Below are 57,671 nucleotides of genomic sequence, written 5' to 3'. Positions count from 1 at the left end.
TGGCGCTCGCCGTACCGAGCTTGGGCGGAGGTCTCACGGTCCTGTGGTGGGTGATGGGCCTGATGATGGTCATCCGCCTCCTCACCCTCGCCGCCCGCACCCGCTCGGGCCGCTGGCTCGTCCCAGGCGCAGTCCGCGCCTGAGGCGGAGACGACGGGGGGAGTCTTACGCCCACTCCGCACGTCCGGAGGGCGCCCAGCTCTCTCCCGCCTCGAGCACGCCCAGCTCCTCACGCCCGGAGGGCCGCACCCCCATTGGGGGTGCGGCCCTCCGGCTCGCTCTACCGCTCTGCCGAGCGCAGCGGATTACGCCGCGACGACCTCGACGCCGACCTTGGCGGCGACGTCGGCGTGCAGGCGCACGGACACCTGGTGCGAGCCCAGGGTCTTGATCGGCGTGCCGACCTCGATGCGGCGCTTGTCCACCTCGGGACCGCCCGCGGCCTTGATCGCCGAGGCGATGTCGGCCGGCGTGACGGAGCCGAAGAGGCGGCCGGCGTCACCCGAGCGGGTGGCCAGGCGGACCTTCACGGCCTCGAGCCGGGCCTTGACCTCGTTGGCCTGCTCGATGGTGGCGATCTCGCGGATCTTGCGACCGCGGCGGATCTGCTCGACGTCCTTCTCGCCACCCCTGGTCCAGCGGATCGCGAAACCGCGCGGGATCAGGTAGTTGCGAGCGTAGCCGTCCTTGACGTCCACGACGTCGCCCGCGGTGCCGAGGCCGGAGACCTCGTTGGTGAGGATGATCTTCATGATTCGGTCATCCTCCCTTAGCGAACCGTCGAGGTGTAAGGCAGCAGCGCCATCTCACGGCTGTTCTTCACGGCCGTGGCGACGTCACGCTGGTGCTGGGTGCAGTTGCCGGTGACCCGGCGGGCACGGATCTTGCCGCGGTCGGAAATGAACTTCCGCAGCAGGTTCGTGTCCTTGTAGTCGACGTAGGAGATCTTCTCCTTGCAGAACACGCAAACCTTCTTCTTGGGCTTGCGAGCAGGCGGCTTCGCCATTGTCTCTCTCCAGTGTGATCAAGAAGTTTGTGCTGGTCGCCCTCACTGGACCGCGGGCGCGGTCTAGAAGGGCGGCTCGTCCGAGTAGCCGCCGCCGGAGCCGCCGGAGCCGCCGCCCCAGCCACCGCCGCCGCCCTGCTGGCCGCCGGCCGGTGCACTGGTCGCCCAGGGGTCGTCGGCGGGAGCCCCGCCGCCCTGCTGACCGCCGCCGGGGCCACCGCCCCAGCCGCCGCCACCCTGGCCGCCACCGCCACCGCCGCCGAATCCGCCCTGCCCGCCCCGGCCGGTGGTCTTCGTGACCTTGGCCGTGGCGTTGCGCAGGCTGGCGCCGACCTCGTCGACATCGAGCTCGTAGACCGTGCGCTTGACGCCCTCGCGGTCCTCGTACGACCGCTGCTTGAGGCGGCCCTGCACGATCACACGGGTGCCCCGGGTAAGGGACTCGGCGACGTTCTCCGCCGCCTGGCGCCACACCGAGCACGTGAGGAAGAGGCTCTCGCCGTCCTTCCACTCGTTGGTCTGGCGGTCGAAGGTGCGGGGAGTGGACGCGACGCGGAACTTCGCGACCGCCGCACCGGACGGGGTGAAGCGCAGCTCGGGGTCGTCGACGAGATTGCCGACGACCGTGATGACGGTCTCGCCTGCCATGGGTGAACCTCTCGGCGGGTGTGCTGCTGGCTGCTTGCTACTCGAACCCGACTCGTGCTGAGCGCTCGGGCTCAGCGGGTGTCGGGGCGGAGGACCTTGGTCCGGAGGACCGACTCGTTCAGGTTCATCTGACGGTCGAGCTCCTTGACGACCGCAGGCTCGGCCTGCAGGTCGATGACCGAGTAGATGCCCTCGGGCTTCTTGTTGATCTCGTACGAGAGACGACGACGGCCCCAGGTGTCGACCTTCTCCACCTTGCCGTTGCCCTCGCGGACGACGGACAGGAAGTTCTCGATCAGCGGGGAGACAGCGCGCTCCTCGAGATCGGGGTCGAGGATGACCATCACCTCGTAGTGACGCATGTGGAACCCACCTCCTCTGGACTCAGCGGCCACGGTCTTTCCGTGGCAGGAGGGTCGTGATGCGTAGCAACGGTATCGGCTGCCACTGACAGCGCGGTCCTTCCCGCGTGGGGGACCGTCGCCGACCTGGGCAGACACCGGTGCAGACCGTACAGAGTACCTGCACCGAGCCTTCCGGTTGAAATCCGGCCTCCGATGGCCGCAATCTGTACACATCGGGTGTGTGCGGCGCTACAGTGCGCCGCCCTTCGCCAGGAGGTGCCCTATGGCGCAGCCAGTTCGTCAACACCACGGCCCACTCTCCGCCCTGACGTCCGTTCTGAACAGTGATGGCAAGCCCCACCCCGTCGAGAACAGCATCGTCGTGGCGACGCTGGTGCTCGGGGCGGTCGCGTTCATCACCGCCCAGTTCGACAACCTCCACCTGATCAGTTCCTGGACCGGTCTGGTCGGGGTCGTCTCCGGCGCATGGGGCCAGATGATCTCGGCAACCACGGGTGAGCGCTTCCTCCTGATCATCGGCCTCGGCGCGGCCGCGGTCGGCTTCTACTTGGGCATGGCCCACGGCGGTCTCTTCGGCAGCGTGCTCGGATAGCGGGTCGACCGGGTCGGCCGGGTCGGCCGGGTCGACCAGGCCCGGCGGGCAAGGCAGGCCGGCCGGGCCAAGCGGGCTCCAGGCAGGACCCGGGTCGGGTCGCCCCGGGGGACGGGACAGCGCCCGTGCTGGGCGACGTCCACCGGAGCAGCCGTCCCCCGGAGGCCGCAGTCCTTGGCGCAGTAGGCTTCCCGGCGAGAGCCGGAGCCCCGACCCTGGGGACACACCTGCCGAGGAGCGCCCCGCATGAGCCTGACCCTGAGGACCATCAGCCGAGAGCAGCATCTGGCGTACATCCAGAGCCTGCCCGCGGCGAGCCACATGCAGGTTCCGGCATGGGCGGACGTCAAGGCGGAGTGGCGCTCGGAAAGCCTCGGCTGGTTCGACAACTCCGACAAGCTCGTCGGTGCCGGCCTCGTCCTCTACCGTCAGCTGCCCAAGATCAAGCGGTATCTGGCGTATCTCCCCGAAGGCCCGGTCATCAACTGGTTCTCGCCGAACCTCGAGGACTGGCTCCAGCCGATGCTGACGCACCTCAAGCAGCAGGGTGCCTTCTCCGTGAAGATGGGCCCGCCGGTGGTCATCCGGCGGTGGGACGCCGCAGCGGTCAAGTCGGGTATCCAGAGCCCGGATGTGAAGCGACTGCGCGATGTGGAGGCCACTTTCATCGAGCCGCGCGCCTTCGAGGTCGCCGACCGGCTGCGTCGGATGGGCTGGCAGCAGGGCGAGGACGGCGGCGCCGGCTTCGGCGACGTGCAACCCCGGTACGTTTTCCAGGTGCCTCTGGAGAATCGCTCCCTCGAGGACGTCCACAAGAGCTTCAACCAGCTGTGGCGCCGCAACATCAAGAAGGCGGAGAAGGCGGGCGTCGAGGTCGTCCAGGGCGGCTACGACGACCTCCCCGAATGGCAGCGGCTGTACGAGATCACCGCCGAGCGCGACCATTTCCGGCCACGCCCCCTCGGCTACTTCCAGCGCATGTGGAAGGCCCTCAACGCCGAGGACCCCAACCGGATGCGGCTCTACTTCGCCACGCACGAGGGCGAGGCCGTCGCCGCCGCCACCATGCTGATCGTGGGCGGCCACGTCTGGTACTCCTACGGCGCCTCCGCCAACCACAAGCGCGAGGTCCGGCCCTCGAACGCGATGCAGTGGCGCATGCTGCGCGACGCCTACGCGCTCGGCGCCACCGTCTACGACCTGCGCGGCATCAGCGACTCCCTCGACGAGACGGATCATCTCTTCGGTCTGATTCAGTTCAAGGTCGGCACCGGCGGACAGGCGGCCGAATACCTTGGTGAGTGGGATTTCCCGCTCAACAAGCTGCTGCACAAGGCGCTCGACATCTACATGTCCCGCCGCTGACCCCACTGCCGGCACCCGCGGCTCCTCCGCCGCCGGCGTCCCCGGCCCCCACGTTCTCTGCTTCATACCTCCTATACACCGCAGACACGAGAGAGGTTCCGAACCGGCCATGGCGCTCACCCTCTACGTCGACACCGCACGCTGGCGGGCGCATCAGCAGAAGGTGATCCAGCAGTTCCCCGGGCTCGTCCCGGTCTGCAAGGGCAACGGCTACGGCTTCGGCCACGAGCGCCTGGCCGAGGAGGTCAGCCGGTTCGGCTCCGACATCATCGCGGTCGGGACCACGTACGAAGCCGCCCGGATGAAGGACTACTTCAGCGGCGACGTGCTCGTCCTCACACCCTTCCGGCGCGGCGAGGAGCCCGTCCCGCTGCCGGACCGCGTCATCCGCTCGGTGTGCTCCGTCGAAGGCGTCCACGGCCTGGTCGGGGCGCGCGTCGTCATCGAGGTCATGAGCAGCATGAAGCGGCACGGCGTGAGCGAGCAGGACCTGCCGATGCTGCACGCGGCCATCGAGGACGTACGGCTCGAAGGCTTCGCCATCCACCTGCCGCTGGACCGCACCGACGGCTCCGACGCGGTCGAAGAGGTCATCACCTGGATGGACCGCCTCCGCGCCGCCCGCCTGCCGCTGCACACCATGTTCGTCAGCCACCTCAGGGCCGATGAACTCGCCCGCCTCCAGCAGCAGTTCCCGCAGACCCGCTTCCGGGCCCGGATCGGCACCCGCCTCTGGCTCGGCGACCACGAAGCCACCGAGTACCGCGGCGCCGTCCTGGACGTCACGCGCGTCGTGAAGGGGGACCGGTTCGGCTACCGCCAGCAGAAGGCGGCCGCCGACGGCTACCTGGTTGTCGTGGCCGGCGGCACGTCCCACGGCGTCGGCCTGGAAGCCCCGAAGGCCCTGCACGGCGTGATGCCCCGCGCCAAGGGCGTGGCCCGCGCCGGCCTCGCGACGGTCAACCGCAACCTCTCGCCCTTCGTCTGGGCGGGCAAGCAGCGCTGGTTCGCTGAGCCCCCGCACATGCAGGTCTCCCTCCTGTTCGTGCCGGTCGACGCCGCGGAACCGAAGGTGGGCGAGGAGCTGGTGGCCCACCTGAGGCATACCACGACGCAGGTCGACCGGGTGGTCGACCGCTGACCTCAGCTGACGTCAGGGACCTGAGAGTCTTGAGAGACCTGAGGGAACCCCCTACGCCGAGCCGCCCCGCTGCGCGACGCCCCACTCCACGTACGTGCCCTCGTAGTGCGCCGCGTGCCGGGCCTGCCGGTGGTGGCCGAGGACGAAGACGTCGGGCGACCCGTCCAGCACGCCGCCCGACGGGTCGTCCGAGCCGTCGCGCCGCACGGGGTCCCGCTCCGGCAGCAGGGCGTCCCGCACCACCACGGCGCAGAGGTACAGCGTCCCCAGCAGGTGCGCCAGGATCGCGAGCTGGTAGCCCTCGGGTGGCAGGCCATGGTGTTTGTCACCGCTCGAGGTGTACGCGAGGTACATCCAGATGCCGGTGAAGTACGCGACCTCGCAGGCCTGCCAGATCAGGAAGTCGCGCCACCGCGGCCGCGCCAGCGCCGCGAGCGGGATCAGCCACAGCACGTACTGCGGCGAGTAGACCTTGTTGACGAGGATGAAGACCGCGACGACCAGGAAGGCCAGCTGGGCGAAGCGCGGGCGGCGCGGGGCGTAGAGCGCGAGAGCTCCGATACCGGCGCACAGCAGCAGGGTGAGCGCCGTGGCCCACGCGTTCGCGCTGTCGAGCGGGTTCCCGGTGCGCTGCGAGATGATGAGCCAGAACGAGCCGAAGTCGACCGGTCGCTCCTGGCTGAAGGTGTAGAACTTCTTCCACCCCTCCGGCGCCAGCGCCATCACCGGCACGTTCACGACCAGCCACGCGGCGACCGCCCCGCCCGCGGCCGCGCCCCACTCACGCCAGCGCCCGGCCCGCAGGCACAGCACGAGCAGCGGTCCCAGCAGCAGCACCGGATAGAGCTTGGCGGCCGTCGCCAGGCCGATCAGGACGCCCGCGACGAGCGGCCGGCTGCGCGACCACATCAGCATCGCGGCGGCGGTGAGGGCGACCGCGAGCAGGTCCCAGTTGATGGTGGCGGTGAGCGCGAAGGCGGGCGCGAGGGCGACGAGCAGCGCGTCCCACGGGCGCCTGCGGTGCGTACGGGCCACGAAGACGGCGATCGCGGCGGTGCACATCATGAGCATGCCCGCGTTGACCAGCCAGTAGATCTGCTCACGGTCCTGGATGGCGCCGCCGTGCGGGGTCAGCCAGGAGGCGGCTTCCATGAAGAGGCCGGTGAGGACGGGGTACTCCAGGTACTCCATGTCCCCGGGGAGCCGGTCGAAGTAAGGGACCCGGCCGTCGGCGAAGCCGCGCGCGCTGTAGAGATGCGGGATGTCGGAGTAGCACGCGTGCGTGTACTGGCTGCCGGCGCCGAAGAACCAGCCGCCGTTGTAGCAGGGCAGCTTCTGCACCATGCCCAGCGCGAACATCACGATCGCCACGAGCGCGATGATCCGCACCGGCGTCCACCAGCCGGCGCCGAGCAGCGCGCGACGGCCGGCCGGCCCGCCGATCAGCTCACTCCCGGCCGCGGCCACATCGTCTTCGGCAGTGGGCCGTACGGGCTCCGGGCGCCGGTCCTCGTGCACGCTCGTCATGGGCCACATACTGCCGCACGTGCCCGGACGACTTCAGCCCCCGCCCGGTCGGACCGGGCGGGGGCTGTGTCGTACGACGGGCGTCACAGGAGGTGGACGGTCACTCCTCGCGGCTGGTCGGGCCGCCGAAGAGCCCGCCGTTCCCATTGCCTCCGTTGCCGTTCCCGCCGCCCGGCTCTGACGGGGAGCTCGACGCCGTACTACCGCCATCGGAGCCGGTAGTCGTGCCGCCGTCGCTGGTACCCCCGTCGGTCTGGCACTGCGGGTCGAAGACACCACAGGTGTCCGAGGGGCTCGGCGAGGTGGACGGCTTGCCGCCCCCGGGCGTCCTGGACGGCGTCACGGAGGGGGTCGCCGAAGGGCTCTGGGACGGGGCGGTCGGCGTCGGGGACGGGGCACCGTCCTGGTCGACCTTGTCACCGATGGGCTCCGCCGCGGGGAAGGGCTTGTCCGGCTGGCCCTTGAGCGCTGCCCTCATGTAGTCGGTCCAGATCTCGGTGGGAATGGCACCACCGTGAATGGAGTCGAAGCCACCGGTGCCGTTCATGGAGAGCAGCTTCTTGCTCTCAGGATCGGTACGGAACATGGCGATCGAGGTCGACAGCTGCTTGGTGTAACCCACGAACCACGCCGACTTGTTCTCGTCGGTGGTACCGGTCTTGCCGGCAGCGAAGCGGTTCAGCGCCCTCGCCTTCTGCGCGGTGCCGTTCTTGATGACGTTCTGCAGGACCTTGGTCACATTGTTCGCGACATTGTTGTCCAGGGCCTGCTTGGACTTGGGCGGCTCGAAGCCCTTCAGCTCCTGCCCCTCCTTCTCCACCTTGGTGACCGAGTACGGCTCGACGTGAACGCCGGAGGTGGCGAAGGTGCCGTACGAGTCGGCCATGCGGATGGCGCTCGGCGTCGAGGTGCCCAGGGAGTAGGACACGTTCAGCCGGTCCATGGTCTCCTCGAGGATGCCGGTGCCCATGGCGATCTCTTTCACATTGCCCAGACCGACATCGACGCCCAGCTGCGCGAAGGGCGAGTTGATGGACTGCTCCATCGCCTTTTCGAGAGTGATGTAGCCCCAGCGCTTGTCACCCTCGTTCTTCTGGCGGAAGGGCTCTCCGCCAGGCCCGGGGATGGGCTGCCCGTTGCGGTCCTTGATGACCACCTTGTCATTGCCGTTGTACTTGCTCTGCGGCGAGATTCCCTCACCGTCGCTCTTGTACGTGCCGTACTTCATCGCCGCGGCCAGGACGTACGGCTTCCAGGTCGAGCCGACCGGGACGCCGGAGGTGTCCGCGTTGTTGTTGAAGTGATTCTGGTCGTATCCCTCGCCACCGTAGAGCGCGACGATCTTGCCGCTCCTCGGATCGACGGACGCTCCACCGAACTGGACGAACTTGTCCTTTTCACGCTTCTTCGAGTCGAGGTACACCTTGCGGGACGCGTTGACGGACGTCTCGAGCGCCTTGGTCTTCGTCTTGTCGAAGGTCGTGTGGATCTGGTAGCCGCCCTTGGACAGGTCGTCCGCATTGAGATCGGTCTGCTTGATGACGTACTTCTGCGCCGTCTCGACGAGATAACCGGTCTGTCCCGACAGGCCCTTGGCCAGGTTCGGGTCGATCGTCTTCGGGAACTTCGTGTACTTGGCCCGCTCGGCAGCGCTCATCTTGCCGATCTTCACTTCGCGGTCCAGCGTCCACGACCAACGGTCCGTGGCCCGCTGGAGATTCAGTTCCTTGGTGGCATTGTCACCGATGCCACCTGCCGGGTCGTAGAGATTCGGACCGTTCAGGACCGCCGACAGAAAGGCGCTCTCACTGGGGTTCAGCCTGTCGCAGTTCTTGCCGAAGTACGCCTGGGCCGCAGCCTGGATGCCGTAGGCGCCCCGACCGTAATAGGCGGTGTTGAGGTAACCCGCGAGAATGTCGTCCTTCTCCTCGGTCGCACCCACCTTGATCGAGATGAACAGCTCCTTGACCTTGCGCGTCAGGGTCTGCTCCTGGCTCAGCATGGCGTTCTTGACGTACTGCTGAGTGATGGTCGATCCGCTCTGGGTGTCGCCGCCGCGGGCCATGTTGAAGACGGCACGGGCGATACCCTTGGGGTCGACGCCCGAGTCATCCTCGAATGTCTCGTTTTCTGCCGCTATCACAGCGCTCTGCATCGACACGGGGATCTCGGTGATCGGCACGATCTGCCGGTTCACGTCACCGCCGGTCGCCGTGATCCGCGTGCCGTCGCTCCAGTAGTAGACGTTGCTCTCCGCCTTGGCCGCCTCGTTGACGTTGGGCTTCGACACCAGCGCCAGTGCGACGCCGGCCAACGCCACCATCACTCCGAAGAAGCAGATACCCGCCCCCAGGACCTGCTTGAACGACGGCACCCAGCGTCGCAGCCCGAACTTCCCCGCGCGCGGGTAGTCGATGAAGCGCCTCTGCTGCGGATCGCGGGCGGCCGCGCGGCGCCCTGCTGCCCGGCCGCCGCCTTCGTGACTGGGGACCGCACGGCGGCGGCCGCCGCCACCGGCCGCTCGCTGAGAGGCACGACGGGCCTCTGCGCGGCCGCCGTAGGACTCCTCGCCCATCGGTCCCGCGGAGGACCGGTTGGCGGTGCGCTGGGGCGCGGCTCGGCGGCCGTACGGCGGCTGTTGCGCTCCGCGCCGGGCCGCAGCGCGTCCACCACCCTGGGACTGTGGTGGCTTGCGACGGTGCTCGCTCATGGAACAGCTACTCCTCGGGCAGGCGGTATCGCCTGAAAGCGACAGATGACTTCCGGTCCCCCCGGCATACGGACCCACACGTTCCGGTGGGTGGCCGCACTGCACCAGGGACGAGGACGCTCCGCGGTGTTCCGTGGTTCCCGGTGGCCTTCATGGCGGACAGACTACGCATGGTCAAAACCCACTGGGCACGCATCTTCACCCCAAATCAGGCAAGTTGATTCCTACGAATCAGTGATGTGATGCCGCTCACGATTTCCCCCCTTGTCGCAGCCGCAGGGCCGTTCTATCGTCTTGATGTATCGAGTCGATACATCAGCGCGGCATAGGAGGCCGCCGAGCGAGGGGAGGCGGGGCATGAGCAGACGCTCCGGCATCCTCGAGTTCGCCGTCCTCGGCCTGCTCCGCGAGTCCCCCATGCACGGCTATGAGCTGCGCAAGCGGCTCAACACCTCGCTGGGCGTCTTCCGCGCGTTCAGCTACGGCAGCCTCTATCCCTGCCTGAAGACGCTGGTCAGCCAGGGGTGGTTGATCGAGGAACCGGGCAGCGCGCCGGAGGACGCGCTCGCCGCCTCGCTGGCCGGCCGAAGGGCGAAGATCGTCTACCGGCTGACGGCGGAAGGGAAAGAGCACTTCGAGGAGCTGCTCGCCCATTCCGGTCCCGACGCGTGGGAGGACGAGCACTTCGGCGTCCGCTTCGCCTTCTTCGGCCAGACGTCGCGAGACGTACGGGTGCGGGTGCTGGAAGGGCGCCGCAGCAGGCTGGAAGAGCGCCTTGAGAAGATGCGCGCGTCCCTGGCCCGTACCCGCGAGCGGCTGGACGACTACACCCTCGAGCTCCAGCGACACGGCATGGAGTCGGTGGAGCGCGAGGTTCGCTGGCTCAACGAGCTGATCGAGAGCGAGCGGGCAGGGCGGGATCAGCGGCGATCCGCCTCCGATTCTCAGGACCAGTCAGGGAGCACGGGCGGCCTGCCCCGGGACCGGGGTCGCTCCCGGCCGGATCCGTCCGACGACACCGCCAAGTGAGGTCCTGCATCCGGCAGGGCTTCGTCGAGTACACACAGGGAGCAACCGGAATGGGTTCGGTTCGCGTAGCCATCGTCGGCGTGGGCAACTGCGCCGCCTCGCTGGTGCAGGGCGTCGAGTACTACAAGGACGCCGACCCGGACAGCCGCGTGCCCGGTCTGATGCACGTGCAGTTCGGCGACTACCACGTGCGTGACGTCGAGTTCGTGGCCGCCTTCGATGTCGACGCGAAGAAGGTCGGCCTCGACCTCGCGGACGCCATCGGCGCCAGCGAGAACAACACCATCAAGATCTGCGACGTGCCGTCCACCGGCGTCGCGGTGCAGCGCGGCCACACGCTCGACGGCCTGGGCAAGTACTACCTCGAAACCATCGAGGAGTCCGATGAGGCCCCGGTCGACGTCGTCCAGGTCCTCAAGGACAAGCAGGTCGACGTTCTGGTCTGCTACCTGCCGGTCGGCTCCGAGGAAGCCGCCAAGTTCTACGCGCAGTGTGCGATCGACGCCAAGGTGGCGTTCGTCAACGCCCTCCCGGTCTTCATCGCCGGCACCAAGGAGTGGGCGGACAAGTTCACCGAGGCGGGCGTGCCGATCGTCGGCGACGACATCAAGTCGCAGGTCGGCGCCACGATCACGCACCGCGTGCTGGCCAAGCTGTTCGAGGACCGGGGCGTCATCCTGGACCGCACGATGCAGCTGAACGTCGGCGGCAACATGGACTTCAAGAACATGCTCGAGCGCGAGCGCCTGGAGTCCAAGAAGATCTCCAAGACGCAGGCCGTCACCTCGCAGATCCCCGACCGCGAGCTGGGCGAGAAGAACGTCCACATCGGTCCGTCCGACTACGTGGCCTGGCTGGACGACCGGAAGTGGGCGTACGTCCGTCTCGAGGGCCGTGCGTTCGGCGATGTTCCGCTGAACCTGGAGTACAAGCTCGAGGTCTGGGACTCCCCCAACTCGGCCGGCGTCATCATCGACGCACTGCGCGCCGCGAAGATCGCCAAGGACCGCGGAATCGGCGGCCCGATCCTCTCGGCATCCTCGTACTTCATGAAGTCGCCGCCGGTGCAGTACTTCGACGACGAGGCGCGCGAGAACGTCGAGAAGTTCATCCGGGGCGAGGTCGAGCGCTAGGAGCAATCCGGCGCGCCGCTTTGGCTCGTGATCGCGGACCCTCGGGCAATACGCCCGGGGGTCCGTGTGCTGTGTGAGGCTGTGCGACATGGCTGTTGTGCGTGATCTGCGCGTGCTACTGGGGCTGCGTGACTTCCGGCGGCTGCTGGCCGTCCGCCTCCTTTCTCAGCTGGCCGACGGCGTGTACCAGGTCGCGCTCGCCACGTACGTCGTCTTCTCGCCGGAGAGGCAGACCACGCCCGCCGCCATCGCCTCGGCCATGGCCGTGCTGCTGCTCCCGTACTCCCTCATCGGACCCTTCGCAGGCGTCCTCCTCGACCGCTGGCGGCGCCGCCAGGTGCTGCTGTACGGCAACCTGCTCCGGGCCGTCCTCGCCTCCGGGACCGCGCTACTGATCGTGGCCGAGGTGCCGGACTGGCTCTTCTACGGCTCCGCCCTGTCGGTGACCGCCGTCAACCGCTTCGTCCTGGCGGGGCTCTCGGCCGCCCTGCCGCGTGTCGTCGACCGGGACCGGTTGGTCATGGCCAACTCCCTCTCCCCGACGGCCGGGACACTGGCCGCCACGGCCGGTGGCGGGCTGGCCTTCGCCCTACGCCTCGCCGGCTCGGACTCCGACGCCGTGACCGTACTGCTCGGCGCCGGGATCTATCTCTGCGCGGGACTCGCCGCGCTGCGGATGGGACGCGAGCTGCTGGGACCGGATCCGGAACTGGTCCAGCCCCGTCTGCGGGCCGCCCTGGCCAGCACCGCCGAAGGGCTGGCCCAGGGCCTGATCCACCTGAGAGAGCGGCACCTGGCCGCACGCGCCCTGGCCGCGATGAGTCTGATGCGCTTCTGCTACGGCGCGCTGACCGTGATGGTCCTGATGCTCTGCCGGTACGCCTGGTCCGAGACCGAATCCGAGGGTCTCGCCCTGCTCGGACTCGCCGTCGCCGTCTCGGGTGCGGGATTCTTCGCGGCGGCCGTGGTCACGCCGTGGGCGATCGACCGGCTCGGCAAGGTCAGCTGGCTGGTTCCGGATGTCCAGCTGCGATGGATCGTCACCTGTTCGGCCGCGTCCGCGGTCCTCGAGCCCGGCCTGGGCCTGCCCTTCGAGCCCGCACCGATACTGGTCGCCGCCTTCCTCCTGGGCCTGGCGACCCAGGGCGCGAAGATCGCCACCGACACCATCGTCCAGGAATTCGTCGACGACGCCTACCGCGGTCGGATCTTCTCGCTCTACGACATGCTCTTCAATGTCGCCTTCGTGGCCGCCGCCGGCGTGGCAGCGCTCATGCTGCCACCGGACGGCCGCTCGGCGACGCTGATCGTGCTCATCGCTCTGCTCTACGCAGCCGTCGTCGCGGCGGGCAAACCCATTCGGCCTAACGAAGGGGCTGTGTTTCACGTGAAACACAGCCCCTGAGCGGATGCAGCGCCCTCCGGGCGGCCTCCGCATCACGCACTGCGGCTCGATGTTTCACGTGAAACGGGAGTGCGCTCCTCGCGGAACCGGCACCGCGGGGCTCTGAGGCGGACCCTTGTTTCACGTGAAACATGGACCCCCGAGGCGGCGCCCGGCCTCAGATCTGCGCGGCCCACCATTCCTTGAGCGCCGCTACAGCGTCATCCCGCTGCATCGGTCCGTGCTCCAGCCGCAGCTCCAGCAGATGCTTGTACGCCTTGCCGACCACCGGTCCGGGCTTCACGCCGAGGATCTCCATGATCTCGTTGCCGTCGAGGTCCGGCCGGATCGCCTCCAGCTCCTCCTGCTCCTTCAGCCGCGCGATCCGCTCCTCGAGACCGTCGTAGGCCCGCGACAGCGCCGCCGCCTTCCGCTTGTTCCGCGTGGTGCAGTCCGAGCGGGTCAGCTTGTGCAGCCGGTCCAGCAGCGGTCCCGCATCCCGTACGTACCGGCGCACTGCGGCGTCGGTCCACTCGCCCGTCCCGTAGCCATGGAAGCGCAGATGCAGCTCCACAAGCCGCGAGACGTCCTTCACGACGTCGTTGGGGTACTTCAGCTTGGCCATCCGGGACTTGGTCATCTTCGCGCCGACCACCTCGTGATGGTGGAAGGAGACCCGGCCGTCGCTCTCGAAGCGCCGCGTCTTCGGCTTGCCGATGTCATGGAGCAGCGCGGCCAGCCGCAGCACCAGGTCCGGCTCGCCCTCCTCGAGGCCGATGGCCTGATCCAGCACTGTCAGCGAGTGCTCATAGACGTCCTTATGGCGGTGGTGCTCGTCACGCTCCAGCCGCAGAGCCGGGAGCTCCGGCAGGAAGTAGTCCGCCAGCCCGGTGCCGACCAGCAGCTTCAGGCCCTTGCGGGGGTGAGGGGAAACGATGAGCTTGTTGAACTCATCACGCACCCGCTCCGCGGAGACGATCTGGATACGGTCCGCCATCGCCGTCATCGCCCTGACGACCTCGGGCGCGACCTCGAAATCCAGCTGCGCGGCGAACCGCGCGGCACGCATCATCCGCAGCGGGTCGTCCGAGAACGAGTCCTCCGGGGCTCCCGGGGTCCGCAGCACGCGGGACGCGAGGTCCTCCAGGCCGCCGTGCGGGTCGATGAACTCCTTCTCCGGCAGCGCGACCGCCATCGCGTTGACCGTGAAGTCCCGGCGGACAAGGTCCTCCTCGATCGAGTCGCCGTAGGACACCTCGGGCTTCCGCGACGACCGGTCGTACGCCTCGGACCGGTAGGTCGTCACCTCGACCTGGTACTCCCGGACCTCGCCACCGCTCCGGGTCCGCCGCATGCAGCCGACGGTGCCGAAGGCGATGCCGACCTCCCACACACTGTCAGCCCACGGCCGCACGATCTTCAGTACGTCCTCGGGCCGGGCATCCGTCGTGAAGTCGAGGTCGTTGCCGAGCCTGCCGAGCAGCGCGTCCCGTACGGAACCGCCGACCAGGGCAAGTGTGTGACCTGCCTCCCGGAAGCGGCGGGCGAGGTCGTCGGCGACGGGGGACACTCGCAGCAGTTCGCTCACGGCCCGGCGCTGCGCCTGACTGAGCGCGCTGACCGGCTGGGTGGTCTGCGAGGCCTGCGGGGTACGGCTGTCATGGTTGGCGTTCGGCACAACAGAACAGGGTACGTGGCCCAGCAGCCGGGAGCGTCCTCGATTCCCGTACGCCGTGGCTCCGATCCGATCATGTGGAGCACTCCCCAGCACTTCGCCCCAGCGGGTCTCGTTACCATGCGTGGACGCACAACCGACGACCACCACTGACGACGACGAGGGACGGGCAAGCGCGTGGCCGAGGCGGCACAGTTCCAGCGAACGCGATCCGCTCCTGCCCGCTGGTGGCTGCGGCGCACCGCCGCCGTCCTGGTGGGAGTGCCGCTGCTCGCCGGGCTGCTGCAGATCCCTGCCGCGCCTCCGGCGGACGCCGAGCCGAACGGCACCGGCTCGCGCACCGTGGACGTATCGATCAACTCGCTCACGCCGACCGCCCCGACCGATGACGACACGGTCACGCTCACGGGAACCGTCACGAACAACGGCCGCTCCACGATCACCGACGCCCATCTCGGACTGCGGCTCGGCCCCACCCTCAACAGCCGCAGCGCGATCGACAGCGCCGCCAAGCGCACTGGGTTCGCCCACGGCGCCGACGGGCAGGAGGTCGGCGGCAAGCACACCGTCGACGTCGACAAGCTGCTGGCCGGCTCGACACGGAACTTCAGCCTGAGCATCCCCGTGGAGGACCTGGACCTCGGCAGCGACGGGATCTATCAGCTCGGTGTCGCGCTCTCGGGGCAGACCCAGAGCAGGCAGTACGAGCAGGTGCTCGGCATCGAGCGGACCTTCCTGCCCTGGCAGCCCTCGGCGGCCGACCGGAAGACGCAGGTCAGCTTCCTCTGGCCGCTGATCTCCTCCGCCCACCTCACCGCGCGGACGGACTCGGATCAAGAGCAGACGCGGATCTTCCGCGACGACTCCCTCGCCTCCGAACTCGCGCCCGGTGGGCGCCTGCAACAGATGGTCGCGCTCGGCAAGGACCTGCCGGTGACCTGGGTGGTCGACCCGGACCTGCTGGCGACGGTCGAGGCCATGACGAAGAACTACAAGGTCATGAAGTCCGACGGCACGACCACCGCGGGCAGGAACCAGACCGTCGCCAAGCAGTGGCTCATGGACCTCCAGGACGCGGTGGACGGCCGTGAGATCGTGTCGCTGCCCTTCGCCGATCCCGACCTCGCCTCCCTCGCCCATCGCGGGAAGGACGTGTCCGGCGCGCTCGGCCACCTCAAGTCCGCCACCGACCTTGCCTCCAGGACCGTGGAAACGATCCTGGGCACCAAGCCCCGTACCGACTTCGCCTGGCCTGTGAACGGCGCCATCGACTCCTCGGTGGTCGACGTCGCCACCTCCGCAGGTGCGCACAACGTGATCACCCGAAGCGACAGTCTCCGCGAGACCGGAGGCCTCCCCTACAGCCCCACAGCGGCCCGTCCGATCGGCCGTGGCAATACGGCGGTGGTGGCGGATGCCCGCCTCTCCACGGCCTTCCAGGGCGATCTGTCGAGTGCGGAGGGCTCGACGCTCGCCGTGCAGGAGTTCCTCGCCCAGACGCTCATGGTCACCATGCAGGCGCCCGAGAAGCGGCGGAGCATCGTGATCGCCCCGCAGCGCATTCCCACCGCGAGCCAGGCGCGGACAATGGCCGAGGCGATGGCCGGGCTCGACGGCGAGCGCTGGACCGAGGCGCTGGACCTGGGCGACGCGGCCAAGGCGAAGCCTGATCAGGCCGCCACCACCCGGGTGCCGGACACCGGCTCCTACCCCGGCTCACTGCGCAAGCAGGAGCTGCCGACGGAAGGCTTCATTGAGGTCCAGCGGACGCAGAACTCGCTCGACCGCTTCCAGGTGATCCTCTCCCAGCCGGACCGTGTGGTGACGCCTGTCGGCAATGCGATCATGCGTGGGATGTCCACCTCCTGGCGCGGCGACGCCCGGGGCGCCGCCGACTACCGGAGCTCCGTAAAGGGCTACCTCACCGACCTCAGCCAGAGCATTCAGCTCGTCCAGAAGTCGACGCAGACCCTGTCCGGGCGCAGCGCGACGATCCCGGTGACCGTGCAGAACAACCTGGTCCAGGGGATCGAGGGCATGAAACTGGTGCTCACCTCCGGCCAGCCGAACCGGCTCGAGGTCGACGAGCAGCAGGCGATCAAGGTCGAGGGCGGGCACAGCCAGTCGGTGAAGTTCGACACCACGGCCAATGCGAACGGCACGGTGTGGGTGACCGCCCAGCTCTACACGGACGACGGCACTCCCTACGGCGACTCGATGACATTCCGGGTGAAGGTCACCGAAATCACATCCACCGTGATGCTCGTCATCGCCGGCGGCGTCCTGCTCCTCGTTCTCGCCGGCATCCGGATGTACACGCAGCGCAAGCGGGCCACCGCCCGCGAGGCCGTGGACGGCGCGGATTCCCCGGATACTGCACCGGAAGACCCCGCGACAGAGGATCCGGCGCCGGAAGGTCCGGAGCCGCAGGAGCCGGAAGCCGGTTCCGGGCAGCAGGGTGACGTGACACCGGACACCGGACCGGAAAGCGGCGACGCATCCGGTAAGGGTGAGAAAGTGGACCGTTAAGCGAAGTCGGGGCCGGCCGGCCGCGGACGATGAGGTGGGGTAGCGATGAACGCGCCGTACGACGGTGACCGTGGCCAGAGCCCGGGTGGTGACCCGGCGGGCCACACACCGCCGTCCCCTCCTGCGGATCCGTACGTCCAGGACGCCTACGCCTACGACCCGTACAGCGCCCAGGACCCCGCGGCGCAGGACCCGGTCACCGAGGCGCTCTACGACCGCTCTGCGCACCCTCCGCCGCCCCCTAGGGCGTATCCGGGCCCCCGGCCCCTCTACGGGCAGCCCCCGGCGCCGCCGCACGCCCCGGATCCGCGACTGTGGGCGCCGACCCCGCCCCCTGAGCCGGAGGGCCCATCGCGCCACCTGCCCTATGGCGACGACGCCGCGACGACGCAGTACGTGGGCGTGGACGGCCTCGTCGGACCGGCAGGGGACCAGAGACCCGCACAGCAGGACGCCTTCGCGCATCTCTTCCGCGACCAGCAGCAGCCGTACGAGGCGCCACGGACCCCTCAGACTCCGCCCGCGCCGACGCCACCGGCCGAGCCGCTCACCGAGGCGGTGCCTCAGGCGCCGAAGCCGCCGGAGCCCCGGAAGCCGACTCCCACACCGGCCCCCAAGCGCTCGGGCGGCCGGGCCGGCAGCATCCTGAAGTCCAGCGCGCTCATGGCCGCCGGCACGATCGTCTCGCGCATCACCGGATTCCTGCGCACCCTCGTCATGGCGGCGGCGATCGGCGTGGGGACGCTCAACGACACGTACCAGGTCGCCAACACCCTGCCGACGATGATCTACATCCTGGTCGGCGGCGGAGCTCTCAACGCGGTCTTCATCCCGCAGCTGGTGCGGGCCATGAAGGACGACGACGACGGTGGCGAGGCCTACGCCAACCGTCTACTGACCCTGGTCGTGGTCCTGCTGGCCGGTGTCACCACCGTCTGCGTGCTGGCCGCCCCGGTCCTCATCCGCATGCTGTCGACGAAGTTCGCCTCCGACCCGGCCCACATGGAGGTGGCGGTCGCCTTCGCCCGCTACTGCCTGCCCACCATGTTCTTCATGGGCGTGCACGTGGTGCTCGGCCAGATCCTCAACGCGCGGGGCCGCTTCGGGGCGATGATGTGGACCCCCGTCCTGAACAACATCGTCGTGATTGCCACGTTCGGCGCCTTCATCTGGGCCTTCGGCGGCTTCACGTCGACCGGTGTCAGCGCGGCCACGGTCACCCCCGAGGGCATCCGGCTGCTGGGCATCGGCACGCTGCTCGGCCTCACCGTCCAGGCCCTGGCGATGATCCCCTACCTGCGGGACGCGGGCTTCCGCATCCGTCCGCGCTTCGACTGGCGCGGCCACGGCCTCGGAAAGGCGCTGAGCCTCGCCAAGTGGACCTTCCTCTTCGTCCTCGCCAACCAGCTCGGCATGGTCGTCGTGCTCCAGCTCGCCACCTGGGCCGGCTCGGTCGCGGAGGGCGAGGGCTACACCGGCACCGGCATCACCGCCTACAACTACGCGCTGCTTCTGTGGCAGATGCCGCAGGCCATCATCACCGTCTCCGTGATGACCGCGGTGCTGCCACGCATTTCGCGCGCGGCGCACGACGAGGACGCCTCGGCGGTCCGTGACGACATCTCCTACGGCCTGAGGACCTCGGCGGTCGCGATCGTGCCGTGCGCCTTCGCGTTCCTCGCCCTCGCCGTCCCGATGACGACCCTGCTGTACGCGGGCTCCGGCGAGGAGGGCGCCCGCAACATCGGCTACGTGCTGATGGCCTTCGGTCTCGGCCTGATCCCGTACTCGGTGCAGTACGTCGTGCTGCGTGGCTTCTACGCCTACGAGGACACGAGAACGCCGTTCTACAACACCGTGATCGTCGCGGCCGTCAACGCCGCCGCCTCCGGTCTCTGCTTCGTCCTTCTCCCCTCCCGCTGGGCCGTCGTGGGCATGGCCGCCTCCTACGGACTCGCGTACGCGATCGGTGTGGGCGTCGCCTGGAAGAGGCTGCGCGTGCGGCTGGGCGGCGATCTGGACGGCTCCCACGTCCTGCGCACGTACGCCCGCCTGACGGGCGCCAGCGTGCCGGCCGCACTGGCCGCCGGAGGGGCGGCCTATGGCGTCACCCAGGCCCTCGGGAGCGGCGCCGTGGGCTCCCTGGTCGCGCTGGTCGGCGGCGGGATCGTTCTCCTCGGTGTCTTCTACGCTGCGGCCAGGCGCATGCGCATCGAGGAGCTGACCGCCATGGTCGGTATGGTCCGGGGCCGCCTGGGTCGCTGACCGAGCACAACCATCAGCCGCCACCGTGTGTCGTGCATAGCGGCGGACTGTGGGCACAATTGTCTTTGCTGTGGTGCGAGAGCGTGCAACGGATGGGGAGGCAGGAACGACGGTGGCGGAACGGAGCACAGCTGCCGTCGACGTGGCAGACACCAGCGGCGAAGAGCCGCTGACCGCCCAGGCGGACAAGGCCACGGCCGACGGGGCGGACGCCCAGGAAACGCCGGGGACGGACGCGGAGACCGCGGACACCGGCACGACTCGGAGCACGAGCGAGGCCGAGGGCGCCGCGAGCGCCAAAGGCCCTGTGCCCGACGTGGAACCCCCGGAACTCCATAGTGGCCACAAACTCGCCAGACGCTATCGCCTCGAGGAGTGCGTCACCCGTCTGGACGGATTCAGCAGCTGGCGCGCCGTCGACGAGAAGCTCCGGCGCGCCGTAGGAGTCCATGTCCTGCCCGCCGACCACCCGCGGGCCCGACCGGTCCTCGCCGCGGCCCGTTCCGCCGCGCTCCTCGGCGACCCCCGCTTCGTTCAGGTCCTCGACGCGGTCGAGGAGAACGACCTGGTCTACGTCGTCCACGAGTGGCTTCCGGACGCGACCGAGCTCGCCACCGTGCTCGCCTCAGGACCGCTCGAGGCGCACGAGGCGTATCAGCTCGTCAGCCAGGTGTCCCAGGCGATGTCCGCCGCACACCGTGAGGGACTCGCGCACCTGCGTCTGACCCCCAGCTCCGTTCTGCGCACCGAGTCCGGTCAGTACCGCATCCGCGGCCTCGCGGTGATGGCCGCGCTCCGCGGCATCAGCGCCGATCAGCCCCAGCGCACCGACACCGAGGCGATCGGCGCACTGCTGTACGCCGCGCTGACGCAGCGCTGGCCCTACGAGGGGAACGCATACGGTCTGTCCGGCCTGCCCAAGGGCGTCGGGCTGATCCGGCCCGACCAGGTGCGGGCGGGCGTCCACCGGGGCCTCGCGGACCTCGCGATGCGCGCCCTGGTGAACGAGGGCGCCACTCCGTCTCGTCAGGAGCAGCCCTGCACCACCCCGGAGGAGCTGGCCAAGGCGGTCGCGACGCTGCCGCGCATCCGCCCGCCGGAGCCGTCCTTCGCCACGCCCGCGTACCAGCCCACGGCGTACCAGCAAGGCGCCTACAGGCAGCCCGCGAGCCGCCCGGGCCCGGCTTCCCCCTCCCGCCCCGCTCCGGTGCCACCGTCGCCCTTCCAGAGCCGCACCGGGCAGGTGCTCAAGTGGACCGTCGCCGCTCTGCTCATCGCGGCGCTGGGGCTCGGCAGCTGGCAGCTGGCAGACACCCTGATGGACCGCGAGAGCAGGACCGACGACTCGGGCGACTCACAGCCGTCCGGAGGCGGCGACGCCGGGAAGAAGAAGGATCTCGGGAGGCCGCTCCAGATCGAGGACGCGGACGAGTTCTCGCCGCTGGCATCCCCGGTGGCGGCGGAGAAGGTCGGCAACGCCGTGGACGGTGACACGGGCACGGCCTGGGTGACGCCTCGGTACGAGGGCTACGCGAACTTCGGCAACCTCTCGCAGCGGCAGCAGGGCAGCGGTCTCATCGTCGACCTGGGCGACGTCAAGGACGTGTCCGGCCTCGAGATCCACATGTACCGCCCCGGCCAGAAGGTCGAGGTGCTTGCTGCGGACGCCTCCACGGCGGCGCCGTCGTCGCTCGGCGACTTCTCTCAGCGGCTCACGAAGCCGGAGAACAGCGGAGGGACTCTGAAGGTCGCCCTCGACAAGTCCGTGCGGACACGATACGTACTGATCCACGTCACCGAGCTCCCCTCGGACGGATCGGCCAACGGGTTCCGTGGCGGGATCTCGGAGATCAAGATCACGGGCTGACCGGCGACAGCACAGGCGAAGGGGAGGGCCCGACGTTGGAGGACGCCATACGCGGCGCCGCAAGCGACCAGGAGCTCCTCGCCCGCCACGTAGCGGGGGACCCGGAGGCCTTCGGCGAGATAGTCCGGCGCCATCGTGACCGCCTGTGGGCCGTCGCCCTGCGCACCCTCGGCGACCGGGAGGAGGCCGCCGACGCCGTCCAGGACGCACTCGTCTCGGCCTACCGCGCCGCCCACTCCTTCCGCGGCCAGTCGGCCGTGACGACCTGGCTGCACCGGATCACCGTCAACGCCTGCCTCGACCGAGCTCGTAAGGCCGCCTCCCGCCGCACCTCCCCGGTCGCCGAGACAGAACGCCTCGAGCAGCTCCTGGAACCCCACGAGTCCGCCGCCGCGCCGGCTGAGCGCCACGATCTGCACCGCGAACTACTGAAGGCGCTCGCCACCCTCCCGGCAGAGCAGCGCGCGGCCCTCGTCCTGGTCGACATGCAGGGATATCCCGTTGCCGAGGCCGCCGACGTCCTCGACGTCCCCACAGGGACGGTGAAGAGCCGCTGCGCTCGGGGCCGGGCGAGACTGCTCCCGCTGGTCGAGCATCTACGCAGCGATGGCGGGGATAGTCCGGACACGGGCGGGGGAAGGAACCGGACGCAGGGGACATCCGTCCCAGCGGCAGGACCGAGGGGCACAGATGCCGTGAAGGGCGGAGGTGGGCGAGCGTGACATCCTCGACCGGCACGGACCAGCATCCGGATGTCGCGGAGATTTCCGCGCTGACAGAGGGCCTCCTGCCACCGGACCGCACAACCGAGGTACGCGACCATCTGGCGGCCTGCGAGCTGTGCACGGATGTCCGGGCTTCTCTCGACAAGATCCGCGGACTGCTCGGCACCCTGCCCGGCCCTACGCGGATGCCTGCGGATATCGCAGGACGCATCGATGCCGCTCTCGCCGCAGAGGCCCTTCTGGACTCGACGGCGCCCGTCACTGTTTCACGTGAAACCGAGGCCGCAGCGGAACCCGTCGGCGAGACAGACGCGGCCACGCTCGTTTCACGTGAAACCACGGCCGGGTCGCGTACACCGCGGTCCGCGGATCGCCCTGAAGGACGCCCAAGCGCGTCCACCGGCCCCGGCCGCCGAACTCGCAGCAGGCGTAGCTGGCGCACGGCGGTCTTCGGTACGGCATGCGCGCTCGCGGCCATCGGGCTCGGAGGCGTGATCGTCGAGGCCATCGATTCCCCGTCCGACTCCTCGAGGGGCTCCACCATGGCGGACAGGGCCGACACGAAGGAGGATGCCGAGCTGGCGGCCAGTGGGCTCGCGCCGCGGGTGCAGCGCCTGCTCGACGACGCGGACACCACGCGCGGCCCCTCGGCTCCTGACGGCGAAGTGGGTTCCCAGTCCAGCCCCAACACCACCATGCGGGGGAGCGGCGCCACCGTGCCCTCGTGCGTGCGCGCGGGGATCGGGCGCACCGACGCCCCGATCGCGGCCGACCAGATCTCGTATGAGGGCACTGCCGCCTACCTCGTCGTGCTCCCACGGGTCTCCGATCCCGCTCGAGTCGATGTCTATGTCGTCGACTCCGCCTGTACGGGGACCTCGCCGCAGAGTCCCGGCGATGTGCTGTTGAAGGACGTGTACAAGCGCGGTTGAGCGACGCGGCGTGCACGGGAGGGCTCCGGGAATGCCGGCCCCGTAGGATCCGTTGGGTGGGATGAGAGTCCCGCGAGGACCACCCAGCAGTCGGCAGAGACGAGGAAGACACCCGTGAGCGACGTCCGTAACGTGATCATCATCGGCTCCGGGCCGGCGGGTTACACCGCGGCGCTGTACACCGCGCGCGCCTCCCTGAAGCCTCTCGTATTCGAGGGTGCCGTCACCGCTGGCGGTGCACTGATGAACACCACCGATGTGGAGAACTTCCCCGGCTTCCGCGACGGCATCATGGGTCCGGACCTGATGGACAACATGCGGGGCCAGTCCGAGCGCTTCGGAGCCGAGCTCATCGCGGATGACGTCGTCGCCGTGGACCTCACGGGCGAGATCAAGACCGTCACCGACTCTGCCGGCACGGTCCACCGTGCCAAGGCCGTGATCGTGACCACGGGCTCGCAGCACCGCAAGCTGGGCCTGCCCCGCGAGGACGAGCTCTCCGGCCGCGGTGTCTCCTGGTGCGCCACCTGCGACGGCTTCTTCTTCAAGGACCAGGACATCGCTGTGGTGGGTGGTGGCGACACCGCGATGGAGGAGGCAACCTTCCTCTCCCGCTTCGCCAAGTCCGTCACCGTCGTGCATCGCCGGGACGCCCTGCGTGCCTCGAAGGCGATGCAGGAGCGCGCCTTCGCCGACCCGAAGATCTCCTTCGCCTGGGACAGCGAGGTCGCCGAGATCCACGGCGACCAGAAGCTCTCCGGTCTGACCCTGCGGAACACCAAGACGGGCGAGCTGTCAGAGCTCCCCGTCACCGGCCTGTTCATCGCCGTCGGACACGACCCGCGCACCGAGCTGTTCAAGGGCCAGCTGGACCTCGACGCCGAGGGCTACCTCAAGGTCGACGCTCCCTCGACCCGGACCAACCTCATCGGGGTCTTCGCCGCAGGCGACGTCGTGGACCACACCTACCGCCAGGCCGTCACCGCTGCCGGCACCGGCTGTGCCGCCGCTCTGGACGCCGAGCGGTACCTGGCGGCTCTCAGCGACACCCGGCCCGCCGAGCCGGAAAAGGCCGCAGCGGCCCTCTGATACTTACCTTCCCTCACGCATCAACGAATTAGGAGATCGCCATGGCCGGCGCCCTCAAGAACGTGACCGACGCAACCTTCGATGAGGATGTCCTCAAGAGCGACAAGCCCGTCCTCGTCGACTTCTGGGCAGCCTGGTGCGGCCCGTGCCGCCAGATCGCTCCCTCCCTGGAGGCCATCGCCGCCGAGCACGGCGACAAGATCGAGATCGTCAAGCTCAACATCGACGAGAACCCGGGGACGGCGGCCAAGTACGGCGTCATGTCCATCCCGACGCTGAACGTCTACCAGCACGGCGAGGTGGCCAAGACCATCGTCGGCGCCAAGCCGAAGGCCGCGATCCTCCGCGACCTCGAGGACTTCATCGGCTGACGGTTCCACGTTTCACGTGAAACAGGCCCGCCCCTGGAGGGGCGGGCCTGTTCGCGTTTCTGCAGTACGCATCCGGGAGGCTATAGAGGCCGGAGAGCGGGCTCCTTCTGGACCGCACCGAGCAACCGGTCCAGCGCCAGCTCCACGTCCTCCTTCCAGGAGATCGTGGTCCGCAGTTCAAGCCGCAGCCTGGGGAACCGGTGGTGCGGACGTACGGTCTTGAATCCCACGGCCAGCAGATGCTCAGCGGGGAGCACGCACGCGGGCTCCTTCCACCGGGCATCACCGAAGGCCTCGATCGCCTTGAATCCCCGGCGAAGAAGATCCTTGGCAACCGTCTGCACGATGACGCGGCCGAGACCCTGCCCCTGGTAACCCGGCATGATCCAGCCCGTCATCAGCTGCACCGCGTCTGGTGACACCGGGCTGGTGGGAAAGGCCGTGGACCGCGGCACGTAGGCGGGTGGGGCGTACAGGACGAACCCCACCGGCACCTCGTCGACGTAAACGACGCGGCCGCAGGATCCCCACTCGAGAAGCACCGCCGAGATCCAGGCTTCCTTCTCCAGCTCCGGACGGCCCGCCTTTACTGCGGCTTCGCCGCTGACCGGATCGAGCTCCCAGAAGACGCACGACCGGCAGCGCTTGGGAATGTCCGGAAGGTTGTCCAGTGTGAGCGGTACGAGCCGACGCCCCATGCAGCCTGTTCCTCACTTCCATCGCCTGCCGCCCCTCGGGCGGCTGCCAGCGCTCCGCGCTCCCTGATGAGACTGCCGACGAACCCGCCGACTGCCCCTAGGCTCAATCCTGCGGCCAACAGTCCTGCGCGGCTCACCGATCGCATGGCCCGCTCCTCCAAATGAGGTGTCTCCACGTGGATGCGCCATACCCGAACGCATCGTATCCACGTCGCGATTGCACTGATACCGCGATAAAGCAAAGGGCGGGCCGTGTCCCGGTGACGGGGACCCGAGAGAGTCCCGGCCGTCACGATCGGCACGATGGCCCGCCCTCGACTCACGAGGAACCAGGGGAATCAGTACTCGCCGTTCCCTTACGCCTCTCTGGCCTCGGCAGCCTCCGCGGCCTCCGCAGCCTCCTCCGAAAGACTCTGCTCCAGCACCCGGCCCTCGCCGGGAGCGAGCGATCCCAGGATCCGCTCCAGATCCTCTATCGAAGCGAACTCGACGACGATCTTTCCCTTCTTCTGTCCCAGGTCCACCTTCACCCGGGTCTCGAAGCGGTCCGACAGCCGTGATGCGAGGTCGGTGAGCGCAGGGGACACGCGGGTACCGGCCCGCGGACCCTTGGGCTTCGGGGAGCTGCTGGGCTTGGGCCCCATCAGCGTCACGATTTCCTCGACCGCTCGAACCGACAGCCCCTCGGCCACGATCCGATGCGCGAGCCGGTCCTGCTCCTCGGAATCCTCCACCGACAGCAGAGCACGAGCGTGTCCTGCCGAGAGCACCCCTGCAGCGACCCGCCGCTGCACGGATGGGGACAGTTTGAGCAGCCGCAGCGTGTTGGAGACCTGGGGGCGGGAGCGCCCGATGCGGTCCGCCAGCTGATCGTGGGTGCAGTTGAAGTCCTTGAGGAGCTGGTCGTAGGCTGCGGCTTCCTCCAGCGGGTTCAGCTGCGCCCGGTGCAGGTTCTCCAGCAGCGCGTCGAGCAGGAGCTTGTCGTCGTCCGTTGCCCGGACGATCGCGGGGATCCGCTCGAGGCCGGCCTCACGGCAGGCCCGCCACCGGCGCTCGCCCATGATCAGCTCGTAGCGCTCCGGGGCCAGCTGCCGTACGACGACCGGCTGGAGGAGGCCGACCTCCTCGATGGAGGTGACGAGCTCCGCCAGCGCGTCCTCGTCGAAGACCTCACGCGGCTGCCGGGGGTTCGGCGTAATGGAGTCGAGAGGCAACTCGGCGAAGTGGGCTCCACCCGGCTGCTCCTCCACCAGAGCCGCAACCGACTCCTCCGGGGAAGGCGCCTCCGTTTCACGTGAAACCCCACTCGCCGGCAGCGTGGCGACCTTGGCCGCCGCCACCCCGCGGTCCGGCGCGATGGTCGGTACCGCGGCCGGTGAGGTGGTCCCCACGCCCACTGCCGGGACCGTGCCGTTGCCCGAGCCCTGCGGAGCCGCGGGGATCAGCGCGCCGAGCCCCCTGCCCAGTCCTCTACGTCGTTCACTCACTGCATCCCCTCCGACATGCTGTGCTGTTCCTGCTGAGCGTTCTGGACCGCCAGATGCGGGACCTGCGGGTCGTACTGCACACCGACCCCACGCAGCGCGATCTCGCGAGCTGCTTCGAGGTACGAGAGCGAGCCACTGGAGCCCGGATCGTACGTGAGCACCGTCTGTCCGTAGCTCGGCGCCTCCGAGATTCTCACCGACCGCGGGATGCTCGTCCGCAGCACCTCATTGCCGAAGTGGCTGCGCACCTCTTCCGCCACCTGCGAAGCGAGCCGGGTCCTGCCGTCGTACATGGTGAGGAGGATCGTCGAGACGTGCAGCTGGGGGTTCAAATGGCCCCGCACCAGGTCGACGTTTCGAAGCAACTGACCCAGCCCTTCCAGCGCGTAGTACTCGCACTGGATCGGGATCAGCACCTCGGCTCCGGCCACCAGGGCGTTCACCGTGAGGAGCCCCAACGACGGTGGACAGTCGATCAGGATGTAGTCCAAGGGCTGCTCGTACCCCTGGATCGCCCGCTGCAGCCGGCTCTCCCGCGCCACGAGGGAGACCAGCTCGATCTCTGCACCGGCCAGGTCGATCGTGGCCGGAGCACAGAACAGCCCCTCCACATCCGGGACCGGCTGGACGACCTCCGAGAGCGGCTTGCTCTCGACGAGGACGTCGTAGATCGAGGGCACCTCGGAATGGTGATCGATACCCAGAGCCGTAGAGGCGTTCCCCTGCGGGTCGAGATCGATCACCAGCACCCGTGCTCCGTGCAGGGCGAGCGAGGCGGCAAGGTTGACCGTAGTCGTAGTCTTGCCCACTCCGCCCTTCTGGTTGGCGACCACCATCACGCGCGTCTGCTCGGGCCGTGGCAGCCCTTCGCCCGCTCGGCCAAGCGCCTCGACCGCAAGCTGGGCGGCGCGACCGATGGGGGTGTCGTCCATCGGAGGTGGTGTTTCACGTGAAACACCGTCCCCTGCCGATTCGGTACGGGGACCGGGGACCGGATCGGTCATCGGTCCCGCGATGTTGGCGTCGGACCGCAAGGATTCACTCTCCTCGACTTCAGGCTCGCAATGAACAGAGCCTGCCATGCTTTCGGGGTCGTGAACCAGCGAGGCCCGTTCTCCTGTGGATGAATCCGCGTCGACAGCAGCTTCCGACGGTGCGGAGTCCGCATTCCGAGACGGCGCGGTGCGGTCGCGATTCGCGGCAGCCGCGCGACCACGGCTGATGATTCCCTGGAGCAGTGAGCGACGTTTCACGTGAAACACGATGCATGGACGGGCGTCCTAGATCGTCGCGACACTCCGGTCTGGGTAGTTTTGGCAGCTTGTATGGAGCATTGCAATGACTAGCGGCGTCGCCTGGACCGCCCGGCACGAGCAGCCTTGGCCCTCTTGGCTGCGAACCTCACGCCGCCAGGGCTCTCACCGACCTCGACCCGTACGACAGTTGACGGCGGGTCCACCAGGCCCTCGCCAACGTGGAGAATTGACGACTCAACAACACCGAGCTTGCTGAGTGCGGCACGCGCACCCTTGAGCTCCTCCTTGGCTGTATCGCCCTTGAGCGCCAGCATCTCGCCGTAAGGACGCAGCAGCGGAACGCCCCAGCCCGCCAGCCGGTCCAGCGGAGCCACAGCGCGTGCGGTCACCACGTGCACCGGCGGGAGCGTCCCCAGCACCTCTTCGGCCCGGCCTCGCACCACGCTGACGTGCTCCAGGCCCAGCAGCTCGACGACTTCCTCGAGGAAGGTGGTCCGCCGCAGCAGCGGTTCGAGAAGCGTGATCCGCAGATCCGGACGGACAAGGGCGAGCGGGATGCCGGGCAGGCCGGCCCCCGAGCCCACATCGCACACCGTGACGCCTTCCGGCACCGCTTCCGACAGCACCGCGCAGTTCAGCAAGTGCCGTTCCCAGAGCCTCGGCACCTCACGCGGCCCGATCAGCCCTCGCCTGACGCCGACATCGGCGAGCAGCTCGGCGTACCGGACAGCCTCAGGGAAGCGCTCGCCGAAAATCACCTCTGCCGCATCCGGCGCCGGGGGGAGTTCCGCTGCCTCCGTCACGGGGACCCGTCCTTCCGTACACGCTCTCGTGCATGCTGACTGTCAGGCTGACAAAGTACGGCCCCGCCTGCGAACAGACGGGGCCGCGAACACTGCGGGACCGGGATCCGGTCAGGCAGGGAGTACGACGACGCAGCGCTGGGGCTCCTCGCCCTCGGACTCGCTGCGCAGCCCCGCCGCCGCCACCGCGTCATGGACGACCTTGCGCTCGAACGGCGACATGGGCTTCAGCTTCACCGGCTCACCGCTGCCCTTCGCCTCCTCCGCCGCCTTGGCCCCCAGCTCACTGAGCTCCTCGCGCTTACGGGCCCGGAAGCCCGCGATGTCCAGCATCAGACGGCTGCGGTCGCCGGTCTCCCGGTGCACCGCGAGCCGGGTCAGCTCCTGGAGCGCCTCCAGCACCTCGCCGTCGCGGCCCACCAGTTTCTGGAGATCCCGGCTGGTCGAGTCCTCGCTGATGATCGAGACCGAGGCTCGGTCGGCCTCGACATCCATGTCGATGTCGCCGTCGAGGTCCGCGATATCCAGCAGCCCCTCGAGGTAGTCGGCCGCGATCTCCCCCTCCTGCTCGAGGCGGGTGAGGGTGTCGCCACCCTCGGTGGCAGAGGTCGTGCCTTCCGTCACTGGATGGCCTCCTTACTTCTTGGACGGGTGCTTGGGCCGCTGCTGGCCCTTGCGCTGTCCGGACTTGGTATGGGCGGAACCACCGGCCGACTTCGGCTTGGCAGCGGCGTCCTGCGGCTGATCCTGCTTCTCCAGCGACGGCTTCTGGTCCGGGCTCGAGGACGAGGCCGTGCTCTTGGCCGTCTGAGCACCGCCCGCCTGGCGCTTGGCCTTGCTCTGGCGCTTCGGCTGATGCCGGGCCGCCCGGGCGGCCTCGACGGCCTTCCTGGCCTCGACCTGCTCCGGCTCCTCCTTCAGCTTGCCCTTGGCGCGCAGCCGCTCCTGGCGCTCCTTGAAGGCCACGCTGCCCGGGGTCGGGTTCCGGTGGATGACGTACATCTGCTGGCCCATGGTCCACACGTTGGTGGTCAGCCAGTAGACGAGGACACCGACCGGGAAGTTGATGCCGAAGACGGCGAACATGATGGGGAAGACGTACATCAGCATCTTCTGCTGCTGCATGAACGGCGTCTTCACCGTGAGGTCGACGTTCTTGGTCATCAGCTGGCGCTGCGTGTAGAACTGCGACGCCGACATCAGGACGATCATGATGACCGTGACGACACGGACGTCCGTCAGGGTGGCGCCCAGCGACTCGACTTTGTCGGCACTGTCCAGGAACTTCGAGGCGATCGGGGCACCGAAGATGTGGGCGCCCCGCGCGCTGTCCACCAGCTGCTGGTCCATGACGCCGACCTCGTGGCGACCGGCGATCTTGTTCAGCACCTGGTAGAGCGCGATGAAGAAGGGCGACTGAGCCAGAATCGGGAGGCAGCTCGAGAGCGGGTTGGTACCCGTCTCCCGATAGAGCTTCATCATCTCCTCGGACTGGCGCTGCTTGTCGTTCTTGTAGCGCTCCTGGATCGCCTTCATCTTCGGCTGGAGCGCCTGCATGTTCCGCGTCGCCTTGATCTGCTTCACGAAGAGCGGGATCAGGCAGATACGGATCAGCACCACCAGGGAGACGATGGACAGACCCCAGGCCCAACCGCTGTCCTTGTCGAAGACGAGGCTGTACAGCGAGTGGAACTGGACGATGATCCAGGAAACTGCGGTATAGAGAGGACCGAGGATCGTGTCCACGAATCAGGCTCCTTGGGCGTTGGGCTGAGTCTCGGGCTGTCCCGCCGGCGCTTCGGCGGAGCGGGTGCTCCACCGGCTCCGCAGCCGTTGGTGCCAGACCGGATGCTTCCGGGGAGGTACGTGGTCGACGCCACCGAGCGACCACGGGTTGCAGCGCAGGATGCGCCAGGCGGTCAAGGCCGTCCCTTTCACCGCGCCGTGCACGTCAATGGCCTGGTAGCCGTAGTGCGAGCACGACGGGTAGTACTTGCAGACCGGCCCGAGGAGCGGGCTGATGGTCCACTGGTACAGCTTGATCAACCACAGCAGCGGGTACTTCATCGCTGCACCCTCCCCTGGGCTTTGCCATGGGTGGCCCCACCGAGGAGCCGCTGCAGCGCGGCGTCGAGGTCGCGAGCCAGCTCGTCGTGGTCCGCTTCGCCGGCACCGGGCAGCGCCCGTACGACAACCAGGCTACCTGCGGGCAGCAAGCACAGCCGATCTCGCATGAGGTGCCGCAGCCGCCGCTTCACCAGGTTGCGGACGACCGCGCCGCCGACGGCCTTGCTCACGACGAAACCCGCACGTGCCGGAGGAGCGTTCTCCCCAGACGCATGCGGGTCCGTACCCCTCGGTTCGGTGGAGGGGGCGCTTCGGAGGTGGACGACGAGGAGAGGGCGCCCGGCCCTGCGTCCTCGGCGTACCGCGGCCGCAAAGTCCTCGCGCCGCCTCAGCCGATTCTCGGTAGGCAGCACTGCATGGACCTTGAGGTCAGGCTGCTCAGGCCGAAAGACGCGTGCGACCCTTGCCACGGCGGGCGGCGACGATCGCGCGGCCGGCACGGGTGCGCATACGCAGCCGGAAGCCGTGGGTCTTCGCGCGGCGACGGTTGTTCGGCTGGAAGGTGCGCTTGCTCACTCGGGGGCTCCAGAAATGAATCGTGTGGTGGCGGGACATCGCCTGGCTGTCACCGTGCGCCCACGAGTAGCTCGCAATACGCCCGAGTGCACCGCTTCTTGATCACGAATCGTGATCCATGCCCATCGGAGGCAGGCGGCAGCAGCCATCGACAACTCGACCTGGTTACGGTACGCGCGGCTGCGCCATCCGGTCAAACCAGCGGCGGCTGGGGACACGCCGCCCCGGTTCACCCTCCCGGCCTAGGGCCCGCCCATGCACCATGGCACATTTGTGCACACCCTGTGGACAACGACTTGAACCACGCGCGTCGCCCTGACTACCGTGGCTGAACTCCGATTCCTTCCCGCCCGTCCCGAGAACCACACATTCGTGGGACCTTCCGGCGCCACCCCCCACCTAGTGAGTGAGAGAGCGTGCCCTGTGGCTGACCTACCTGCCGATCTTGCCGCAGTGTGGCCACGCGTCCTCGAGCAGCTCCTCGGGGAGGGCCAGGGCATCGAAGCGAAGGACCAGCGCTGGCTCAAGGACTGCCAACCCCTCGTGCTCGTCGCCGGCACCGCAGTCCTCGCCGTGCCCAACGAATACGCCAAGGGCGTCCTGGAGGGGCGGCTCTCCCCTCTCATCAGTGACGCGCTGAGCCGGGAGTGCGGCCAGCCCATCCGCCTGGCGATCACCGTCAGCGCCGCCGAGACCGCGCCGACGGCGCCGCCCGCGCCCCAGGCTCCCGGGCCGCAGCAGCCTCCGCGCTACGAGGAGCCGCCGCGCCACGACCCCACCCGGGACCGAGAGCTCGACCGTGAGCGCGAACGCGAACGGGACACGTACGACGGCTACGACCGGTACGACGCCTACGGGCGCCCGGCGGACGCAGTGCCGACCGCCCGCCCCGCCTACCCCGAGTACCAGCAGAGCCGCCCTGAGCCCGGCGCCTGGCCCCGCACCCCCGGGAGCGTGCCCGCTCCGGGCCCCCGCGACGACTACGGCTGGCAGCAGCAGCGGCTCGGCGGCTTCCCCGAGCACGATCCGTACGCCTCCCCGCGCACCGGGCCGCAGCAGGACCGGCCGCAGCCCTACGACCAGCAGCGCCCCCTGCCGCCACAGGCCGACTACCGTCCGGCCCCCGGCGGCGAGCGGCCGCCGTACGACGGTCAGCACCGCGATCTCCCGGAGCAGGGCGGCCCCGGCCGCCCCCACGCCGGCGGCCCGACTCACAACGGCCCCGCCCACGGCGGCCCGCCCCCGCCCAGCGGCGCCCCCGGCCCGCTCGCCGCGCAGCCCGCGCCGGCCACCGGACCGGGCGAGCCGACCGCGCGCCTCAACCCCAAGTACCTCTTCGACACCTTCGTCATCGGCGCGTCCAACCGCTTCGCGCACGCCGCCGCGGTCGCGGTCGCCGAGGCGCCGGCCAAGGCGTACAACCCGCTCTTCATCTACGGGGAGTCGGGGCTGGGCAAGACCCACCTGCTGCATGCGATCGGGCACTACGCGCGCAGTCTCTACCCCGGCACGCGCGTGCGCTATGTGAGCTCCGAGGAGTTCACCAACGAGTTCATCAACTCGATCCGCGACGGCAAGGCGGACGCGTTCCGCAAGCGCTACCGCGACATGGACATCCTGCTCGTCGACGACGTCCAGTTCCTCGCGAGCAAGGAGTCGACGCAGGAGGAGTTCTTCCACACCTTCAACACGCTCCACAACGCGAACAAGCAGATCGTGCTGTCCTCGGACCGGCCGCCCAAGCAGCTGGTGACCCTGGAGGACCGGCTGCGCAACCGCTTCGAGTGGGGCCTGATCACCGACGTCCAGCCGCCGGAGCTCGAGACGCGGATCGCGATCCTCCGTAAGAAGGCGGTCCAGGAGCAGCTCAACGCCCCGCCGGAGGTACTGGAGTTCATCGCCTCCCGCATCTCGCGCAACATCCGCGAGCTCGAGGGCGCGCTGATCCGGGTCACCGCCTTCGCGAGCCTCAACCGGCAGCCCGTGGACCTGGGGCTGACCGAGATCGTGCTCAAGGACCTGATCCCGGGCGGCGAGGACGCGGCCCCCGAGATCACCGCGACCGCCATCATGGCCGAGACCGCCCAGTACTTCGGGCTGACCGTCGACGACTTGTGCGGCTCCTCGCGCAGCCGCGTGCTGGTGACGGCGCGGCAGATCGCCATGTATCTGTGCCGCGAGCTGACAGACCTGTCGCTGCCGAAGATCGGCGCGCAGTTCGGCGGCCGCGACCATACGACCGTGATGCACGCGGACCGCAAGATCCGCGCGCTGATGGCCGAGCGACGCTCCATCTACAACCAGGTCACGGAGCTCACCAACCGCATCAAGAACGGCTGAGGGCAGGCCCGCGAGGGCCGAGGGACGCGTCCGAGGGGCGCTCCGGGGACGCGTCCCGGAGCGCCCCTCGTCGTACCGCGTCCACCGGCTGTTCGAATTCGGGCTCGTGTCGGCGCCTTCTCCACAGTTCGGCGCCCCTCCGGCCGTCCACACCCTGGGGACTGCCCAGTTGTCCAGATCGCGTCCACAGGGGCGTTGCGCGGGAAGCTGTCTCGGGAGGTCAGCCGGGTGTGGAAATGTGACCAACCGGGTTCCACAGACTGTGGACGGCCAAGCCGCCCACAGTGGTCCGGCTCCGTTGTCCACTGCCTGCCCACAGGCTCCGGGCACTTGCCCACAGCTTCTCCACACCGTTGTCCACTGTTCGGCAACGAAACCTCTGTGCTCACTGGGGCGAGTGAACCGCGTCACACCAACGAGGTTGGTTGGGCTGGGGAGAAGGTGGGTAATTCTGGGGATGGCGCTGGGGAGAACCGGGTGGGGCCTGTGCACCGGGTGTGCAGAACTTTCCCGCGTCCACAGCACGACTGAGTTGTCCACCGGCCGCGCCCACAGGCCCCGTGGACAGAAAAGCTGTTCTGACCTGCGCTGATGCGGTTATCCACGGTATCCACAGGGCCTACTACTACGACCACGTAGATCTACCGGGAAACTCCTCTCGAAACGGGCCCTGTGCACAACTCGCCCCCGCACCGCCCGACACCCCGGCCTTCGACTTGACCCCGACGGGCACCGACTGTCGGCGGTGTGCGTCAGACTGGTCTCCGGCATCGGTCCCTGCCGTCAGCGGCGGGGAAGCCCATGCCGACGAAGAAGGCCAGCAGGGCGAGCCAGCAACAGCAGGAGGCGGCTTACGGTGAAGATCCGGGTGGAGCGCGATGTACTCGCGGAGGCGGTGGCCTGGGCAGCCCGCAGTCTCCCGGCCCGTCCGCCGGTGCCCGTCCTCGCGGGCCTGCTGCTGAAGGCGGAGGAGAGCAGCCTGAGCCTCTCCGGCTTCGACTACGAGGTCTCGGCGCGCGTTTCGGTCGAGGCGGATGTGGAGGAGGACGGCACCGTCCTCGTCTCCGGCCGGCTCCTCGCCGACATCTGCCGTGCCCTTCCCAACAGGCCTGTGGAGATCTCCACGGACGGGGTCAGGGTGACCGTGGTCTGCGGTTCCTCCCGATTCACACTCCACACCCTTCCTGTGGAGGAGTACCCGGCGCTGCCGCAGATGCCGACCGCCACCGGCACCGTGCCCGGTGAGGTCTTCGCCGCAGCCGCCGCCCAGGTCGCCATCGCCGCGGGCCGCGACGACACACTGCCGGTGCTCACGGGCGTACGGATCGAGATCGAGGGCGACACGGTCACGCTGGCCGCCACCGACCGCTACCGCTTCGCCGTCCGCGAGTTCCTGTGGAAGCCCGAGACGCCGGACATCTCCGCGGTCGCCCTGGTGCCCGCCAAGACGCTCCTGGACACCGCCAAGTCCCTGACCAGCGGTGACACGGTCAGCATCGCGCTGGCCGGCTCCGGCGCGGGCGAGGGCCTGATCGGCTTCGAGGGCGCTGGACGCCGTACGACCACACGCCTGCTCGAGGGCGACCTGCCGAAGTACCGCACGCTCTTCCCGACCGAGTTCAACTCCGTCGCCGTGCTCGAGACCGCGCCGTTCGTCGACGCCGTCAAGCGTGTTGCGCTCGTCGCCGAGCGGAACACTCCGGTCCGGCTGAGCTTCGAGCAGGGTGTGCTGATCCTGGAGGCCGGGTCGAGCGACGATGCACAGGCTGTGGAGAGGGTCGACGCCCAGCTCGACGGCGACGACATCTCGATCGCGTTCAACCCGGGCTTCCTCCTCGAGGGGCTGAGCGCCATCGACTCCCCGGTCGCCCAGCTGTCGTTCACCACCTCCACCAAGCCCGCGCTGCTGAGCGGCAAGCCGGCCGTGGACGCCGAGGCGGACGAGGCGTACAAGTACCTGATCATGCCCGTGCGACTGAGCGGCTGAGCCGCCGACCTGCCGGGATGCGCTCGCCGCATGCGGCGGAATGAGCGCGGGGAGCCCACAAGTGAGCATCGGGTGCCGGGCGTAGGCTCGACTCAGGTACGAAACGCCAGCACTACGTCACAAAGGATCACTGATGGAGCTCGGTCTCGTCGGTCTCGGCAAGATGGGCGGCAACATGCGCGAGCGGATACGCCGCGCGGACCACACCGTCGTCGGCTACGACCGCAACCCGGACCTCGCCGATGTCCACAGCCTCGAGGAGCTGGTGGGCAAGCTCAAGGCACCACGGGTCGTCTGGGTCATGGTCCCGGCCGGGATCGCCACCCAGACCACCATCGACGAGCTGGCCGAACTGCTGTCGCCCGGCGACGTCGTCGTCGACGGCGGGAACTCCCGGTGGACCGACGACGAGAAGCACGCCGAGCAGCTCCACGCCAAGGGCATCGGCTTCGTCGACTGCGGCGTCTCCGGCGGCATTTGGGGGCTGGAGAACGGCTACGCGCTGATGTACGGCGGCGCGGCCGAGCACGTGGCACAGGTCCAGCCGATCTTCGACGCGCTCAAGCCGGAGGGCCGGTTCGGCGCCGTCCACGCGGGCAAGGTCGGCGCGGGCCACTTCGCGAAGATGGTCCACAACGGCATCGAGTACGCGATGATGCAGGCCTTCGCCGAGGGGTGGGAGCTGCTCGAGGCCATCGACTCCGTCACCGACGTCCGCGAGGTCTTCCGCAGCTGGCAGGAGGGCACGGTCATCCGCTCCTGGCTGCTGGATCTGGCCGTCAACGCGCTGGACGACGACGAGCACCTGGAGAAGCTGCGCGGCTTCGCGGAGGACTCGGGCGAGGGCCGCTGGACCGTCGAGGCCGCGATCGACAACGCGGTCCCGCTCCCCGCGATCACCGCGTCGCTCTTCGCCCGCTTCGCCTCCCGTCAGGAGGACTCGCCGCAGATGAAGATGATCGCGGCGCTTCGCAACCAGTTCGGCGGCCACGCGGTCGAGCAGGCCTAGCAGCCGTCAGAGAGTATCGAGGGAGGTCGGCGGCGCAGGCCGCAGCGCGCCATGCACGTCACGCATCTGTCGCTCGCCGACTTCCGCTCGTACGCCGGCGTCGAAGTCCCGCTCGAACCGGGCGTCTCGGCTTTCGTGGGGCCCAATGGCCAGGGAAAGACGAATCTCGTCGAGGCGGTCGGCTATCTCGCCACGCTGGGCAGCCACCGGGTTTCCTCCGACGCACCGCTGGTGCGGATGGGTGCCGACCGGGCGATCATCCGGGCGGCGGTCGTCCAGGGCGACCGGCAGCAGCTGATCGAGCTCGAGCTGAACCCGGGGAAGGCGAACCGCGCTCGGATCAACCGTTCCTCGCAGGTCAGGCCACGTGACGTCCTCGGCCTGGTCCGTACCGTCCTCTTCGCGCCCGAGGACCTCGCCCTGGTCAAGGGCGATCCCGGCGAGCGCCGCCGTTTCCTCGACGAGCTGATCACCGCCCGCTCGCCGCGCATGGCCGGAGTCCGCTCCGACTACGACCGGGTTCTCAAGCAGCGCAACACCCTTCTCAAGAGCGCGGCCATGGCGCGCAGGCACGGCGGCCGCGCGGGGGCACCTCCCGCGACGAAGTCTGGGGGGGCGGATCTGTCCACCCTCGACGTCTGGGACCAGCACCTGGCGCGGGCCGGCGCCGAGCTGCTGGCGCAGCGCCTGGACCTGATCGCGGCGCTCCAGCCGCTCACCGACAAGGCGTACGACCAGCTGGCGCCCGGCGGCGGGCCCGTCGCGCTCGACTACCGGTGCTCGGCGGGCGAGGGGCTCGGCGCGGCGGGCAGCCGGGAGGATCTCTACGAGCTGCTGCTCGGTGCGCTGGGCGAGGCCCGCAGGCAGGAGATCGAGCGCGGTGTGACGCTGGTCGGACCACACCGGGACGATCTGCTGCTGGGGCTCGGGCGCCTTCCGGCCAAGGGGTACGCCAGCCATGGCGAGTCCTGGTCGTACGCGCTCGCGCTGCGCCTGGCCTCGTACGACCTGCTGCGCGCCGAGGGTCCCGGAGCACCTTCGAGTGAGGGCGGTGGCGGGCGACGGGCGGGAGAGCCGGTGCTCGTTCTGGACGACGTCTTCGCGGAGCTGGACGAGCGGCGCCGGGAGCGGCTGGCCGAGCTGGTCGCGCCGGGCGAGCAGGTGCTGGTGACGGCGGCTGTGGACGACGATGTGCCGGGCGTGCTGGCGGGGACGCGCTTCACGGTGGCGGACGGTGTGGTGAAGCGCACATGACCGGGCAGTCCCCGGAGACTCCGGAGCCCCGCAAGCAGCCCGAGCCCTCGGGGGTGGACCTGGCGCGGGTAGCGCTGCGGGCGGCGAAGGAACAGGCGCGGGCCCGTGGCGCCGCGGCGCAGCAGAAGAAGCAGGCCAGGCGTGGCGGCCTGCGTTCCGGGGCGCGTGCCGACGGCCGGGATCCGCTGCCGCTCGGCGCCGCGATCAACCGGCTGATCACCGAGCGTGGCTGGGAGACTCCGGCCGCGGTCGGCGGGGTGATGGGCCGCTGGCCGCAGATCGTGGGGCCCGACGTGGCGCAGCACTGCGCACCGCTGAAGTACGACGAGGATGCGCAGGTGCTGACCGTGCAGTGCGACTCGACGGCCTGGGCGACCCAGCTGCGGTTGCTCGCGCCGCAGCTCGTCGCCCGGCTCAACGCGGACCTCGGGCAGGGCACGGTCAAGCTGATCAAGGTGCTGGGTCCGGGCGGGCCGCAGCAGCGCTTCGGCCCGCTTCGCGCCCCGGGCAGCCGGGGCCCGGGCGACACCTACGGGTGAGTGAGCGGGCACACACGACCTGGGCGTCCCTCACCGTAGTGGAGGGTTGACGCTCGGAAGCGCTGAGCGCCTCTGTGAGCCTCTCGGAGCCCCGGGGCGCATATGGGGAGTCGGCGGATGGCAGTTCAGGGCGCCACATGAGGACTCAGGCACTCGCAAACCCCCATTCATGTCCGCGCTACCGGTAGACTAGGGACCAATCCCGCCCAATCGCGGAACATGTCGAACGACGCAGCCGCTCCCGTATGCCCGGAGACGGCTTGTGCTGTGCCAGAAAGGGCGCTTCGTGGCCGATTCCGGCAACCTCAACGAGAACAACACCGCTTCCACCGCCGACAAGCCGTCGTATGACGCGAGTGCGATCACGGTCCTCGAGGGCCTGGACGCGGTCCGCAAGCGACCTGGCATGTACATCGGGTCGACCGGTGAGCGGGGCCTGCACCACCTCGTGTACGAGGTCGTCGACAACTCCGTCGACGAGGCTCTGGCCGGGCACGCCGACACCATCGACGTCACGATCCTCCCCGATGGCGGGGTCCGGGTCGTCGACAACGGCCGTGGTATCCCCGTGGGCATCGTCCCCTCCGAGGGGAAGCCCGCTGTCGAGGTCGTGCTGACCGTCCTCCACGCGGGCGGCAAGTTCGGCGGTGGCGGCTATGCCGTCTCCGGCGGCCTGCACGGTGTCGGTGTCTCTGTGGTCAACGCGCTGTCGTCCAAGGTGTCGGTCGAGGTCTGCAGCGACGGCCACCGGTGGACACAGGACTACAAGCTCGGTGTGCCGACGGCGCCGTTGGCGAAGAACGAGGCGGTCGACCACACAGGAACAACCGTTACTTTCTGGGCAGATCCGGACATTTTCGAGACGACTGATTACTCCTTCGAGACGCTGTCCCGGCGCTTCCAGGAGATGGCGTTCCTCAACAAGGGCCTGGCCATCTCGCTGACCGACGAGCGCCCGGACCACGTCGACGAGGACGGAAAGCCGCTCTCGGTCCGGTACTTCTACGAGGGCGGCATTGTCGACTTCGTGAAGTACCTCAACTCCCGCAAGGGCGACCTCGTACACCCCTCGGTGATCTCCATCGAAGCCGAGGACAAGGAGCGCATGCTCTCGGTGGAGGTCGCCATGCAGTGGAACTCGCAGTACAGCGAGGGTGTCTACAGCTTCGCGAACACCATCCACACCCATGAGGGCGGCACGCACGAAGAGGGCTTCCGGGCAGCGCTCACGGGCCTGATCAACCGCTATGCGCGCGACAAGCGGCTGCTGCGTGAGAAGGACGACAACCTCACCGGGGAGGACATCCGCGAGGGTCTGACCGCGATCATCTCGGTCAAGCTGGGCGAGCCGCAGTTCGAGGGTCAGACGAAGACCAAGCTGGGCAACACGGAGGCCAAGACCTTCGTCCAGAAGATCGCCCACGAGCACCTGACCGACTGGCTGGACCGCAACCCCAACGAGGCCGCGGACATCGTCCGCAAGGGCATCCAGGCCGCCACGGCCCGGGTCGCGGCCCGCAAGGCGCGCGACCTCACCCGCCGCAAGGGCCTGTTGGAGAGCGCGTCGCTGCCGGGCAAGCTGAGCGACTGCCAGTCCAACGACCCGACGAAGTGCGAGATCTTCATCGTCGAGGGTGACTCCGCGGGCGGCTCGGCGAAGTCCGGCCGCAACCCCGAGTACCAGGCCATCCTGCCGATCCGCGGCAAGATCCTTAACGTCGAGAAGGCGCGCGTCGACAAGATCCTCCAGAACCAGGAGGTCCAGGCGCTGATCTCGGCCTTCGGTACCGGCGTCCATGAGGACTTCGACATCGACAGGCTCCGCTACCACAAGATCATCCTTATGGCGGACGCTGATGTCGACGGACAGCACATCAACACGCTGCTGCTGACCTTCCTCTTCCGCTTCATGCGGCCGCTGGTGGAGGCGGGGCACGTCTACCTCTCCCGCCCGCCGCTCTACAAGATCAAGTGGGGCCGTGACGACTTCGAGTACGCGTACTCCGACCGCGAGCGTGACGCCCTGATCGAGCTGGGTCGGCAGAACGGCAAGCGGATCAGGGACGACTCCGTTCAGCGCTTCAAGGGTCTGGGTGAGATGAACGCGGAGGAACTGCGGGTCACCACCATGGACATCGACCACCGCGTTCTCGGTCAGGTCTCCCTGGACGACGCCGCCCAGGCCGACGACCTGTTCTCGGTGCTGATGGGGGAGGACGTCGAGGCACGGCGCTCGTTCATCCAGCGCAACGCGAAGGACGTCCGCTTCCTCGACATCTGAGTCGGCCTGCACTCCCCCGGCCTGCCTGCCGCCCGGGCCCGAACTTCGAAAGGACGTTGACCAGCAATGGCCGACGACACCCCAACTCCCGACATCCCCGAGACCACCGTCACCCCCGAGGGCACGCCCGCGGCCGTCGAGGGTGTGGGCATGCGCGTCGAGCCCGTCGGGCTCGAGACGGAGATGCAGCGCAGCTACCTCGACTACGCGATGTCCGTCATCGTGTCGCGTGCGCTGCCCGACGTCCGTGACGGCCTCAAGCCCGTGCACCGCCGCGTGCTCTACGCGATGTACGACGGCGGCTACCGGCCCGAACGGGGCTTCTACAAGTGCGCCCGCGTCGTCGGCGACGTCATGGGTACGTACCACCCGCACGGCGACTCCTCGATCTACGACGCTCTGGTGCGCCTGGCCCAGCCGTGGTCCATGCGGATGCCGCTGGTCGACTCCAACGGCAACTTCGGCTCCCCGGGCAACGATCCGGCGGCCGCCATGCGGTACACCGAGTGCAAGATGGCTCCGCTGTCCATGGAGATGCTCCGGGACATCGACGAGGAGACCGTCGACTTCCAGGACAACTACGACGGCCGGAACCAGGAGCCGACCGTCCTGCCGTCCCGCTTCCCGAACCTGCTGATCAACGGCTCCGCCGGTATCGCAGTCGGTATGGCCACCAACATCCCGCCGCACAACCTGCGGGAGGTGGCGGCCGGTGCGCAGTGGGCGCTGGAGCACCCGGATGCCTCGCACGAGGAGCTGCTGGACGCGCTCGTCGAGCGGATCAAGGGCCCGGACTTCCCGACCGGCGCTCTCGTCGTGGGCCGCAGGGGCATCGAGGAGGCGTACCGCACCGGGCGGGGCTCGATCACCATGCGCGCGGTGGTGGAGGTCGAGGAGATCCAGGGCCGCCAGTGCCTGGTGGTCACCGAGCTGCCGTACCAGGTGAACCCGGACAATCTCGCGCAGAAGATCGCCGACCTGGTGAAGGACGGGAAGGTCGGCGGGATCGCCGACGTCCGGGACGAGACCTCCTCCCGTACGGGCCAGCGCCTGGTCATCGTGCTGAAGCGGGACGCGGTCGCCAAGGTCGTCCTCAACAACCTGTACAAGCACACGGATCTGCAGACGAACTTCGGCGCCAACATGCTCGCGCTGGTGGACGGCGTGCCCCGCACGCTGTCGCTGGACGCGTTCATCCGGCACTGGGTCACGCACCAGATCGAGGTCATCGTCCGCCGCACCAAGTTCCGGCTGCGGAAGGCCGAGGAGCGGGCCCACATCCTGCGTGGTCTGCTCAAGGCGCTGGACGCGATCGACGAGGTCATCGCGCTGATCCGGCGCAGCGAGACGGTCGATGTGGCGCGCGAGGGCCTGATGGGCCTGCTGCAGATCGACGAGATCCAGGCGAACGCGATCCTGGAGATGCAGCTGCGCCGGCTGGCCGCCCTGGAGCGCCAGAAGATCGTTCAGGAGCACGACGATCTGCAGGCGAAGATCAACGAGTACAACGCGATCCTGGCCTCGCCCTTGCGGCAGCGGCAGATCGTCAGCTCCGAGCTGAACGCGATCGTCGAGAAGTACGCCGACGACCGGCGCAGCAAGCTGGTGCCCTTCGAGGGCGACATGTCCATCGAGGACCTGATCGCCGAAGAGGACATCGTCGTCACGATCACGCGCGGCGGCTACGTGAAGCGGACGAAGACCGAGGACTACCGTTCGCAGAAGCGCGGCGGCAAGGGTGTGCGCGGCACGAAGCTGAAGCAGGACGACATCGTCGACCACTTCTTCGTGTCGACCACCCACCACTGGCTGCTGTTCTTCACCAACAAGGGCCGCGTGTACCGGGCGAAGGCGTACGAGCTTCCGGACGCCGGGCGCGATGCGCGGGGGCAGCACGTGGCCAACCTGCTGGCGTTCCAGCCGGACGAGCAGATCGCCGAGATCCTCGCCATCCGTGACTACGAGGCGGCTCCTTATCTGGTGCTGGCCACGAAGTCGGGCCTGGTGAAGAAGACGCCGCTGAAGGACTACGACTCGCCGCGCTCGGGTGGTGTCATCGCGATCAATCTCCGGGAGATGGACGACGGTCGCGAGGACGAGCTGATCGGCGCGGAGCTGGTGTCGGCGGATGACGATCTGATCCTTATCAGCAAGAAGGCTCAGTCCATCCGGTTCACGGCATCGGACGATGCGCTGCGCCCCATGGGGCGGGCGACGTCCGGAGTGAAGGGCATGAGTTTCCGCGAGGGTGACGAACTCCTCTCGATGAATGTCGTCCGGCCCGGTACGTTCGTGTTCACCGCCACCGACGGCGGGTACGCGAAGCGCACGAACGTCGACGAGTACCGCGTCCAGGGTCGCGGTGGCCTCGGCATCAAGGCCGCCAAGATCGTGGAGGACCGCGGGTCCCTGGTCGGCGCTCTGGTGGTGGAGGAGAACGACGAGATCCTTGCCATCACGCTGAGCGGCGGCGTGATCCGCACGCGGGTCAACGAGGTCAGGGAGACGGGCCGTGACACCATGGGCGTCCAACTGATCAACCTGGGCAAGCGCGATGCCGTGGTCGGTATCGCCCGGAACGCCGAGGCGGGTCGTGAGGCTGAAGAGGTCGAGGAACTGGCCGATGCAGCCGAGGACACCGCGCCGGAGGCGGCCGAGGGTGCGGAGGCCCCGGCCGACGAGCACGAGGAGTAGATCGTGAGTGGAGCCACGGGCGCCGGGGCGGGCGGTCGGAGACCCGAGGGGCACACGCCCTCGGGATCCATGACCGTGGAGGGCGCCCGTGGCCCGGCCGCCAGTTCTGGGCAGCCACAACCCCAGCACCAGCCCCAGCCTCAATCCCAACCGCAGACTCAAGGTCAGCACTCGCAGCACACCCAGCAGGGAGCGCAGCCGTACCACCCGCCGCAGGCGTACCCGTCGCCCCCGGTTGCCGCGCCGGGCGGCGCGGCTCCCCAGGCCGTACGGCGGCCGCGTACGGGGGCCCGTACGACGCCCCGCACCCGTAAGGCGCGGCTGCGGGTGGCCAAGGCCGATCCGTGGTCGGTGATGAAGGTCAGCTTCCTGCTGTCCATCGCGCTGGGGATCTGCACCATCGTGGCGGTCGGCGTGCTGTGGATGGTCATGGACGCCATGGGTGTTTTCAGCACCGTCGGCGGGACCATCAGCGAGGCGACGGGATCGTCCGACGGCAACGGCTTCGACTTGGAGGCTTTCCTGTCGCTTCCGCGGGTGCTGATGTTCACGTCGATCATCGCGGTGATCGATGTGGTGCTGGCCACCGCCCTGGCGACGCTCGGTGCGTTCATCTATAACCTCTCTGCGGGATTCGTGGGTGGGGTCGAGCTGACGCTGGCTGAGGACGAGTAGCACCATGGGAATCGATTTTGGGACTACGCCCGACGTGCGCTAATCTTTCGGTGCAGCGCGGGGCTATAGCTCAGACGGTTAGAGCGCTTCCCTGATAAGGAAGAGGCCACAGGTTCAAGTCCTGTTAGCCCCACCGCGTGATCGGGCCCGGACGGAGTTTCTCCGCCGGGTCCGATGTCGTTTGCGGCGTGAGGAAGTTGAGCCCGGCATAGGTCACCGATCGGTATCGACCGGTGTGTATAGTCGGGCGGCAGAGGTCCCCTACGTCAAAGAAAGACGAGGTCGCGCGGTGAAGAAGCTTCTCCTGGTCGCACTGGCCGCCATCGGCGGGCTCCTCGTGTACCGCCAGATCCAGGCGGATCGCGCCGAGCAGGATCTGTGGACGGAGGCGACCGACTCCGTGCCCTCAGGTTCGGGTGTGTGAGCCACCAACAGTCCTGACAGGCCCCGGCTGCTGTGCGGCCGGGGCTTCGTGCTGTTCGGGGGCCTCTGCTGTTGCTGGACCGTGACACCGGCCCCCTTGAGTTTGCCTGAGCAAATCAATACCTTGCATGAGCAAAGCCGACAGGGGCTCCGGGTGAGGGGGACGCAGGACATGGCACGACTACATCGCTGGACGGCTCGGGTGCTGTTGGGGGGCGCACTGCTGGCGCTGGTCACGGCCCCGCTGCCGGCGACGGCGGCGACGGCGGCTCCGGTGGCGCCGGGTGCGCCGGATGCGGTGGCAGACGGACAGAGCAGCTTGGTCATGGTGCTCGACTCCTCCGGATCGATGGCCGAGGACGACGGCTCGGGCAGTACCCGAATAGCCTCCGCCCGCAAGGCCGTTGGCACAGTGGTGGACTCGCTTCCCGACGGCTATCCCACCGGGCTGCGCGTATATGGCGCCGACAAGCCGAAGGGCTGCGACGACACCCGGCTCGCCCGGCCCGTCGAACCGCTGGACCGCGCAGCGCTCAAGCAGGCTGTCGCCGATGTGGAGCCCAAGGGCGACACACCGATCGGCCTGTCTCTGCGGAAAGCTGCCGGCGACCTTCCCGAGCGCCCGGACGGCTCCCTCGGCCGACGCACGATCCTGCTGATCTCCGACGGCGAGGACAACTGCGGCACTCCCCAGCCCTGCGAAGTCGCCGAGCAACTGGGTGCGAGGGGCGTCGACCTGCGGATCGACACCATCGGCTTCCAGGTTCGCGGCAAGGCCCGCGACCAGCTGGAGTGCATCGCCGAGGCAGGGCACGGCTCGTACTACGACGCCCCGGACGCGGAGGCCCTCGCACGACAGCTGCAGCGCGCCTCACAGCTCTCGGCAGACGGCTACCGCTTCAAGGGCGAGCGGATCACGGGTGGTTCGCGCGCGAGCGACGCGCCTGCCATCACCCCCGGCCAGTACGTCGACACGATCGGCCCGGGCGAGACCCGGTGGTACGCGGCCGAACTGGACGCCGCCTCCACCGCCGATCTGGCGGTAACGGCCGTGCCCCAGCCCGGCGTGAAAGTCGCATACGGCGACGGGATCGAGCTCAAGCTGACCTCCACCAATGAGTACCGGTCCACCTGCGGCAGCGCAGACGCCCGCTTCGGGCAGGACGAAGGCGCGATGACGCTCACCACCGCTGTCAGTCGCATCCCCTCCTCCGACGGCGACGCATTCTGCGACGAGCCAGGGCGCTATCTGCTTTCTCTACACCGCTCGAGCGAATCCGGTTCCGACCAGTCCCGCTGGCCCGTCGAACTGCGTTACGGCACTGAGCAGCCGCTGAAGAAGGGCCTCGTCCCCGCCCACTCCGCGACCGAATACGGCAAGGCCGGCAAGGACGCCGTACCTCCCACCGGCACCGCGAAGGACGTCAGCGGCGGCACCGGCTTCAACGACGCGGAGCAGCTCGAGCGCGGCGTCTGGCGGGACCGGCTGCTCCCCGCCCAGACGCGCTACTACAAGGTCCACGTGGGCTGGGGACAACAGCTGCGGTACTCCGCCGACTTCGCCAACGAGCCGACCCTCGAGGACAGCAGCGGCGCGAGCTCGTTCGCGGACACCGCGGTCTACGCGCCCGCCCGCCAGCCGGTCGCCACCGGCGGCGAGTTCACCGCCCAGCGCTCCTACTACGGCGAGCCCCTCTCGGTGGAGCTCGGTACCGTCCCGGTCTCCTGGACCAACCGCTGGGAAAGCGTCGGCGCGGCCGTCCCGGTGCGCGCGGCAGGCGACTACTACATCGCCGTCTCCCTCGGCCCCGAGGCATCAAAGATCGCCAAAAACGCGGCGATTGGCGTCGTTCTTCGCGTCGACGTGGTCGGCGACGAGCTCGTCGGCCCCCAGCGCAAAGCCCCGGTCCTCCACAAGAGCGGGGAGGAAAAGGGTAAAGCGGCCGCACGCGCAGACAACGCCGGGGCGTCCGGGGCAGGATGGACCGGCCTTGCGATAGCCGCAGCGGCGGGCGGCGCCCTGATCGTCCTGATCGCGGTGCTGGTGCTCGTACGGCGCAGGCGCGAGCCGAGTGATCCGATGACGAGGGGTGGCGCGTGATGAGGCAGCGCAGCAGGGGCTGGCCGGGCCTGGCCGCCGTGGCGGCGCTCTGCGCGGTGGCGGCGATACCGGGGCAGGCGCTGGCGGCGCCGGGTGACGGGTCCGAGAGCCTGCCAACGTACAGGACCGCGGACGATGCGAAGAAGGCGAGCGGCAAGACGAGCAGCGCGGACGCGCAGGTACTTCAACCGGGTGTCTACACCGACACCATCGGCCCGGGCGACGAGGTCTACTACGGGGTCACTCTCTGGACGGGAAGTCCACCGCCTTCCTGTCCGCTGTCGCGGCCCCGAAGCCCGGCACCGCGGTCAAGTACGCCGATGGGATCAAGGTCAGGCTGCTGAGCAGCGACGGCACCGAATGCGACAGCGGTGACGCGTCGTTCGGCAGCGGCGAGCAGGCCCGTCCCATCGCCGGCTACGTCACCCGCAAGTTCGAGGAGGACGGGAACTGCCAACAGCAGGGCTCGTACTACTTCGTAGTCGAGCGGACCAGCGACGCGACCGCCGACCGGGGGCGCTGGCCGATCGAGATCCGCTATATGTCCGAACCGGGCGTCAAGGGCACTGCCCCGACCACGCCGCCGACGAGCTGGAACTCGGCGTCCCCCACCCCGCCGACCGGTCAGGGCCAGAGCCGGAAGGGCGGCACCGGCTTCAACGATGCGCCCGCACTCGACGCGGGCGTGTGGAAGGACCAGCTGCGGCCCGGCGAGACCCGCTTCTACCGCGTCCCGCTCGACTGGGGGCAGCAGCTGTCCGGCAGCCTGGAGCTGGCCAACGCCACGGTGACCGAGGACAGCGGCTTCGCGGCCACAGGCCTGAGCTACGAGCTGTACAACACGGCGCGCGGGCGGGTCGACAGCGACACCAGCTCCTACGACGGCGAGCAGACGGCGATGGTGGCCGGGCCGACCGCTCCGGTCACCTACACCAACCGCTACAACAGCTCGACCGACGTCAGCCCGATGCAAGTCGCGGGCTGGTACTACCTGGCCGTCAGCCTCCACCCGGACGTCAGGGAATTCACGAAGGGCGACATTTCGCTGACGCTGCGGCTCAACATCGACGGTGAGCCGAAGCCGGGCCCGCAGTACGACGGAGACGCCGCGGCGGCCGGATTCGGTATCACCGACGAGGACAGGGAGGCCGCGGAGAAGGGTGAGACCGCGGCGGACAGCGAGCAGAGCGGCACGATGAAGCTGGTCGCGGCCGCAGGTATCGGGGCCGGTACGGTCCTGCTGGTCGGGCTCGGCGTGTGGATGCTGGTGGCGCGGCGGCGGGCACCGGGGGGCGCACCTGCGGCGGCACCGGCCGGCCCGGCCGGGCTCCCGCACCAGTCGCAACAGCCGCGGCCACCGCAGCCGCCCACCGCCGTGGTGCATCCGCAGGACCAGCGGTACGGGCAGCCGCCCGGCTGGTGAGTCAGCTCGCGGCCAGAGCCCAGAAACCGACCGCCAAGCACAGCAGCGCCACGGCCAGCACCGGGATCGCCACCTTCGGGGGCGGTCCCGGTCGGCGTAGCGGGGCAGCGGTCGCTGTCCGAGTCCCCGGCGCGGGAACCTGCGAGCCGTGAGCGGTGTATGGACGAGTAGGAGCGTAATCGTGGCGGACCGCGGCGGTCGGAGCCTGGGCCATGTCCGGCGCGTTTGCGGGAAGGGGGGCGGACGGATGCGATGGAGCGGGACCCTGAGCCAGGGGAGCGGCCGGCATCGGAGCCGGCGCAGGCATCGGAGTGGGGGTCGGCGTGGGTGGAGTGTTCGGCTGCTCGAGCGGCTGAGGCTGCTGCCCGGGCGGCGGGAGATGGAAGCTGCCCGTCTCGGACATCGCCGATGTCGGCGTGCCGGACGGGGCGGACTGGCCGGGCGGGCCGGGCTGGCCCGCACCTCCGACGGGACCTGCCTGCGCGCCCGCGACCGGCCCGTCCGGACCGAAGCCCGCGGGCAGCGGCCCGAGTTGATCGAAGACCTCGACCGCTTCCTCTTCGATCGTGGCCTCCGGCAGCATCTCGGCGGCCGCCGTAATGGCCTTGCGCGCCCCCGTGGCCGTACGGAAGCGGGCCTGCGGGTCCGGTTGCAGGAGCCCCGCGAGCACCTGCCACAGCGGCTCCGGCACGCCCTCGGGAGCGCCGGGCACGCCGTGCGAGATGAAGTGCTCGACGAGTGCCTGGGAGTCCGGCTTGCTGCCGGTCAGCAGATACAGCGCGACGAGCCCGACCGCGAACAGGTCCGCGGGGAAGTCCGGCTCGGCGCCCATCATTTGCTCCGGCGCGAAGTAACCGGGCGTGCCCACGACGTAGTTGGTCTCGGTGAGCCGGGGCTCGCCCTTGCGCATCGAGATGCCGAAGTCCGAGAGCCGCAGATGGGGGCGTCCCGTTCCAGTCGCTTCGAGAAGGATATTGGCGGGCTTGATGTCGCGGTGCACCACGCCCTCGGCGTGCACGGCGGTGAGCCCGGACAGCAGCTGGTCGAGCAGTGTGCAGACGAACCGGGGAGGCAGCGGGCCGTAGTCCCCTATGAGGTGGGCGAGGGAGCCGCCGCTCACCAGGTCCATGGTGAAGAGGACCTTGTCGTCGTCGGCCGCCCAACTCGCCGGGGCGAGCACGTGTGGGTGATCGATTCGCAGCGCCTGCTCGCGGACGAAGCGGAGCAGCGTGTGCGCATCGCTCTGCTGCAGCACCTTGGCCGCGACATAACGCCGCCGACGGTGGTCCCAGGAGCGCCAGACGGCGCCCACCCCACCGCGCCCGATCGGGTCGATCAGCTCGTACCGACCAGCGAAGATCTCACCCATTGCTCCCCGTCGCCCCTTTGTTGCCTCAGTCGTCGTTGCCGGCTACCGCTACCGCTACCGCTACCGCTACCGCTACCGCTACTGCTACCGCCACCGCACCCCTGCCGCCGGCGCTCAGCCCTGGTGGGCCTCGTAGTGGGCGATCGCCTCCGCGGTCCGCCCGGCGCCGTACACCCTGAGGAACTCTGCCAGTTCCGGCTGGGTGGGGGCGAGGGCGTCCGCCGCTTCAATGATGTCGCCCGCGGCCGCGACCGACCGCAGCAGCGACTGGATCTCGCGGACCACGCGACGTACGGTCGGCGCCCCCGAACTCGGCGTGCTCTGGGAGCTCGTGCTGAGCACGGATCCGCCGGAGGTCTTCTTGATCTCCTCCATGCGGTTGGCGGCCTCGGCAGCGCTGACGCTGCCGTCCGCCACCTGGCTCGCAAGCTCCTGGAGTGCCTGAACCCGCTGAACGACGGCCGGGTTGCCGATTTTCGCGCGCTGGCCGCTCATCAGCTGCGAGAGCATCGGAGCGGACAGCCCCAGCACAGCGGCCAACCGCGCCTGGTTGAGGCCGAGGTCGTCGATCAGCCGGCGGAAGAGCGCCCCCAGCGGCTCGCCGTACCAGCTGCGTTGCAGCTCACGGGCTCTGGCGGTGGCTTCCTGCTGTGCGGCATCCATGACGACTCCCCTTCGCTGCTGCGAACCTCGCGCGACATCCTACGGAGCGTGATTGCCGACGGGGAGCCCCTTATCCTTTGCGAGATCTTCCCGAAGACCCGGTACTCTTGTCTGCGGCACTCAGCCGGACGCGGTTCGACGGCTTGATCCACCACCCTCGGGGCCTTAGCTCAGTTGGTAGAGCGCTGTCTTTGCATGGCAGATGTCAGGGGTTCGACTCCCCTAGGCTCCACCCAAAGAACGCCCCCTCACCTGCGAAAACGCGGTGAGGGGGCGTTGTGGTGACGGTCCCGGCCGGGATGGTGCTCCCGGTCGTGATGACAGGTCCGGGGAGAGCTCAGCGCTGGTCGCCTCGCTTGCCCTCCTCCGTCTCGGCCTGCTTCGCCTGGGCGTCGGGATCCAGGGTGTCGCTGCCGTCCACCGAGGTCAGCGGCGGGCGGTCGCCGAGCTCCGTGGCGGCCGGGGGCTCGACCAGCCAGTCCGGGTTGGCCTGCTTGTCCCACCACTTCCAGACGGCGATGGCGCCCGACGCCAGCATGCCGAGTACCAGGAACCGCTTGGCCACCCGGCCGCCCTGGGCGCGGAGCCGGCGCCGGCGCGCCAGCTTCTGGATGTCCGCGGCGGTCACGTGGTTCCGCAGTGCCGCGAAGGCCGCCGCGCTGCGCTGCACCGCCTCTTCCCGCACCGGCTCCGCGGCGGCGACCGCCTGCCCGAGCCGGGGCGCGGTGTAGTCGGCGGCCTGCCGTGCGGCCGTACGCGCTCGCTTGGCGGTGCGCATGGCGGCGGCGTCCACCTTCGGCGGCAGCGCCCCGCGTGCCTGTTTGATGCCCTGCCGCAGGCGCGGCTGGAGGTGCGCGTCGTACTGCACGAGTGCGGTGTGACGGGCCTGGTGCGCGGCCTGGGACACCTTGGGCGCCAGCCGTACGCGGGCCTCGTGCGCGTAGTGCACGGCCTGGTCCCTTGCGGTACCGGCGTATGGCGCCACCACCTCCGCGGCGTGCAGCACGCTGCCCTTCGCGGTGCCTGTCGCGGCGCGCACGCTGTGATTGCGGGTCACGGGATTTCCTCCTCCTCGGTGGCGTACGTTTTGTCGCCTTTCCACCCGATAAGAGATCATGCCCGTTCGCTCGTCGGATGGCATGTGCGGACGGGCATCCGGGTCAAGTTCCCCGATAGGAGATCAACTACCGCTGATGGGGAGCCTCCTCAGACTTTCCCACTGTTCTGTGGCACCCGCGCCGGTTCGTCGGCTACTCGTCCCGAGTAGGTCCGTGCGAGGATCGGTAAACGTCAGTGAGAACTACGGAAGGCAGATCGTGGCTGAGCAGCTCTACGCCACCCTGAAGACCAACCAAGGCGACATCGAGATCCGGCTCCTGCCGAACCATGCGCCGAAGACGGTCAAGAACTTCGTCGAGCTTGCCGAGGGCACTCGCGAGTGGACCCACCCGGCGACCGGCAAGCGTTCCCAGGACAGGCTGTACGACGGCACGGTCTTCCACCGGGTGATCAGTGGCTTCATGATCCAGGGCGGTGACCCGCTGGGCAACGGCACCGGCGGCCCGGGCTACGAGTTCGGCGACGAGTTCCACCCGGACCTCGCGTTCAGCAAGCCCTACCTGCTGGCCATGGCCAACGCCGGGCCGGGCACCAACGGCTCGCAGTTCTTCATCACCGTCGCGCCGACCGCGTGGCTGACCGGCAAGCACACCATCTTCGGCGAGGTCACCGACCCGAAGAGCCAGCAGGTCGTGGACACCATCGCGGCCACCGCCACCAACCCGCGCACCGACCGTCCGCTCAAGGACGTGGTGATCGAGTCGGTCGTCGTGGAGACCCGCGAAGGCTGACCGGAACGGGAACCATCCCGCCCCGCCCGTCCGTATGACGGGCGGGGCGGTCTTTGCGCGGCTGCTGCCGAGCCGGGATCGCGCATGCGGAGGAGACGAGGGACCGATGGATCAGGAGCCAGGAAGCCCGGACACTCCCGCGGCCGCGGGGGGCACGCCGGGCTGCTACCGGCATCCGGAGCGCGAGACCGGCGTCCGCTGCGCCCGGTGTGAGCGGCCCATCTGCCCGGACTGCATGGTCAGCGCATCGGTCGGCTTCCAGTGCCCGGATTGCGTCAAGGGCACGTCCGGCAAGGGGCAGGCGCCGTACGCTTCCCGGCCCCGCACCATCGCGGGCGGCACGGTGACCGCCGACCCCCACCTCATCAGCAAGATCCTTCTGGGCCTCAATCTCGCGGTCTTCGTCGCGGTGCTCGTCGTCGGCGACCGGCTTGTCGACGAGCTCGCCCTCGTCGGCGAGTGGCCACCGCCGCCTTATTACGTGCCGACGGAAGGCGTCGCGGAGGGGCAGTGGTACCGGTTGCTGACCGCGGTCTTCCTGCACCAGGCGCCGTGGCACATCGCCTTCAACATGCTGGGCCTGTGGTGGCTCGGGGGGCCGCTCGAGGCCGCGCTCGGCCGGGTGCGCTATCTCGCGCTCTACCTGCTGTCCGGGCTCGGCGGCAGCGCGCTCACCTACTGGCTCGCCGGCCCCGGCCAGCCCTCGCTCGGCGCCTCCGGCGCGATCTTCGGTCTGCTCGGAGCGACTGCGGTGCTGATGCGGCGGATGAACTACGACATGCGCCCCGTCATCGTCCTGCTCGTGCTCAACCTGGTCTTCACCTTCACGTGGGCCAACATCGCCTGGCAGGCTCACATCGGCGGGCTGGTGGTCGGCGCGGCCGTCGCGTACGGGATGGTGCACGCGCCGCGCGAGCGCCGCGCCCTCGTGCAGCGCGTCACCTGCCTGGTGGCGCTGCTGGCGATCGTCGCGGTCGTGTGGATACGGACGCTCCAGCTCACCGGCTGAGCGGGCCCGCCGCCCTCGGCTCGTCCCCGCCTCTCCCTCGCCCCCAGCCGGGCCGTAGTGAGCTGAAGAGGAACCTCGACGTCAAGTTGTCCACAGCGGGTGTCGGATCTTGTGCATGCTGTGGGGAACGGCTGTCCGCTATCGCACTGACCTGCGTTTTCCCAGCAAAATCAAGGCTCGTTCGTGCGACATACGACGTACCATCTGTCACACCGGTGTCAACGGCCCGGAGGTTATCCACAGATCGTCTGACCTTTTCCCCATGTGGACAGGCCTGTGGATAACTCTGTGGGCAACCTTGGGGCAAGGGTCGCGGACGGGCCTACTTCCACTGCGTGGAGACCACGAACCCCGCTGCGATGAAGCCGAAGCCGACGACGATGTTCCAGTTGCCGAGGGCGTCGATCGGCATGTCCCCGGTGGTCACGTAGAAGACGACGATCCAGGCCAGGCCGATCAGGAACATGGCCAGCATCAGCGGAGCCACCCAGCGGCGGCCGCTGGACAGGTCGATGCTCGTCTGCTGCTTCGCGGGCGGCGGTGTGAAATCGGCCTTCTTGCGGATACGTGACTTCGGCACGAGGGTCTCTCCTGTCGATGCGCTGCGTGACCGCGCAGAGCTGCTTGGTAATGCTTGGTTCTCCGTCGCCGGGGCGGTCCGTGATGGGGAGCACTGCCTCCCCCGGGCGTCAGTTAGCGTAGTGCTTCCGCGGCGTCGAAGGAGATAAGGGTACGGTGAGCAATTCAGCGGACACCCCCGCCGGCCGGCCCCCGCGGGCCCGCCGGTTCCGTCCCGTGCGCCTGCTGACCGCCGGGGTCTTCGCCCTCGCCGGACTCATCTTCTGGACGAGTTTCCATACGGCACAGGGCACCAATCTGCGCACCGACGACTCGATGCTGAAGCTCTCGGACCTCATTCAGGAGCGCAGCCGCAAGAACCATGAGCTCGACGACGAGGCCGCCACCGCGCGCTCCCAGGTCGACCGGCTCGCCCAGCGCGACGACGGCAGCAGCGCGGCCGAGGACCGCAGGCTCCGCGGCCTGGAGAACGCCGCGGGCACCACGAAGCTCACCGGCCAGGGCGTGACCGTCACCCTCACCGACGCGCCCCCGAACGCCACCGCCCGCATCCCCGGGGTCCCCGAGCCGCAGCCCAACGACCTCGTCATCCACCAGCAGGACCTCCAGGCCGTGGTCAACGCGCTCTGGCAGGGCGGCGCCAAGGGCATCAAGGTCATGGACCAGCGGCTGATCTCCACCAGCGCGGTCCGCTGCGTGGGCAACACGCTCATCCTCCAGGGCCGGGTCTACTCCCCGCCCTACAAGGTGACCGCGGTCGGCAGCGTCCCCCGGCTGGAGAAGGCGCTCTCCGACTCCCCGACGATCCAGAACTACATGCAGTACGTCAACGCGTACGGGCTCGGCTGGAAAGTCGATACGCACAGGGCGGTGACTCTTCCCGGCTACTCCGGCACAGTGGATCTCCACTACGCCAAGCCCGTGGAGTAGCGAGCCCGGGGAGCAGCAGGCCCGAGGGGCAGCCGGGGACGGAGGTTCGGCACGGTGGCCGTGCGACTGATCGTCAGAACGTTCAGCGAGCTCTGCGTCACCGTCGGCACCGTCATCGTGCTCTTCGTCGTCTACGTGCTGTTCTGGACGGGCGTACAGGCCGACCGCGCGATGGACGGCCAGATCGACCGGCTCGAGGAGCAGTGGTCGACCGGCCCTGTGCCGGACGCGAAACCGGCCGAGGGTGACGGTGAACCCGAGCGGCAGCAGAAGCCGTACGAGGACGGGGCGCCGTTCGCCGTCATGTACATCCCGCGCTTCGGCTCCGGCTGGGCCAAGCCGGTCCTCGAGGGCACGGACACCGGCACCCTCAAGAAGGGCCTCGGCCACTACGCCCGTACCGCCCGCCTCGGGACGACCGGGAACTTCGCGGTCGCCGGCCACCGCCGCACCTACGGCGACCCGTTCAAGGACGTCCCCGAGCTGCGCCCCGGCGACGCGGTGGTGCTGGGCGACGGCACCACCTGGTTCACGTACCGCATCGACCGCGAGCCCCACCGCACGCTGCCGACCGACACCGCCGTCCTCGACCCGGTCCCGGAGAAGGCGGGGTACGCGGGCCCCGGCCGCTATCTGACGCTGACCACCTGCGAGCCCGAGTGGGGTCACAGCCACCGGCTGATCGTCTGGGCGCACCTGGACGCCACCCAGCCCGTCGAGCGGGGCAAGCCGGACGCATTGCGCAGCTGACCCACCGGCCACACCCGCGGCCCTTTACTCTGGTGCTGCAATCGACACCGTCATCGGCAAGTAGGGACAGCATGTACGGCTGGATCTGGCGGCATCTGCCGGGGAACACATGGGTGCGGGCGCTGATCTCGCTCGTGCTCGTACTGGCGATCGTCTTCGTCCTCTTCCAGTACGTCTTCCCGTGGGCGGAACCGCTGCTGCCGTTCAACGACGTGACCGTCGACAACGGAGGCCGGGCAGCACGATGAGCACCGCACGCATCCTGGTCGTCGACAACTACGACAGCTTCGTCTTCAACCTCGTCCAGTACCTCTACCAGCTGGGTGCCGAGTGCGAGGTGCGGCGCAACGACGAGGTCGAACTCGCCCATGCGCAGGACGGGTTCGACGGCGTGCTGCTCTCCCCCGGGCCCGGGACGCCCGAGCAGGCGGGGGTCTGCGTCGACATGGTGCGGCACTGCGCGGACACCGGGGTGCCGGTGTTCGGGGTGTGCCTGGGGATGCAGTCGATGGCGGTCGCGTACGGCGGGGTCGTCGACCGGGCGCCGGAGCTGCTGCACGGCAAGACGTCGAGGGTGACGCACGCGGGCGTGGGCGTCTTCCAGGGCGTGCCGTCGCCCTTCACCGCGACCCGCTACCACTCGCTGGCCCTCGAACGCGACACGGTCCCGGACGAGTTGGAGATCACCGCCTGGACCGGGAGCGGGGTCGCGATGGGGCTGCGGCACCGCGATCTGCCCGTCGAGGGCGTGCAGTTCCACCCCGAGTCGGTGCTCACCGAGTGGGGCCACCGGATGCTGGCCAACTGGCTGGTGGCGTGCGGTGACGCCGGTGCCGTGGAACGGTCGGCGGGCCTCGCGCCGGTGGTGGGCAGGGTCGGCGCGTGACGGCACTCCGCCCCGAGCGCGAATCCGCGTCGCCGTACGGAGAGCCGTACGGCGACGCAGATGCGTTCGAGGCGGCTGTGGGGCGCATGGACGACCCGCTGAACGACCCGCTGCCGGGGCAGGGCCACGGGCCCGGAAACGAGGGCGGGGCCCCGGCGCAGGACGGCCGGCAGGCGTCGGCGCAGTCCGCGGGCCAGGAGACGTACGGCGGGCCCGGGGCGTACGAGGCCTACGGCGCTCGCGAGCCGTACCGGACCGGCGAGCCGTATCAGGCCGAGGCATACGGGGGCTATGAGGGCTACGAGCCAAGCGGTGGCTATGGGCCACAGGAGGGCTACGAGGCCGAGAGCCGCGAGGCTCGCGGGAACGGCGAGGCGTACGAGGGCGCCTACGAGCCCGCGTACGAGTCCCGGAGGAGCCCGAGTCCCGAGCAGGTCGAGGCCATCCGGCAGGCGGCCCGGCAGGCCGTCCAGGAAGCCGCGCGGCAGGCCGCCGCTTCCCCGCAGACGGACGCGGGTGCCACCGCCCTGCTGCCGACCGTGTCCGACCCCCCTGCCGCCGATCCGGCCGTTGACGGTCCGCCGGGCGCGCTGCCGCCGATCGACGACGAGACGGTCGCCCTGCGCGTCCCCGAGACCGTCGGGAGCGGGGACTCCGGGACGCCGCCCGGGACGCCGCCCGGCGGCGGCCGTGCGGCGCGGCGCAAGGCGGCCAAGGGCAAGCGGGGCGGTCGGCGTGCTCGCGGGCGCCGCCGGCCCGCGAACGCCCCTGCCGCGGCGGCCGCGGACAGCCCCGCGCCCACCTCCCGGCTCGAGGCCCGGCGGCTGGCGCGGGCGCGCAAGGACCCGCCCGGGGTCGTCGCCAGCCGGGTCGTCGGTGAGCTGTTCATCACGATCGGCGTGCTGATGCTGCTGTTCGTGACCTACCAGCTCTGGTACACCAACGTCCTCGCCCACGCGCAGGCCGGTGGCGCCGCCAACAACCTGCAGAAGGAGTGGGGCCAGGACGGCGCGGAGGACGACCGCAGGGCGGGGGCGTTCGCGCCCGGCCAGGGCTTCGCCATCATGTACATCCCCAAGCTGGATGTGAAGGTCCCGATCGCCGAGGGCATCGACAAGCACAAGGTCCTCGACCGCGGCATGGTCGGCCACTACGCCGACGGCAAGCTGAAGACCGGGATGCCCTGGGACAAGAAGGGCAACTTCGCGGTCGCCGGGCACCGCAACACGCACGGCGAGCCGTTCCGCTACATCAACAGGCTCGACCCGGGCGACGAGATCATCGTCGAGACGCGGAACGCCTTCTACACGTATGAGATGGCGAGCATCCTCCGGCAGACCTCGCCGGCCAACATCGGCGTGATCCGTCCGGTGCCGCCGGGCTCCGGGTTCACCGGACCGGGCCGCTACATCACGCTGACGACCTGCACCCCCGAATTCACCAGTACCTACCGGATGATCGTCTGGGGCAAGATGGTCGATGAGCGGCCGCGCAGCAAGGGCAAGCCGGACGCGCTCGTCGGCTAGACCTTCATCTCACCCCAGTGGAAACGGAGCAGGACGCGGTGGCAGCGACCCAGCACGCACAGGACACCGAGGCGCGTCCACCGCAGCGCCGGCGCCGTACGTTCAGGCGGACAGCCGCCGTCGTCAGCGTCATCGGCGAACTC

General features: G+C 69.1%; 53 protein-coding genes and 2 tRNA genes (2 of these 55 cut by a window edge). 35 read left to right on the top strand and 20 right to left on the bottom strand.

Annotated features, from left to right (window positions below):
* Positions 1-143: the 3' portion of an MATE family efflux transporter gene (locus ACTWP8_RS27110; RefSeq protein ID WP_443324721.1), read on the top strand. The gene continues 1,198 nt to the left of window position 1, outside the view; 143 of the gene's 1,341 nt are visible here — the last part of the coding sequence; its start codon lies beyond the left edge, outside the window; it ends in the stop codon at positions 141-143.
* A 162-nt stretch (positions 144-305) separates the two neighbouring features.
* Here the strand turns inward: ACTWP8_RS27110 and rplI are convergent, their stop codons facing one another.
* From rplI to rpsF, 4 genes are all read right to left on the bottom strand, one after another.
* Complete coding sequence (gene rplI, locus ACTWP8_RS27105) at positions 306-752, bottom strand: 50S ribosomal protein L9 (RefSeq protein WP_443316117.1); 447 nt, start codon at positions 750-752, stop codon at positions 306-308.
* A gap of 17 nt (positions 753-769) precedes the next feature.
* Positions 770-1,006, bottom strand: coding sequence for a 30S ribosomal protein S18 (gene rpsR / locus ACTWP8_RS27100; RefSeq protein ID WP_055472526.1), 237 nt, complete (start codon positions 1,004-1,006; stop codon positions 770-772).
* Between the two features lie 63 nt (positions 1,007-1,069).
* A complete protein-coding gene (locus ACTWP8_RS27095) occupies positions 1,070-1,654 on the bottom strand; it encodes a single-stranded DNA-binding protein (protein ID WP_443316118.1) in 585 nt (194 codons plus the stop codon).
* 71 nt (positions 1,655-1,725) lie between these two features.
* Entirely contained in the window at positions 1,726-2,016 is a 291-nt protein-coding gene (gene rpsF / locus ACTWP8_RS27090; protein WP_443316119.1) for a 30S ribosomal protein S6, read from the bottom strand.
* A 265-nt stretch (positions 2,017-2,281) separates the two neighbouring features.
* Between rpsF and ACTWP8_RS27085 the strand changes: the two genes are divergently transcribed.
* The 3 genes from ACTWP8_RS27085 to ACTWP8_RS27075 all read left to right on the top strand — a co-directional run bounded on the left by ACTWP8_RS27085 (position 2,282) and on the right by ACTWP8_RS27075 (position 5,117).
* Positions 2,282-2,611 carry a hypothetical protein gene (locus ACTWP8_RS27085; RefSeq protein WP_443316120.1) on the top strand — a complete coding sequence of 110 codons (330 nt, stop codon included), beginning with the start codon at positions 2,282-2,284 and terminating at the stop codon, positions 2,609-2,611.
* A gap of 246 nt (positions 2,612-2,857) precedes the next feature.
* A complete protein-coding gene (locus ACTWP8_RS27080) occupies positions 2,858-3,976 on the top strand; it encodes a lipid II:glycine glycyltransferase FemX (RefSeq protein ID WP_443324720.1) in 1,119 nt (372 codons plus the stop codon).
* 109 nt (positions 3,977-4,085) lie between these two features.
* Positions 4,086-5,117: an alanine racemase gene (locus ACTWP8_RS27075; protein ID WP_443324719.1), complete on the top strand. Its 1,032-nt coding sequence runs from the start codon at positions 4,086-4,088 to the stop codon at positions 5,115-5,117.
* 51 nt (positions 5,118-5,168) lie between these two features.
* On the opposite strand, the gene ACTWP8_RS27070 is transcribed toward ACTWP8_RS27075, so the two are convergent.
* Positions 5,169-6,644, bottom strand: a complete 1,476-nt coding sequence (locus ACTWP8_RS27070; protein WP_443324718.1) for a glycosyltransferase family 87 protein — start codon at positions 6,642-6,644, stop codon at positions 5,169-5,171.
* A gap of 100 nt (positions 6,645-6,744) precedes the next feature.
* The gene (locus ACTWP8_RS27065; RefSeq protein ID WP_443324717.1) at positions 6,745-9,354 is read right to left on the bottom strand and encodes a transglycosylase domain-containing protein; all 2,610 of its coding nucleotides are present in this window, start codon (positions 9,352-9,354) and stop codon (positions 6,745-6,747) included.
* Positions 9,355-9,711: 357 nt separating this feature from the next.
* On the opposite strand from ACTWP8_RS27065, the gene ACTWP8_RS27060 reads away from it, so the two are divergent.
* From ACTWP8_RS27060 to ACTWP8_RS27050, 3 genes are all read left to right on the top strand, one after another.
* On the top strand, positions 9,712-10,383 hold the full coding sequence (locus ACTWP8_RS27060) for a helix-turn-helix transcriptional regulator (protein ID WP_443316125.1): 672 nt from the start codon (positions 9,712-9,714) through the stop codon (positions 10,381-10,383).
* 50 nt (positions 10,384-10,433) lie between these two features.
* Positions 10,434-11,516 (top strand): inositol-3-phosphate synthase, encoded by a 1,083-nt coding sequence (locus ACTWP8_RS27055; protein ID WP_443324716.1) that lies wholly within the window; start codon positions 10,434-10,436, stop codon positions 11,514-11,516.
* 88 nt (positions 11,517-11,604) lie between these two features.
* Positions 11,605-12,921, top strand: a complete 1,317-nt coding sequence (locus ACTWP8_RS27050; protein ID WP_443324715.1) for an MFS transporter — start codon at positions 11,605-11,607, stop codon at positions 12,919-12,921.
* 157 nt (positions 12,922-13,078) lie between these two features.
* Here the strand turns inward: ACTWP8_RS27050 and ACTWP8_RS27045 are convergent, their stop codons facing one another.
* Positions 13,079-14,578, bottom strand: coding sequence for a CCA tRNA nucleotidyltransferase (locus ACTWP8_RS27045; protein ID WP_443324714.1), 1,500 nt, complete (start codon positions 14,576-14,578; stop codon positions 13,079-13,081).
* A 174-nt stretch (positions 14,579-14,752) separates the two neighbouring features.
* Here ACTWP8_RS27045 and ACTWP8_RS27040 point away from each other — a divergent pair, with 174 nt between their 5' ends.
* The 7 genes from ACTWP8_RS27040 to trxA all read left to right on the top strand — a co-directional run bounded on the left by ACTWP8_RS27040 (position 14,753) and on the right by trxA (position 24,353).
* Positions 14,753-17,104 (top strand): DUF6049 family protein, encoded by a 2,352-nt coding sequence (locus ACTWP8_RS27040; RefSeq protein ID WP_443324713.1) that lies wholly within the window; start codon positions 14,753-14,755, stop codon positions 17,102-17,104.
* 45 nt (positions 17,105-17,149) lie between these two features.
* Positions 17,150-19,369, top strand: coding sequence for a murein biosynthesis integral membrane protein MurJ (gene murJ / locus ACTWP8_RS27035; protein WP_443324712.1), 2,220 nt, complete (start codon positions 17,150-17,152; stop codon positions 19,367-19,369).
* 112 nt (positions 19,370-19,481) lie between these two features.
* Positions 19,482-21,236 carry a serine/threonine protein kinase gene (locus ACTWP8_RS27030; protein WP_443324711.1) on the top strand — a complete coding sequence of 585 codons (1,755 nt, stop codon included), beginning with the start codon at positions 19,482-19,484 and terminating at the stop codon, positions 21,234-21,236.
* A 35-nt stretch (positions 21,237-21,271) separates the two neighbouring features.
* Complete coding sequence (gene sigM / locus ACTWP8_RS27025; protein WP_443324710.1) at positions 21,272-21,958, top strand: RNA polymerase sigma factor SigM; 687 nt, start codon at positions 21,272-21,274, stop codon at positions 21,956-21,958.
* Positions 21,955-22,893: a hypothetical protein gene (locus ACTWP8_RS27020; RefSeq protein WP_443324709.1), complete on the top strand. Its 939-nt coding sequence runs from the start codon at positions 21,955-21,957 to the stop codon at positions 22,891-22,893. The genes sigM and ACTWP8_RS27020 overlap by 4 nt, the downstream gene beginning before the upstream one ends.
* 114 nt (positions 22,894-23,007) lie before the next feature.
* Positions 23,008-23,982, top strand: coding sequence for a thioredoxin-disulfide reductase (gene trxB / locus ACTWP8_RS27015; protein ID WP_443324708.1), 975 nt, complete (start codon positions 23,008-23,010; stop codon positions 23,980-23,982).
* A gap of 41 nt (positions 23,983-24,023) precedes the next feature.
* Positions 24,024-24,353, top strand: a complete 330-nt coding sequence (gene trxA, locus ACTWP8_RS27010) for a thioredoxin (protein WP_443316135.1) — start codon at positions 24,024-24,026, stop codon at positions 24,351-24,353.
* An 80-nt stretch (positions 24,354-24,433) separates the two neighbouring features.
* On the opposite strand, the gene ACTWP8_RS27005 is transcribed toward trxA, so the two are convergent.
* The 9 genes from ACTWP8_RS27005 to rpmH form a co-directional block, all read right to left on the bottom strand.
* Entirely contained in the window at positions 24,434-25,051 is a 618-nt protein-coding gene (locus ACTWP8_RS27005; RefSeq protein WP_443316136.1) for a GNAT family N-acetyltransferase, read from the bottom strand.
* 356 nt (positions 25,052-25,407) lie between these two features.
* Entirely contained in the window at positions 25,408-26,538 is a 1,131-nt protein-coding gene (locus ACTWP8_RS27000) for a ParB/RepB/Spo0J family partition protein (protein ID WP_443324707.1), read from the bottom strand.
* Positions 26,535-27,620 (bottom strand): ParA family protein, encoded by a 1,086-nt coding sequence (locus ACTWP8_RS26995; protein ID WP_443324706.1) that lies wholly within the window; start codon positions 27,618-27,620, stop codon positions 26,535-26,537. The genes ACTWP8_RS27000 and ACTWP8_RS26995 overlap by 4 nt, the downstream gene beginning before the upstream one ends.
* 260 nt (positions 27,621-27,880) lie before the next feature.
* A complete protein-coding gene (gene rsmG, locus ACTWP8_RS26990) occupies positions 27,881-28,597 on the bottom strand; it encodes a 16S rRNA (guanine(527)-N(7))-methyltransferase RsmG (protein WP_443324705.1) in 717 nt (238 codons plus the stop codon).
* 111 nt (positions 28,598-28,708) lie between these two features.
* Positions 28,709-29,221: a Jag family protein gene (locus ACTWP8_RS26985; RefSeq protein ID WP_443324704.1), complete on the bottom strand. Its 513-nt coding sequence runs from the start codon at positions 29,219-29,221 to the stop codon at positions 28,709-28,711.
* Between the two features lie 12 nt (positions 29,222-29,233).
* Positions 29,234-30,343 (bottom strand): membrane protein insertase YidC, encoded by a 1,110-nt coding sequence (gene yidC / locus ACTWP8_RS26980; protein WP_443324703.1) that lies wholly within the window; start codon positions 30,341-30,343, stop codon positions 29,234-29,236.
* A 3-nt stretch (positions 30,344-30,346) separates the two neighbouring features.
* Positions 30,347-30,664, bottom strand: coding sequence for a membrane protein insertion efficiency factor YidD (gene yidD, locus ACTWP8_RS26975; RefSeq protein WP_443316140.1), 318 nt, complete (start codon positions 30,662-30,664; stop codon positions 30,347-30,349).
* A complete protein-coding gene (rnpA, locus tag ACTWP8_RS26970; RefSeq protein ID WP_443324702.1) occupies positions 30,661-31,077 on the bottom strand; it encodes a ribonuclease P protein component in 417 nt (138 codons plus the stop codon). The genes yidD and rnpA overlap by 4 nt, the downstream gene beginning before the upstream one ends.
* A gap of 25 nt (positions 31,078-31,102) precedes the next feature.
* A complete protein-coding gene (gene rpmH / locus ACTWP8_RS26965; protein WP_443324701.1) occupies positions 31,103-31,240 on the bottom strand; it encodes a 50S ribosomal protein L34 in 138 nt (45 codons plus the stop codon).
* A gap of 423 nt (positions 31,241-31,663) precedes the next feature.
* Here rpmH and dnaA point away from each other — a divergent pair, with 423 nt between their 5' ends.
* The 12 genes from dnaA (at position 31,664) to ACTWP8_RS26905 (ending at position 47,966) form a co-directional block, all read left to right on the top strand.
* The gene (gene dnaA, locus ACTWP8_RS26960; protein ID WP_443324700.1) at positions 31,664-33,580 is read left to right on the top strand and encodes a chromosomal replication initiator protein DnaA; all 1,917 of its coding nucleotides are present in this window, start codon (positions 31,664-31,666) and stop codon (positions 33,578-33,580) included.
* An 856-nt stretch (positions 33,581-34,436) separates the two neighbouring features.
* Positions 34,437-35,567 (top strand): DNA polymerase III subunit beta, encoded by a 1,131-nt coding sequence (gene dnaN / locus ACTWP8_RS26955; protein WP_443316144.1) that lies wholly within the window; start codon positions 34,437-34,439, stop codon positions 35,565-35,567.
* A gap of 133 nt (positions 35,568-35,700) precedes the next feature.
* A complete protein-coding gene (gene gnd / locus ACTWP8_RS26950) occupies positions 35,701-36,576 on the top strand; it encodes a phosphogluconate dehydrogenase (NAD(+)-dependent, decarboxylating) (RefSeq protein ID WP_443316145.1) in 876 nt (291 codons plus the stop codon).
* Positions 36,577-36,627: 51 nt separating this feature from the next.
* Positions 36,628-37,830, top strand: a complete 1,203-nt coding sequence (recF, locus tag ACTWP8_RS26945; RefSeq protein ID WP_443324699.1) for a DNA replication/repair protein RecF — start codon at positions 36,628-36,630, stop codon at positions 37,828-37,830.
* Positions 37,827-38,369, top strand: a complete 543-nt coding sequence (locus tag ACTWP8_RS26940; RefSeq protein WP_443324698.1) for a DUF721 domain-containing protein — start codon at positions 37,827-37,829, stop codon at positions 38,367-38,369. Before recF ends, ACTWP8_RS26940 begins: the two co-directional genes overlap by 4 nt.
* A 262-nt stretch (positions 38,370-38,631) precedes the next feature.
* Entirely contained in the window at positions 38,632-40,650 is a 2,019-nt protein-coding gene (gene gyrB / locus ACTWP8_RS26935) for a DNA topoisomerase (ATP-hydrolyzing) subunit B (protein ID WP_443324697.1), read from the top strand.
* 66 nt (positions 40,651-40,716) lie between these two features.
* Positions 40,717-43,344, top strand: coding sequence for a DNA gyrase subunit A (gene gyrA / locus ACTWP8_RS26930; RefSeq protein WP_443324696.1), 2,628 nt, complete (start codon positions 40,717-40,719; stop codon positions 43,342-43,344).
* Between the two features lie 3 nt (positions 43,345-43,347).
* Entirely contained in the window at positions 43,348-44,019 is a 672-nt protein-coding gene (locus tag ACTWP8_RS26925) for a DUF3566 domain-containing protein (RefSeq protein WP_443324695.1), read from the top strand.
* Positions 44,020-44,078: 59 nt separating this feature from the next.
* A tRNA-Ile gene (locus ACTWP8_RS26920) sits at positions 44,079-44,152 on the top strand.
* Positions 44,153-44,308: 156 nt separating this feature from the next.
* A complete protein-coding gene (locus ACTWP8_RS26915; RefSeq protein WP_208809277.1) occupies positions 44,309-44,443 on the top strand; it encodes a DLW-39 family protein in 135 nt (44 codons plus the stop codon).
* A 171-nt stretch (positions 44,444-44,614) separates the two neighbouring features.
* The gene (locus ACTWP8_RS26910; protein WP_443324694.1) at positions 44,615-46,543 is read left to right on the top strand and encodes a vWA domain-containing protein; all 1,929 of its coding nucleotides are present in this window, start codon (positions 44,615-44,617) and stop codon (positions 46,541-46,543) included.
* A gap of 541 nt (positions 46,544-47,084) precedes the next feature.
* Positions 47,085-47,966, top strand: a complete 882-nt coding sequence (locus tag ACTWP8_RS26905; protein ID WP_443324693.1) for a hypothetical protein — start codon at positions 47,085-47,087, stop codon at positions 47,964-47,966.
* 1 nt (position 47,967) lies between these two features.
* Here ACTWP8_RS26905 and ACTWP8_RS26900 read toward each other — a convergent pair whose 3' ends face one another.
* A complete protein-coding gene (locus ACTWP8_RS26900; protein WP_443324692.1) occupies positions 47,968-49,335 on the bottom strand; it encodes a serine/threonine-protein kinase in 1,368 nt (455 codons plus the stop codon).
* Between the two features lie 114 nt (positions 49,336-49,449).
* Positions 49,450-49,998: a helix-turn-helix domain-containing protein gene (locus tag ACTWP8_RS26895; protein WP_443316154.1), complete on the bottom strand. Its 549-nt coding sequence runs from the start codon at positions 49,996-49,998 to the stop codon at positions 49,450-49,452.
* Between the two features lie 159 nt (positions 49,999-50,157).
* Here ACTWP8_RS26895 and ACTWP8_RS26890 point away from each other — a divergent pair.
* Positions 50,158-50,230: transfer RNA gene (locus tag ACTWP8_RS26890), tRNA-Ala, on the top strand.
* A gap of 105 nt (positions 50,231-50,335) precedes the next feature.
* On the opposite strand, the gene ACTWP8_RS26885 is transcribed toward ACTWP8_RS26890, so the two are convergent.
* Entirely contained in the window at positions 50,336-51,055 is a 720-nt protein-coding gene (locus ACTWP8_RS26885; protein ID WP_443324691.1) for a DUF5324 family protein, read from the bottom strand.
* Between the two features lie 259 nt (positions 51,056-51,314).
* Here ACTWP8_RS26885 and ACTWP8_RS26880 point away from each other — a divergent pair, with 259 nt between their 5' ends.
* Positions 51,315-51,848, top strand: a complete 534-nt coding sequence (locus ACTWP8_RS26880) for a peptidylprolyl isomerase (protein ID WP_443316238.1) — start codon at positions 51,315-51,317, stop codon at positions 51,846-51,848.
* 106 nt (positions 51,849-51,954) lie between these two features.
* Positions 51,955-52,857 carry a rhomboid family intramembrane serine protease gene (locus tag ACTWP8_RS26875; RefSeq protein ID WP_443324690.1) on the top strand — a complete coding sequence of 301 codons (903 nt, stop codon included), beginning with the start codon at positions 51,955-51,957 and terminating at the stop codon, positions 52,855-52,857.
* 322 nt (positions 52,858-53,179) lie between these two features.
* On the opposite strand, the gene crgA is transcribed toward ACTWP8_RS26875, so the two are convergent.
* Complete coding sequence (crgA, locus tag ACTWP8_RS26870) at positions 53,180-53,437, bottom strand: cell division protein CrgA (protein WP_443316157.1); 258 nt, start codon at positions 53,435-53,437, stop codon at positions 53,180-53,182.
* Positions 53,438-53,592: 155 nt separating this feature from the next.
* On the opposite strand from crgA, the gene ACTWP8_RS26865 reads away from it, so the two are divergent.
* The 6 genes from ACTWP8_RS26865 to ACTWP8_RS26840 form a co-directional block, all read left to right on the top strand.
* Positions 53,593-54,366, top strand: coding sequence for a DUF881 domain-containing protein (locus tag ACTWP8_RS26865; RefSeq protein ID WP_443316158.1), 774 nt, complete (start codon positions 53,593-53,595; stop codon positions 54,364-54,366).
* 54 nt (positions 54,367-54,420) lie between these two features.
* A complete protein-coding gene (locus ACTWP8_RS26860; protein ID WP_443324689.1) occupies positions 54,421-55,116 on the top strand; it encodes a class E sortase in 696 nt (231 codons plus the stop codon).
* A 71-nt stretch (positions 55,117-55,187) separates the two neighbouring features.
* Entirely contained in the window at positions 55,188-55,364 is a 177-nt protein-coding gene (locus ACTWP8_RS26855) for a hypothetical protein (RefSeq protein ID WP_443316160.1), read from the top strand.
* Positions 55,361-56,002, top strand: coding sequence for an aminodeoxychorismate/anthranilate synthase component II (locus tag ACTWP8_RS26850; RefSeq protein WP_443316161.1), 642 nt, complete (start codon positions 55,361-55,363; stop codon positions 56,000-56,002). The genes ACTWP8_RS26855 and ACTWP8_RS26850 overlap by 4 nt, the downstream gene beginning before the upstream one ends.
* The gene (locus tag ACTWP8_RS26845; protein WP_443324688.1) at positions 55,999-57,528 is read left to right on the top strand and encodes a class E sortase; all 1,530 of its coding nucleotides are present in this window, start codon (positions 55,999-56,001) and stop codon (positions 57,526-57,528) included. The genes ACTWP8_RS26850 and ACTWP8_RS26845 overlap by 4 nt, the downstream gene beginning before the upstream one ends.
* A 38-nt stretch (positions 57,529-57,566) precedes the next feature.
* Positions 57,567-57,671, top strand: the 5' portion of a protein-coding gene (locus ACTWP8_RS26840) for a class E sortase (protein ID WP_443324687.1). The gene runs 624 nt beyond the window's last position; 105 of the gene's 729 nt are visible here — the first part of the coding sequence; its start codon is at positions 57,567-57,569; the stop codon falls past the right edge of the window.

The organism is Streptomyces sp. 7N604, from assembly GCF_052245475.1.
Lineage (GTDB): Bacteria > Actinomycetota > Actinomycetes > Streptomycetales > Streptomycetaceae > Streptomyces.
The sequence above is the reverse complement of the archived record's forward strand: the minus strand, read 5'-3'. Positions and strand labels throughout refer to the sequence as shown.

Excerpts from the sequence above, each read along its gene's own strand:
- ACTWP8_RS27055 (WP_443324716.1), top strand. The coding sequence starts at position 10,434 with ATGGGTTCGGTTCGCGTAGCCATCGTCGGCGTGGGCAACTGCGCCGCC.
- ACTWP8_RS27075 (WP_443324719.1), top strand. The coding sequence starts at position 4,086 with ATGGCGCTCACCCTCTACGTCGACACCGCACGCTGGCGGGCGCATCAG.
- gnd (WP_443316145.1), top strand. The coding sequence starts at position 35,701 with ATGGAGCTCGGTCTCGTCGGTCTCGGCAAGATGGGCGGCAACATGCGC.
- ACTWP8_RS26910 (WP_443324694.1), top strand. The coding sequence starts at position 44,615 with ATGGCACGACTACATCGCTGGACGGCTCGGGTGCTGTTGGGGGGCGCA.
- trxA (WP_443316135.1), top strand. The coding sequence starts at position 24,024 with ATGGCCGGCGCCCTCAAGAACGTGACCGACGCAACCTTCGATGAGGAT.
- ACTWP8_RS26850 (WP_443316161.1), top strand. The coding sequence starts at position 55,361 with ATGAGCACCGCACGCATCCTGGTCGTCGACAACTACGACAGCTTCGTC.
- ACTWP8_RS26940 (WP_443324698.1), top strand. The coding sequence starts at position 37,827 with ATGACCGGGCAGTCCCCGGAGACTCCGGAGCCCCGCAAGCAGCCCGAG.
- gyrA (WP_443324696.1), top strand. The coding sequence starts at position 40,717 with ATGGCCGACGACACCCCAACTCCCGACATCCCCGAGACCACCGTCACC.
- rpsF (WP_443316119.1), bottom strand. The coding sequence starts at position 2,016 with ATGCGTCACTACGAGGTGATGGTCATCCTCGACCCCGATCTCGAGGAG.
- ACTWP8_RS27095 (WP_443316118.1), bottom strand. The coding sequence starts at position 1,654 with ATGGCAGGCGAGACCGTCATCACGGTCGTCGGCAATCTCGTCGACGAC.
- ACTWP8_RS27005 (WP_443316136.1), bottom strand. The coding sequence starts at position 25,051 with ATGGGGCGTCGGCTCGTACCGCTCACACTGGACAACCTTCCGGACATT.
- yidD (WP_443316140.1), bottom strand. The coding sequence starts at position 30,664 with ATGAAGTACCCGCTGCTGTGGTTGATCAAGCTGTACCAGTGGACCATC.
- ACTWP8_RS27070 (WP_443324718.1), bottom strand. The coding sequence starts at position 6,644 with ATGACGAGCGTGCACGAGGACCGGCGCCCGGAGCCCGTACGGCCCACT.
- ACTWP8_RS26895 (WP_443316154.1), bottom strand. The coding sequence starts at position 49,998 with ATGGATGCCGCACAGCAGGAAGCCACCGCCAGAGCCCGTGAGCTGCAA.
- ACTWP8_RS27050 (WP_443324715.1), top strand. The coding sequence starts at position 11,605 with ATGGCTGTTGTGCGTGATCTGCGCGTGCTACTGGGGCTGCGTGACTTC.
- rpsR (WP_055472526.1), bottom strand. The coding sequence starts at position 1,006 with ATGGCGAAGCCGCCTGCTCGCAAGCCCAAGAAGAAGGTTTGCGTGTTC.
- ACTWP8_RS27060 (WP_443316125.1), top strand. The coding sequence starts at position 9,712 with ATGAGCAGACGCTCCGGCATCCTCGAGTTCGCCGTCCTCGGCCTGCTC.
- ACTWP8_RS26905 (WP_443324693.1), top strand. The coding sequence starts at position 47,085 with ATGTCCGAACCGGGCGTCAAGGGCACTGCCCCGACCACGCCGCCGACG.
- ACTWP8_RS26855 (WP_443316160.1), top strand. The coding sequence starts at position 55,188 with ATGTACGGCTGGATCTGGCGGCATCTGCCGGGGAACACATGGGTGCGG.
- rplI (WP_443316117.1), bottom strand. The coding sequence starts at position 752 with ATGAAGATCATCCTCACCAACGAGGTCTCCGGCCTCGGCACCGCGGGC.
- ACTWP8_RS27085 (WP_443316120.1), top strand. The coding sequence starts at position 2,282 with ATGGCGCAGCCAGTTCGTCAACACCACGGCCCACTCTCCGCCCTGACG.
- ACTWP8_RS26995 (WP_443324706.1), bottom strand. The coding sequence starts at position 27,620 with ATGGCAGGCTCTGTTCATTGCGAGCCTGAAGTCGAGGAGAGTGAATCC.
- ACTWP8_RS26875 (WP_443324690.1), top strand. The coding sequence starts at position 51,955 with ATGGATCAGGAGCCAGGAAGCCCGGACACTCCCGCGGCCGCGGGGGGC.
- murJ (WP_443324712.1), top strand. The coding sequence starts at position 17,150 with ATGAACGCGCCGTACGACGGTGACCGTGGCCAGAGCCCGGGTGGTGAC.
- recF (WP_443324699.1), top strand. The coding sequence starts at position 36,628 with ATGCACGTCACGCATCTGTCGCTCGCCGACTTCCGCTCGTACGCCGGC.
- ACTWP8_RS27065 (WP_443324717.1), bottom strand. The coding sequence starts at position 9,354 with ATGAGCGAGCACCGTCGCAAGCCACCACAGTCCCAGGGTGGTGGACGC.
- ACTWP8_RS27080 (WP_443324720.1), top strand. The coding sequence starts at position 2,858 with ATGAGCCTGACCCTGAGGACCATCAGCCGAGAGCAGCATCTGGCGTAC.
- ACTWP8_RS26900 (WP_443324692.1), bottom strand. The coding sequence starts at position 49,335 with ATGGGTGAGATCTTCGCTGGTCGGTACGAGCTGATCGACCCGATCGGG.